This window comes from Neisseria sp. P0022.S010, from assembly GCF_051956635.1.
This window is the reverse complement of record NZ_JBQCXF010000009.1, coordinates 1-43,531: the sequence shown is the minus strand read 5'-3', so window position 1 is coordinate 43,531 and position 43,531 is coordinate 1. Positions and strand designations below refer to the sequence as shown.

Annotated in this window: 37 protein-coding genes, 1 tRNA gene and 1 pseudogene; 13 read left to right on the top strand and 26 right to left on the bottom strand. The window is 49.3% G+C overall.

Features of this window, described 5'->3' with window-relative positions; genetic code table 11:
• The first annotated feature begins 5 nt into the window (after nt 1-5).
• Genes ACTHUT_RS02370 through ACTHUT_RS02360 form a run of 3 tightly spaced genes read left to right on the top strand, consistent with a single transcriptional unit; the run spans nt 6 to nt 3,492 of the window.
• A complete protein-coding gene (locus ACTHUT_RS02370) occupies nt 6-1,316 on the top strand; it encodes a paraquat-inducible protein A (protein WP_204789067.1) in 1,311 nt (436 codons plus the stop codon).
• The gene (pqiB, locus tag ACTHUT_RS02365; RefSeq protein ID WP_070837389.1) at nt 1,313-2,974 is read left to right on the top strand and encodes an intermembrane transport protein PqiB; all 1,662 of its coding nucleotides are present in this window, start codon (nt 1,313-1,315) and stop codon (nt 2,972-2,974) included. The genes ACTHUT_RS02370 and pqiB overlap by 4 nt, the downstream gene beginning before the upstream one ends.
• Nucleotides 2,974-3,492, top strand: coding sequence for a PqiC family protein (locus ACTHUT_RS02360; protein ID WP_440386688.1), 519 nt, complete (start codon nt 2,974-2,976; stop codon nt 3,490-3,492). The genes pqiB and ACTHUT_RS02360 overlap by 1 nt, the downstream gene beginning before the upstream one ends.
• 56 nt (nt 3,493-3,548) lie before the next feature.
• Here ACTHUT_RS02360 and grxB read toward each other — a convergent pair whose 3' ends face one another.
• The gene (gene grxB, locus ACTHUT_RS02355) at nt 3,549-4,259 is read right to left on the bottom strand and encodes a glutaredoxin 2 (protein ID WP_440386687.1); all 711 of its coding nucleotides are present in this window, start codon (nt 4,257-4,259) and stop codon (nt 3,549-3,551) included.
• Nucleotides 4,260-4,347: 88 nt separating this feature from the next.
• On the opposite strand from grxB, the gene ACTHUT_RS02350 reads away from it, so the two are divergent.
• From ACTHUT_RS02350 to putA, 4 genes are all read left to right on the top strand, one after another.
• A complete protein-coding gene (locus ACTHUT_RS02350; protein WP_440386686.1) occupies nt 4,348-6,561 on the top strand; it encodes a RelA/SpoT family protein in 2,214 nt (737 codons plus the stop codon).
• A 198-nt stretch (nt 6,562-6,759) separates the two neighbouring features.
• The gene (locus tag ACTHUT_RS02345; RefSeq protein WP_036493807.1) at nt 6,760-7,554 is read left to right on the top strand and encodes a formate/nitrite transporter family protein; all 795 of its coding nucleotides are present in this window, start codon (nt 6,760-6,762) and stop codon (nt 7,552-7,554) included.
• Nucleotides 7,555-8,006: 452 nt separating this feature from the next.
• The gene (putP, locus tag ACTHUT_RS02340; RefSeq protein WP_440386685.1) at nt 8,007-9,533 is read left to right on the top strand and encodes a sodium/proline symporter PutP; all 1,527 of its coding nucleotides are present in this window, start codon (nt 8,007-8,009) and stop codon (nt 9,531-9,533) included.
• A gap of 222 nt (nt 9,534-9,755) precedes the next feature.
• Nucleotides 9,756-13,361: a bifunctional proline dehydrogenase/L-glutamate gamma-semialdehyde dehydrogenase PutA gene (gene putA, locus ACTHUT_RS02335; RefSeq protein WP_440386684.1), complete on the top strand. Its 3,606-nt coding sequence runs from the start codon at nt 9,756-9,758 to the stop codon at nt 13,359-13,361.
• Between the two features lie 58 nt (nt 13,362-13,419).
• Here the strand turns inward: putA and nth are convergent, their stop codons facing one another.
• From nth to ACTHUT_RS02315, 4 genes are all read right to left on the bottom strand, one after another.
• Nucleotides 13,420-14,049: an endonuclease III gene (gene nth / locus ACTHUT_RS02330; RefSeq protein ID WP_003747538.1), complete on the bottom strand. Its 630-nt coding sequence runs from the start codon at nt 14,047-14,049 to the stop codon at nt 13,420-13,422.
• A gap of 111 nt (nt 14,050-14,160) precedes the next feature.
• Nucleotides 14,161-15,540, bottom strand: coding sequence for a Na+/H+ antiporter NhaC (gene nhaC / locus ACTHUT_RS02325; protein ID WP_003747540.1), 1,380 nt, complete (start codon nt 15,538-15,540; stop codon nt 14,161-14,163).
• Between the two features lie 180 nt (nt 15,541-15,720).
• Entirely contained in the window at nt 15,721-16,344 is a 624-nt protein-coding gene (locus tag ACTHUT_RS02320) for an alpha/beta fold hydrolase (RefSeq protein ID WP_440386683.1), read from the bottom strand.
• A gap of 92 nt (nt 16,345-16,436) precedes the next feature.
• Nucleotides 16,437-17,660: a sugar MFS transporter gene (locus ACTHUT_RS02315; RefSeq protein WP_070850976.1), complete on the bottom strand. Its 1,224-nt coding sequence runs from the start codon at nt 17,658-17,660 to the stop codon at nt 16,437-16,439.
• 273 nt (nt 17,661-17,933) lie between these two features.
• Between ACTHUT_RS02315 and ACTHUT_RS02310 the strand changes: the two genes are divergently transcribed.
• Nucleotides 17,934-18,347, top strand: a complete 414-nt coding sequence (locus ACTHUT_RS02310; protein ID WP_440386682.1) for a YqaA family protein — start codon at nt 17,934-17,936, stop codon at nt 18,345-18,347.
• A 65-nt stretch (nt 18,348-18,412) separates the two neighbouring features.
• On the opposite strand, the gene ACTHUT_RS02305 is transcribed toward ACTHUT_RS02310, so the two are convergent.
• From ACTHUT_RS02305 to ACTHUT_RS02290, 4 genes are all read right to left on the bottom strand, one after another.
• A complete protein-coding gene (locus ACTHUT_RS02305; RefSeq protein ID WP_440386681.1) occupies nt 18,413-19,606 on the bottom strand; it encodes an amino acid aminotransferase in 1,194 nt (397 codons plus the stop codon).
• Nucleotides 19,607-19,704: 98 nt separating this feature from the next.
• Complete coding sequence (locus ACTHUT_RS02300) at nt 19,705-20,355, bottom strand: HAD family hydrolase (RefSeq protein ID WP_440386680.1); 651 nt, start codon at nt 20,353-20,355, stop codon at nt 19,705-19,707.
• A 69-nt stretch (nt 20,356-20,424) separates the two neighbouring features.
• Nucleotides 20,425-21,369 carry a cation diffusion facilitator family transporter gene (locus tag ACTHUT_RS02295; RefSeq protein WP_440386679.1) on the bottom strand — a complete coding sequence of 315 codons (945 nt, stop codon included), beginning with the start codon at nt 21,367-21,369 and terminating at the stop codon, nt 20,425-20,427.
• A 15-nt stretch (nt 21,370-21,384) separates the two neighbouring features.
• Nucleotides 21,385-22,215 (bottom strand): ferritin-like domain-containing protein, encoded by an 831-nt coding sequence (locus ACTHUT_RS02290; protein WP_295697944.1) that lies wholly within the window; start codon nt 22,213-22,215, stop codon nt 21,385-21,387.
• 289 nt (nt 22,216-22,504) lie between these two features.
• On the opposite strand from ACTHUT_RS02290, the gene lolA reads away from it, so the two are divergent.
• Nucleotides 22,505-23,125: an outer membrane lipoprotein chaperone LolA gene (gene lolA / locus ACTHUT_RS02285; RefSeq protein ID WP_036493771.1), complete on the top strand. Its 621-nt coding sequence runs from the start codon at nt 22,505-22,507 to the stop codon at nt 23,123-23,125.
• Between the two features lie 76 nt (nt 23,126-23,201).
• On the opposite strand, the gene glmM is transcribed toward lolA, so the two are convergent.
• From glmM to ACTHUT_RS02270, 3 genes are all read right to left on the bottom strand, one after another.
• Nucleotides 23,202-24,539, bottom strand: coding sequence for a phosphoglucosamine mutase (glmM, locus tag ACTHUT_RS02280; RefSeq protein ID WP_440377412.1), 1,338 nt, complete (start codon nt 24,537-24,539; stop codon nt 23,202-23,204).
• 216 nt (nt 24,540-24,755) lie between these two features.
• Entirely contained in the window at nt 24,756-25,622 is an 867-nt protein-coding gene (locus ACTHUT_RS02275; RefSeq protein ID WP_440386678.1) for a c-type cytochrome, read from the bottom strand.
• A gap of 52 nt (nt 25,623-25,674) precedes the next feature.
• On the bottom strand, nt 25,675-25,884 hold the full coding sequence (locus ACTHUT_RS02270; protein WP_049336282.1) for a hypothetical protein: 210 nt from the start codon (nt 25,882-25,884) through the stop codon (nt 25,675-25,677).
• A 23-nt stretch (nt 25,885-25,907) separates the two neighbouring features.
• Here ACTHUT_RS02270 and ACTHUT_RS02265 point away from each other — a divergent pair.
• Nucleotides 25,908-25,983 (top strand) — tRNA-Arg (locus ACTHUT_RS02265).
• 91 nt (nt 25,984-26,074) lie between these two features.
• Here ACTHUT_RS02265 and ACTHUT_RS02260 read toward each other — a convergent pair.
• On the bottom strand, nt 26,075-27,268 hold the full coding sequence (locus ACTHUT_RS02260; RefSeq protein ID WP_440386677.1) for an amino acid aminotransferase: 1,194 nt from the start codon (nt 27,266-27,268) through the stop codon (nt 26,075-26,077).
• Between the two features lie 110 nt (nt 27,269-27,378).
• Complete coding sequence (locus ACTHUT_RS02255; RefSeq protein ID WP_003747565.1) at nt 27,379-28,152, bottom strand: FadR/GntR family transcriptional regulator; 774 nt, start codon at nt 28,150-28,152, stop codon at nt 27,379-27,381.
• A gap of 339 nt (nt 28,153-28,491) precedes the next feature.
• Here ACTHUT_RS02255 and ACTHUT_RS02250 point away from each other — a divergent pair, with 339 nt between their 5' ends.
• Entirely contained in the window at nt 28,492-30,468 is a 1,977-nt protein-coding gene (locus ACTHUT_RS02250) for a TonB-dependent copper receptor (protein WP_440386676.1), read from the top strand.
• Nucleotides 30,469-30,595: 127 nt separating this feature from the next.
• Here the strand turns inward: ACTHUT_RS02250 and ACTHUT_RS02245 are convergent, their stop codons facing one another.
• The 4 genes from ACTHUT_RS02245 to ACTHUT_RS02230 all read right to left on the bottom strand — a co-directional run bounded on the left by ACTHUT_RS02245 (nt 30,596) and on the right by ACTHUT_RS02230 (nt 34,862).
• Nucleotides 30,596-31,933, bottom strand: coding sequence for a sodium-dependent transporter (locus ACTHUT_RS02245; protein ID WP_188208593.1), 1,338 nt, complete (start codon nt 31,931-31,933; stop codon nt 30,596-30,598).
• A 266-nt stretch (nt 31,934-32,199) separates the two neighbouring features.
• Nucleotides 32,200-33,105: a metal ABC transporter solute-binding protein, Zn/Mn family gene (locus ACTHUT_RS02240; RefSeq protein WP_141752822.1), complete on the bottom strand. Its 906-nt coding sequence runs from the start codon at nt 33,103-33,105 to the stop codon at nt 32,200-32,202.
• A gap of 79 nt (nt 33,106-33,184) precedes the next feature.
• Complete coding sequence (locus ACTHUT_RS02235; RefSeq protein WP_440386675.1) at nt 33,185-34,060, bottom strand: metal ABC transporter permease; 876 nt, start codon at nt 34,058-34,060, stop codon at nt 33,185-33,187.
• A gap of 76 nt (nt 34,061-34,136) precedes the next feature.
• Entirely contained in the window at nt 34,137-34,862 is a 726-nt protein-coding gene (locus tag ACTHUT_RS02230) for a metal ABC transporter ATP-binding protein (protein ID WP_070607635.1), read from the bottom strand.
• Nucleotides 34,863-35,132: 270 nt separating this feature from the next.
• Here ACTHUT_RS02230 and ACTHUT_RS02225 point away from each other — a divergent pair, with 270 nt between their 5' ends.
• Nucleotides 35,133-35,429, top strand: coding sequence for a DUF2288 domain-containing protein (locus tag ACTHUT_RS02225; RefSeq protein ID WP_049323125.1), 297 nt, complete (start codon nt 35,133-35,135; stop codon nt 35,427-35,429).
• Nucleotides 35,430-35,495: 66 nt separating this feature from the next.
• Here ACTHUT_RS02225 and apaG read toward each other — a convergent pair whose 3' ends face one another.
• The 6 genes from apaG to hpnD form a co-directional block, all read right to left on the bottom strand.
• Complete coding sequence (gene apaG, locus ACTHUT_RS02220) at nt 35,496-35,864, bottom strand: Co2+/Mg2+ efflux protein ApaG (RefSeq protein ID WP_070589688.1); 369 nt, start codon at nt 35,862-35,864, stop codon at nt 35,496-35,498.
• 92 nt (nt 35,865-35,956) lie between these two features.
• Entirely contained in the window at nt 35,957-36,445 is a 489-nt protein-coding gene (locus ACTHUT_RS02215) for a phosphatidylglycerophosphatase A family protein (protein WP_003747579.1), read from the bottom strand.
• Entirely contained in the window at nt 36,438-37,394 is a 957-nt protein-coding gene (thiL, locus tag ACTHUT_RS02210; RefSeq protein ID WP_440386674.1) for a thiamine-phosphate kinase, read from the bottom strand. The genes ACTHUT_RS02215 and thiL overlap by 8 nt, the downstream gene beginning before the upstream one ends.
• Before the next feature lie 186 nt (nt 37,395-37,580).
• On the bottom strand, nt 37,581-38,300 hold the full coding sequence (locus tag ACTHUT_RS02205; protein ID WP_003747583.1) for an SDR family oxidoreductase: 720 nt from the start codon (nt 38,298-38,300) through the stop codon (nt 37,581-37,583).
• Nucleotides 38,301-38,395: 95 nt separating this feature from the next.
• Entirely contained in the window at nt 38,396-39,703 is a 1,308-nt protein-coding gene (hpnE, locus tag ACTHUT_RS02200) for a hydroxysqualene dehydroxylase HpnE (RefSeq protein ID WP_440386673.1), read from the bottom strand.
• Nucleotides 39,700-40,548: a presqualene diphosphate synthase HpnD gene (gene hpnD / locus ACTHUT_RS02195; RefSeq protein ID WP_440386671.1), complete on the bottom strand. Its 849-nt coding sequence runs from the start codon at nt 40,546-40,548 to the stop codon at nt 39,700-39,702. The genes hpnE and hpnD overlap by 4 nt, the downstream gene beginning before the upstream one ends.
• Nucleotides 40,549-40,906: 358 nt before the next feature.
• Between hpnD and ACTHUT_RS02190 the strand changes: the two genes are divergently transcribed.
• Complete coding sequence (locus tag ACTHUT_RS02190) at nt 40,907-41,935, top strand: T6SS immunity protein Tli4 family protein (protein ID WP_440386670.1); 1,029 nt, start codon at nt 40,907-40,909, stop codon at nt 41,933-41,935.
• A 471-nt stretch (nt 41,936-42,406) separates the two neighbouring features.
• Here the strand turns inward: ACTHUT_RS02190 and ACTHUT_RS02185 are convergent.
• Both ACTHUT_RS02185 and ACTHUT_RS02180 read right to left on the bottom strand, forming a co-directional pair.
• Nucleotides 42,407-42,591, bottom strand: a pseudogene (locus ACTHUT_RS02185) (subtype B tannase); the annotation flags it as partial.
• A 178-nt stretch (nt 42,592-42,769) separates the two neighbouring features.
• Nucleotides 42,770-43,057: a ComEA family DNA-binding protein gene (locus tag ACTHUT_RS02180; RefSeq protein WP_049323884.1), complete on the bottom strand. Its 288-nt coding sequence runs from the start codon at nt 43,055-43,057 to the stop codon at nt 42,770-42,772.
• Nucleotides 43,058-43,531: the final 474 nt, after the last annotated feature.

Sequence of the window (43,531 nt, the reverse complement as noted above, 5' to 3'; positions counted from 1 at the left end):
GAACCATGAAACGGATTCCTGCCTACCATCGCTGGTGGCGCTACAAGTCTTATCTTCCTGATGCGACGCTGCCTGCACATACGGTGGAATGCCCGGATTGCGGCTGCCGTATGGATATTCCGCGCCTACGTCAGGGGCAGGAAGCGCATTGTCCGGTGTGCAACCATGAAATCGTGGAGGTGGAAAACAATCCGTATATCGCGCCGATCGCCTATGCGCTGACAACCTTGATTCTGATGGCGTTTGCGTACAATATGGTGTATATCCGCGTCGATTTGTTCGGCGTAACATCGATTTTGTCGCTACCACAAATGATGCGGCTTTTAATTTCGCTGGATTATGGTTTTCTGGCGGAAGTGATGTTTATCCTTACTTTCGGCGCGCCTTTACTGTTTTTACTGCTCTGTCTGTATGTTTATACGGCTTTGATACGCGAAAAGGCCTACCCTGCGCTGCGCTTTGCGACGCGTGTATTGGTGCGGCTGCGTCATTGGATTATGGTGGATGTGTTTTTCATTTCCACTTTGGTGGCGTATATCAAGCTCTCGTCCGTTGCTACGGTAGAGTTCGGTTCGGCGTTTTATCTGATGTTTCCGCTGTCGGTCATGCTGATTCGGACTTCGGTATCGATTCCGCAGCATTGGGTTTATTATAAGATTCACCGTTTAACCGGCGGCCATGCGGTTCAGACGGCCTCTGAGGACAAAATCTGTTGCAGCCGCTGCCTGTATTTCCGCGATAAAGACGAGCAGCCTTGCGGCGTTTGCGGTGCGGACTTATACCGCCGCCGCCCGAAAAGCCTGAGCATTTCACTGGCGTTTTTAGTGGCGGCGTTTATCCTGTATTTCCCTGCCAACATCCTGCCGATTATGATTTCGTCCAACCCGACGGCTTTGGAGATCAATACGATTTTCAACGGCATTGTTTATATGTGGGACGACGGCGACCGGTTGATTGCGGTGATTATTTTCAGCGCGAGCATTATGGTGCCGGTGTTGAAGATTATCGCGATGGCGGTTTTGATTTATTCCGCATACTTCAAACCCGTGATGAGCGCGGACAAGATGTCGGTTTTGTATCGGATTACCGAATCCATCGGCCGCTGGTCGATGATCGATATTTTTGTGATTATTATTTTGATGAGTTCGTTCCACACCAATATGGCGCGTGTTGTGCCGGGCGGTGCGGCGGTTTATTTCTGCCTGGTCGTTATTTTGACCATGCTTTCGGCCTATTATTTCGATCCCCGTCTGATTTGGGACAAGCAACAGCAGCTTTCAGACGGCCTTGATTCTGAGCAGACCTTAAAACAATGAAAAAACACGATTCTTCACCCAATTATCACGCCCCGGCGCGTGTCAAGAAAACCAATGTCTTCACGTCTGTCGTGTGGCTGATTCCGCTGATTGCGCTGATTGCCGGCGGCTGGCTTTTGGTTAAAGACATCCGCAACCGCGGCCCTGTCGTTACGCTGTTGATGGACAGCGCCGAAGGCATCGAAGTTAACAACACCATTATTAAAGTGTTGAACGTCGATGTCGGACACGTTACCCGCATCAAATTGCGCGACGACCAAAAAGGCGTGGAAGTTACCGCCCAACTCAGCGCCGATGCCAAAGACCTTATCCGCAGCGATACCCAATTTTGGGTGGTCAAACCGCGTATCGACCAAAGCGGCGTTACCGGCTTGGGCACTTTGCTTTCCGGCTCCTATATCGCATTTACACCGGGCAAAAGCAGCGAAACCCAAGATGTGTTTGTCGTCCAAGACATTCCACCAATTGCCGCCATCGGCCAAAGCGGCCTGCGCCTGAATTTGGTCGGCAAAAACGACCGCATCCTCAATGCCAGCAGCCCGATTCTGTATGAAAACTTTATGGTCGGCCAAGTAGAAAGCGCGCATTTCGACCCGTCCGACCAAAGCGTGCATTACACCATTTTCATCCAAAGCCCCAACGACAAACTGATTAATTCGGAAAGCCGTTTCTGGTTGGAGAACGGCATCAATATCGAAACCACAGGCAGCGGCGTCAAACTCAACTCCGCTCCTCTGCCTGCCCTGCTGTCGGGCGCGATTTCGTTTGATTCGCCGAAAACCAAAAACAGTAAAAACGTCAAAAGCGAAGATAGCTTCACGCTTTATGACAGCCGCAGCGAAGTGGCCAATCTGCCTGACGACCGCTCGCTGTATTACACCGCTTTCTTCAAACAATCCGTACGCGGCCTGACTGCCGGTTCGCCCGTCGAATACAAAGGCCTGAATGTCGGCGTGGTTTCCGATGTTCCCTATTTCGACCGCAACGACAGCCTGCATTTGTTTGAAAACGGCTGGATTCCTGTGCGCATCCGCATTGAGCCTTCCCGTTTGGAAATCAATGCCGACGAGCAAAGCAAAGAGCATTGGAAACAACAATTTCAGACGGCCTTAAACAAAGGCCTGACTGCCACCATCTCCAGCAACAACCTGCTGACCGGCAGCAAAATGATTGAGTTGAACGATCAGCCTTCCGCCTCGCCCAAGCTACGACCGCATACCGTTTATGCCGGCGATACCGTTATCGCAACCCAAGGCGGCGGTTTGGACGATTTGCAGGCAAAAGTGGCCGATTTGTTAGATAAATTCAACAATCTGCCATTGGATAAAACCGTTGCCGGCTTGAACGGCTCGCTTGCCGAGCTCAAGTCCACACTCAAATCTGCCAATGCCGCCCTAAGCTCTATCGACAAACTGGTCGGTAAACCGCAAACGCAAAACATTCCGAACGAGCTGAACCAAACCCTGAAAGAATTGCGTCAAACCCTGCAAGGCGTATCGCCTCAATCGCCTATCTACGGCGACGTGCAAAATACGCTGCAAAGTTTGGACAAGACTTTAAAAGACGTTCAACCCGTGATTAATACTTTGAAAGAAAAACCCAACGCGCTGATTTTCAACAGCAGCAGCAAAGACCCTATCCCGAAAGGAAGCCGATAATGCGCCTCTTCCCGATTGCCGCCGCCCTGACGCTTGCCGCCTGCGGCACCGCGCAAAGCACACAATATTTCGTCCTGCCCGACAGCCAGTACATCCGTCCGGCTGCACAAGGCAACGAAATCACGGTCAAAGTCAACCTTGCCGAACCGCTTGCCAACGGCGGCCTCGTTTACCAAACCGACGCCTATCATGTGAATCTGGCGAAAAACCACCTTTGGGCAGCACCGCTCGATGGCGCGTTGGCGGCCAACCTCAGCAACAAGCTCAACCGCCTCAATCCGCGCCATACTTTCGTCCCTGCTTCACGCAGCCAAAGTAGCCAAACCCTGAAAGTCTATATCGAAGCTTTCCAAGGCAGCTATCAGGGGCAGACCACCATCAGCGGTTATGCACAATGGCCGGACGGACGCAGCAAACCGTTTCACGCCATTACGCCGCAACAAGGCGACGGCTATACCGCCATGCTTGAATCGTTGGAAAACGGTTTGTCACAGGTTGCCGATACGATTGCTTATTAAACGAAAGGCCGTCTGAAAGATGTTCAGACGGCCTTTTTTCATGTTTCAAACATTCATTACAACGCGCGGTCAAAATACAGAGCCACGCCGGATCGCTCGCTCATCGCCAACAAATAATCCATCAATTTTTGCGGCCATTGAATACCGCGCACAACGGTCAGGTTGCGCAAAATAGGGAAAGTCAGGATATCTTCCAAACTGATTTCACCGCCCAAACCCTTGCCTTCGCACACCAGCGTTTCCAGTTCGGCCAAGTCTTGATGCAGACGTTCCAGATACTGCGCCGTTTTGTTCAGGTTGGTCTCGAAATTGCCGATATTTTTCTCTTTTTTGTCGATATAGTATTGTTTCGCTTCATCGGTCTCAAACTCGGGCAGGTCGATTTTAACCATGCGCGGCTGAACCAATTTATTATTGTATTCGCCCACTTTGTCCAACCAAGCCTGAACCTCGGGACGAACCTCTTCTTTCAGACGGCCTTGATCGATATAGTGGACAATATCCAAACTTTCACCCATAAACGAACCGTCTTCTTTTTGCAAAATCGGCACTTGTTTTGAGCCAATCATGCCAATCGGCGTAGCTTCGTCATCGTTCGCCAAGACGACCTCTTCCACCGCCACATCGCGCAAGCCGAAAATCATCCTTGCACGAACGCAAAACGGGCAATGGTCGTAAATATACAGTTTCATCGAAATGCTCCTTAAAATTTCAAAACGGTTAACCATAACACCCAAGGCCGTCTGAAACAAGGCTTCCTGAAACATAGTGCCACCTTCGCATACAAATCTAGGGCTGCCGGCAATAAACTGTTACAATAGCAACGTTTTTATCAAAAAGAAAAAAACGCACGCCATGACCACTATTCGCCAAACGCCCCAAACATCGAGCGTAACGCTGGAAGGCCTCCTCGCATGGTTCGACGGCTATGTCGCCGCGCTGCCTGATCCCGATAAAAACCTGATTCAGACGGCCTTTGACCTGGCTAAAGAACATTATCCCGCCGATGCCCTAACGACTTACGGCGAGCCTTTAATGGAACATTTTCTCGGCTCGATGCAAATCGTCAGCGAACTCGACCTCTTGCCCGATGCCGTGGCCGCTACGATTTTGTCCGACATCGGCAAATACGTTCCCACTTGGCAAGAATTGGTTACCGAACGCTGCAACAGCACCGTTTGCGAGTTGGTCAAAGGCGTAGACGAAGTACAAAAACTGACCCAATTCGCACGCGTGGACAGCCTTGCCACGCCGGAAGAGCGCGCCCAACAAGCCGAAACCATGCGTAAAATGCTGTTGGCGATGGTTACCGACATCCGCGTCGTCCTGATCAAACTGGCGATGCGCACGCGCACCCTGCAATTCTTAAGCAACGTTCCCGACAATCCTGAAAAACGTGCCGTTGCCAAAGAAACCCTCGACATTTTTGCCCCGCTCGCCAACCGCTTGGGCGTGTGGCAACTCAAATGGCAGCTCGAAGATTTGGGCTTCCGCCATCAAGAGCCGGAAAAATACCGCGAAATCGCCCTGCTTTTGGACGAAAAGCGCACCGAGCGCCTCGAATACATCGAGAATTTCCTCAATATCCTGCGTACGGAACTGAAAAAATACAATATTCATTTTGAAGTCGCCGGTCGTCCGAAACACATCTACTCCATTTACAAAAAAATGGTGAAGAAAAAGCTCACTTTCGACGGGCTGTTCGACATCCGCGCCGTGCGGATTTTGGTCGACACCGTTCCCGAGTGTTACACCACGCTGGGTATCGTCCACAGCCTCTGGCAGCCGATTCCGGGTGAGTTTGACGACTATATCGCCAACCCGAAAGGCAACGGCTACAAAAGTTTGCACACCGTTATCGTCGGCCCGGAAGACAAAGGTGTGGAAGTTCAAATCCGCACCTTCGACATGCACCAATTCAACGAATTCGGTGTCGCCGCCCACTGGCGTTATAAAGAAGGCGGCAAGGGCGATTCCGCCTATGAACAGAAAATCGCCTGGTTGCGCCAACTCTTGGACTGGCGTGAAAACATGGCCGAAAGCGGCAAGGAAGACCTCGCCGCCGCCTTCAAAACCGAGCTGTTCAACGACACGATTTACGTTTTGACCCCACACGGCAAAGTCCTCTCCCTGCCTACGGGCGCCACCCCCATCGACTTTGCCTATGCCCTGCACAGCAGCGTGGGCGACCGTTGCCGCGGCGCAAAAGTCGAAGGACAAATCGTGCCGCTGTCCACGCCTTTGGAAAACGGACAACGTGTTGAAATCATTACTGCAAAAGAAGGCAATCCTTCCGTCAACTGGCTCTACGAAGGCTGGGTCAAATCCAACCGCGCCATCAGCAAAATCCGTGCCTTCATCCGCCAGCAAAATGCGGATACCGTGCGCGAAACAGGCCGGGCCCAGTTGGACAAACAGTTGTCAAAAATCTTCCCCAAACCCAATCTGCAAGCATTGGCGGAAAAACTCGGCTTCAAAAAAACCGACGAACTCTATACGGCCATTGGTCAGGGCGAAATTTCCAACCGCGCCATCAGTAAGGCCTGCGGCGCTTTGATCGAACCGGCTCCGGTACCGGTTGACGAGACCAATATCGTCAAACAGTCCAAAATCAAAAAAGGCGGCAAAAACGGCATTCTGATTGACGGCGAAGACGGCCTGATGACCACGCTTGCCAAATGCTGCAAACCCGCGCCGCCCGACGATATTGTGGGCTTTGTTACCCGCGACCGCGGCATTTCCGTCCACCGCTGCACCTGCCCTTCTTTCCGCCACCTTGCCGAGCAGGCTCCGGAAAAAGTGTTGAACGCAAGCTGGGCAGCCCTGCAGGAAGGACAAGTGTTTGCCGTCGATGTTGAAATCCGCGCTCAAGACCGCTCCGGTTTGTTGCGCGACGTTTCGGATGCGCTGGCGCGGCACAAGCTCAACGTTACCGCGGTGCAAACCCAATCACGCGATTTGGAAGCCAGCATGCGCTTTACCCTTGAAGTCCGCCAAGTCAACGACCTGCCACGCGTATTGGCCAGTCTGGGCAACATCAAAGGCGTTTTAAGCGTAACGCGCTTGTAGTTCCCATCCCCCCATCTAAAGGCCGTCTGAAAGTATTGCTTTCAGACGGCCTTTCACACATCGGCTGCCAATATATAACCTACGCTTCTATCCTTACAATCAGCTGTTATTTCCTGTCCGCCATATTCTCAGGCAAACTCGCCATCCGCATGATAAAGAAAGATATTTTTATTCTTATATTAACCTTAAGGAAACTTCATGGATACACGAGACCTGTTCCCTCATGAAATTTTGCAGGACGCCATCGGCAAGAGTTGCGCCAAATCTGAATTCAGCATCAAGATGTTGGTGATTTTGAGTTTCTTAGGCGGCGGTTATGTCGGCTTCGGCTATCTTGCCTGCCTGCGCGTCATCAGCGGTATTCCTGCCGAATGGAACGGTCTGGCCGCCCTGTTGGGCGCATCCGTGTTCCCTATCGCACTGATTTGTATCTTAATCGGCGGCGGCGAGTTGGCAACAGGAAATATGATGATTATGGCTTTGGGCAGATTGACCGGCCGAGTCAGCACCCACAAACTGGTGCGCAACTGGCTGATTGTCAGCTTGGGCAATCTGGCAGGCGCCGTAGCCATGGCCTATTTCCTCGGCCACTACGTCGGCCTTGCCGAAGGACCGGCCACAGCGAAAACCATTGCCATTGCCGAAGCCAAAGTCAATATGGACTTCGGCCGCGCATTCGTTTCCGCCATCGCATGTAACTGGATGGTGTGTATGGGCATCTGGTTTTATTTCGGCGCACGCCATACTTCAGGACGAATCTTGGCCATGTGGTTCCCGGTTATGATCTTCGTGTTAATCGGCTTTCAACACTTTGTCGCCAATATGTTCATCATTCCGGCCGGCATTTGGGCGGGCGCAAACGTCAGCTGGGGTCAATTTTTCTACAACATGATTCCCGTTTTCCTAGGCAACGTCCTCGGCGGATCATCCTTTGTTGCAGCCTCTTATCTCTTTGCTTACAAACATTTACTAAAAGACGATTTTTCTATTTGATGTAGTCTTTTTTCTAAAAACCCCGTATCTGCCCGACACAGATACGGGGTTTCTGCACAAGGCCGTCTGAAAGTCCAAGTCGTTTAATTACTTTTTCTCTTCAATCCCCAAAAAACATCAGGAAAGATAGTTTCACACACTTTCCTTCGTCATCATCAGTAAAAATTTATATATTTTTATGTTTTTAAATGACTTAGCCAAAAGGCGGCATCAATTTCGAATAAAGGCTGAGTTCTTCGCTTTGCAAAAGCGACTTTTTACGGTATGCTGGTTTAAATTATTTACAATTTAATGCATTAAGATTTCGTATTTTATTGTATTTGAAAATAATTTATCCTGTCTCTCTCGCAAAAAACAGGATTTTTAAGCTGTATTTTTATTAGAAAAAAGTTTGGGTATGAATTGCTTGCAATTTCAAAACCCGTTTTAAAAGTTAGATGAGGAATAAGTACATGAATCCCATGTATATCACTTTCGCGATCTATTTGGTCGCCGTACTACTGATCGGCCTTGCCGCCTATTTTTCAACCCGCAACTTCGACGACTACATCCTCGGCGGCCGCAGCTTGGGCCCGTTCGTGACCGCGATGTCTGCCGGTGCTTCCGATATGTCAGGTTGGCTTTTGATGGGTTTGCCCGGTGCCATTTACCTGAGCGGTTTGAATGAAGCTTGGATTGCCATTGGTCTGATTGTAGGCGCATACTTCAACTGGCTTTTGGTTGCAGGCCGTCTGCGCGTGCATACCGAATACGCCAACAACGCACTGACGCTTCCTGACTACTTCTTCCACCGCTTCGGTGCCGGCGGTCACTTGATGAAAGTGGTTTCCGCACTGATTATCTTGTTCTTCTTCACTATTTACTGTGCTTCAGGCATCGTGGCCGGTGCTACCCTGTTCCAAAGCCTGTTCCACGGCATGTCTTACACTCAAGCCATGTGGCTGGGTGCCGGCGCAACCATCGCCTATACCTTCTTGGGCGGTTTCTTGGCCGTAAGCTGGACCGATACCCTGCAAGCTTCTTTGATGATTTTTGCATTGATCCTGACCCCTGTAATGGTGTACTTGGGCTTGGGCGGTGCAGATCAAATGAATGCCGCTATGCAACAAGTTGCCGCTTCTACCGGTAAAGAATACGGCAGCCTGTTTGCCGGTACGACCGTCATCGGCATTATCTCCACCGCGGCTTGGGGCTTGGGCTATTTCGGCCAACCGCACATTTTGGCCCGCTTCATGGCTGCCGAAAGCGCTAAATCCTTGGTTTCTGCACGCCGCATCGGTATGACTTGGATGATTCTGTGTATGGCCGGTGCCGTGGCTGTCGGCTATTTCGGTATCGCTTACTTCGGCGCTAACCCTGCCCACGTTGATGAAATGAACGGCAACCACGAACGTATCTTCATCGCTTTGGCTACCCTGCTCTTCAACCCTTGGGTTGCCGGTATCATCTTGAGCGCGATTCTCGCCGCCGTAATGTCCACCCTGTCTTGCCAATTGTTGGTTTGCTCCAGCGCGATTACCGAAGACTTCTACAAAGGCTTCCTGCGTAAAAAAGCACAACAAGCCGAGTTGGTATGGATTGGCCGTCTGATGGTTTTGGCGATTGCCGTGATTTCCATCCTGATTGCTTCTGACCCTAACAGCAAAGTATTGGGCTTGGTGGCTTACGCATGGGCAGGTTTTGGTGCCGCATTCGGTCCGGTTGTTATCCTGTCTGTACTGTGGAAACGCATTACTGCCTACGGTGCACTCTCCGGCATGATTGCAGGTGCGCTGACTGTAGTGGTTTGGGCCGAATGGATCAAAAAACCTGCTTTGGCCGCACAAGAAACAGGTTTCGCTACTGTCTATGAAATCGTCCCCGGCTTTATCATTTGCACACTCGTGATTGTTTTGGTGTCCCTGATCGACAAAAAACCTTCACGTGAATTGCAAGAACGCTTTGAAAAAGCAGACGCAGAATACCGCGCCTCTAAATAAGGTGTTTTCAGACGGCCTGCATGATTCCGTGCAGGCCGTTTTTACGACATAAACTGTTTCAAAATAATCTGATACTTATCAGAAAAAACAGCAATTTATGCGGATGCATCTTGTATCCGCATCATAAATTTATTACGATATTACTATCCTTCAGAATACCTGTTTTAGCAATCCTATCCAGGCCGTCTGAAATCATGAAAAAACCTCTGGAGAACTTAAATAATGTTTAACTTTGCTTTTCCAACACAAACTCCTCTGCGCCAAGCGATAACCGATGCCTACCGCCGCGATGAAATCGAAGCCGTACAGGATATGTTGCAACGTGCACAGATGACCGACGAAGAGCGCAACGCCGCTTCCGAGCTTGCCCGTCGTTTGGTTACCCAAGTCCGTGCCAGCCGTACCAAAGCCAGCGGTGTAGATGCCTTGATGCATGAGTTTTCCCTCTCCAGTGAAGAAGGTGTTGCACTGATGTGTCTGGCCGAAGCCCTGCTGCGTATTCCGGACAATGCCACCCGTGACCGCCTGATTGCCGACAAAATCTCTGAAGGCAACTGGAAAAGCCACTTGAACAACAGCCCTTCCCTCTTCGTTAACGCGGCCGCATGGGGCCTGCTGATTACCGGCAAACTGACCGCGACAAACGACAAACAGATGAGTTCCGCATTGAGCCGTCTGATCAGCAAAGGCGGCGCGCCTCTGATCCGTCAAGGCGTTAACTACGCCATGCGCCTGCTGGGCAAACAGTTCGTCACCGGTCAAACCATTGAAGAAGCGCTGCAAAACGGTAAAGAGCGCGAGAAAATGGGTTACCGCTTCTCCTTCGATATGTTGGGCGAAGCCGCATACACCGAAGAAGATGCCAACCGCTACTACAACGACTACGTCCAAGCCATTCACGCCATCGGTAAAGATGCCGCAGGCCAAGGTGTTTACGAAGGCAACGGTATTTCCGTCAAACTTTCCGCCATCCACCCACGCTACTCACGCGCCCAACACGAACGCGTGATGAGCGAACTGCTGCCGCGCCTGAAAGAATTGTTCCTTTTGGGTAAAAAATACGATATCGGTATCAACATCGATGCCGAAGAAGCCAACCGTCTCGAATTATCTTTGGACTTGATGGAAGCTTTGGTTTCCGATCCTGACTTAGCCGGCTACAAAGGTATCGGTTTCGTTGTTCAAGCCTACCAAAAACGCTGCCCGTTCGTTATCGACTACTTAATCGACCTAGCCCGCCGCAACAACCAAAAACTGATGATCCGTTTGGTTAAAGGCGCATACTGGGACAGCGAAGTGAAATGGGCCCAAGTAGACGGCATGGACGGCTACCCGACTTACACCCGTAAAGTCCACACCGACATCTCCTACCTTGCCTGCGCACGCAAACTCTTGGATGCGCAAGATGCCGTGTTCCCACAATTTGCCACACACAACGCCTACACCTTGGGCGCAATCTACCAAATGGGTAAAGGCAAGGACTTCGAACACCAATGTCTGCACGGCATGGGCGAGACCTTGTACGACCAAGTGGTCGGCCCGCAAAACTTAGGCCGCCGCGTACGCGTGTATGCCCCGGTCGGCACACACGAAACCCTGCTTGCCTACTTGGTACGCCGCCTGTTGGAAAACGGTGCGAACTCTTCTTTCGTGAACCAAATCGTTGACGAAAACATCAGCATCGACCGCCTGATTAAGAGCCCGTTCGACACCATCGCCGAACAAGGCATCCACCTGCATCCGGCCTTGCCTCTGCCACGCGATTTGTATGGCAAAGGCCGTCTGAACTCCCAAGGCGTCGATTTCAGCAACGAAAACGTATTGCAAAACCTGCAAGAAAAACTCAACCAAGCTTCTTCCGAAGACTTCCACGCCGCGTCTATCGTCAATGGCGAAGCGCGTAACGTGGGCGAAGCGCAACCCGTCCGCAACCCTGCAGACCACAACGATGTTGTCGGCACTGTCAGCTTTGCCGATGCAGCATTGGCCCAAGAAGCTATTGGCGCAGCCGTTGCCGCCCTGCCAGAGTGGAGCGCCAAACCTGCTTCAGAACGCGCCGACTGCCTGCGCCGTTTTGCGGATTTGTTGGAACAACACACGCCTGCATTGATGATGCTGGCCGTCCGCGAAGCCGGTAAAACCCTGAACAACGCCGTTGCCGAAGTACGCGAAGCCGTTGACTTCTGCCGCTACTATGCCAACGAAGCTGAAAACACCCTGCCTAAAGATGCCAAAGCCGTCGGCGCAATCGTTGCCATCAGCCCATGGAACTTCCCATTGGCCATCTTTACCGGCGAAGTCGTTTCCGCCCTGGCTGCCGGTAACACCGTTATCGCCAAACCTGCCGAACAAACCAGCCTGATTGCTACTTACGCCGTTTCCCTGATGCATCAAGCCGGTATTCCGACTTCTGCGCTGCAACTCGTACTCGGCGCAGGTGATGTCGGCTCCGCCCTGACCGACGATGCCCGCATCGGCGGCGTGATCTTCACCGGTTCTACCGAAGTAGCGCGCCTGATCAACAAAGCCCTGTCCAAACGCGACGACAGCCCTGTCCTGATTGCCGAAACCGGCGGTCAAAACGCGATGATCGTAGACTCTACCGCCCTGCCGGAACAAGTCTGCCTCGACGTATTGAACTCTGCCTTCGACAGCGCGGGCCAACGTTGTTCCGCCCTGCGTATCTTGTGTGTTCAAGAAGATGTTGCCGATAAAATGATCAACATTATCAAAGGTGCAATGGATGAGCTGGTTGTCGGCAAACCGATCCAACTGACCACAGACATCGGCCCTGTCATCGATGCTGAAGCCCAACAAAACCTGTTGGCCCACATCAACAAAATGAAAGGCGTAGCGAAGGCTTACCACGAAATCAAAACTGCCGCCGACGTTAATGACAACAACTCTACCTTCGTTCGTCCAATCCTGTTTGAATTGAACAACCTGAACGAGTTGCAACGCGAAGTGTTCGGTCCTGTACTGCACGTTGTCCGCTACCGCGCCAGCGAATTGGATCAACTCATCGACCAAATCAATGCCAAAGGCTATGCTCTGACTAGCGGTGTACACAGCCGTATCGAAGGCACTGTCGACCACATCCGCGACCGCATCGAAGCCGGTAACATCTACGTTAACCGCAACATCGTCGGTGCCGTTGTCGGCGTACAACCTTTCGGCGGTCACGGCTTGTCCGGTACCGGTCCAAAAGCAGGCGGTTCATTCTATCTGCAACGCCTGGTACGTACTCCTGAATGGGTTGCCCCAACCCTCAGCCGCATCGGCCAAGCAGACGAAGACGCGCTCAAACGTTTGGAAACCCTGGTTCACAAACTGCCGTTTAACGCCGAAGAGAAAAAAGCCGCAGCCGCAGCTTTGGGTCACGCCCGCGTCCGTACCCTGCGCAAAGCCGAAACCGTATTGGTCGGCCCGACCGGCGAACGCAACTCATTGAGCTGGCGTTCTCCAAAACGCGTTTGGGTACATGGCGGCAATCTGCTGCAAGCCTTCTCTGCCCTGACCGAGCTGGCAGCCGCAGGCATCCAAACCGTTGTTGAGCCTAACAGCCCGTTGGCTTCCTACTCAGCCGATTTGGACGGTTTGTTGCAAGTCAACAGCAAACCTGAAAACGCAGGCATCAGCCATGTTGCCGCTATCGAGCCTTTGAGCAGCGAGCGCAAACAAGAGTTGGCCGGCCGCGACGGTGCGCTCATCCGCATCCTGCCTTCCGAACAAGGTCTGGACATCCTGCAAGTATTTGAAGAAATCTCTTGCAGTATCAATACTACCGCTGCCGGCGGTAACGCCAGCCTGATGGCAGTTGCCGACTAATCACAGCCAAATCAAAGGCCGTCTGAAATTCAGACGGCCTTTTTTTATCTGTTTTTATTTACAGTTTTGCCGGATATTCGCACAAATCATTAATCAAACATTTGCTGCATTGCGGTTTCAAAGCCTTACATGTATAGCGGCCGTGCAAAATCAACCAATGATGGGCATCCATCAAAAATTCTTTGGGAATAAAGCGCATCAACTTGTCTTCAACTTCGCGCACATCCTTGCCCGGCGCGATTTTAGTACGGTTGGCCACACGGAAAATATGGGTATCGACCGCCATAACAGGTTGCCCGAATGCAGTGTTCAATACCACGTTGGCAGTTTTCCGGCCAACACCGGGCAAAGATTCCAAAGCCTCTCGGTCGGCAGGCACTTCGCCATTGTATTTTTCCAGCAAAATACGGCAAGTCTGCATGATGTGTTTGGACTTGGTTTTGTAGAGGCCTATGGTTTTGGTGTATTCCATCACGCCGTCCAGCCCCAAATCCAACATGGCTTGCGGCGTATTGGCAACGGGAAAGAGCTTTGCAGTCGCTTTGTTCACGCCGACATCAGTCGCCTGCGCAGACAATAAAACAGCGATGAGCAGCTCAAACGGCGAACTGAAATTCAACTCGGTAGTCGGATGCGGATTGGCAGCGCGGAAACGCTCGAAAATTTCTTGGCGGATTTGTTTGTTCATGGTTGGAATTGTTTTTATATGGCGCGGCAATTATATCCGATGGGGCTGCTTCAAACAAAGCAGGCCGTCTGAAACGCATTCAGACGGCCTGATGATCAAACAGCCTACTGTTTATTTTTTACTCAAAGTCAGCCCTGTCCAGCCAAACACCAGCGTCAGAGCCAAGCTCAAGTAGCAGAAGAAGGCATAAGGCAGGTATTCCCAAACAGGCACGCCCAAGGCATGGCTGATAAATACGCCGCAGACGCTCCAAGGAACCAACGGGTTGATGACCGTACCCGCATCTTCCAGCGTACGGGCAAGGTTGCGCGAATGCAGGCCGAGTTTGTCATAAACCGGCTTAAAGGTTTCGCCGGAAAGCAGAATACTTAAATATTGCTCGCCAATCAGGAAGTTGACGCCGACCGATGTCATGGCCACGCTGAAAGTAGCGCGTCCGGCATTGGTCAGGAACGCACGAATGGCTTCCAGCAAAGACGGAATCACACCAATGCTGAACAACAGACCGCCCAAGCTCATGCCGAGTATCACGATGGTTTGCGTAAAGAACATGCTTTCCAAGCCGCCGCGCGAAATCAAGCGGGCAATGTCTTTGAATGCTTCGCCTTCGAGTTTGTATCCGCTGTAAAACCACGCGCCCAGCTGTTTCAAATCAGGCGTACTGTGGAAGTAAGTCACAATCAGCGCCACCACAACGGTAAACAACATGGCCACAATGGCATTGACGCGCATCAGGGCAAGGATAACCAGTAAGGCAAACGGAATCAGCGAGTAAGCATGCACCAAACCGGTTGCTTCCAATTGCGCGCGGAAAGCTTCGACGCTGTTCATGTCATGTGCGGCAACATTGGGCAAGAGCCACAACATCAATGCCGCACTGATCAACCACGCAGGCACAGTGGTGTACATCATGTTTTTGATGTGCTCGAACAAATCAATGCCGACAATCGAAGCGGAAATACCGGTCGTATCGGAAAGCGGCGACATTTTATCGCCGAAGAACGCACCCGACACAATCGCACCTGCCGTCATCGCCATATCGGCATGAAACGCAGCCGCCATACCCATAAAGGCCACGCCGACAGTTGCACAAGTCGTCAAACTACTGCCGATGGAAATACCGATGACCGAGCAAAGCGCAAACGCCGAGAAATAAAAATAAGTCGGTGAAATCAATCCGAAACCGTAATACATCAGCGTCGGAATCGCACCGCTCATCATCAACGCGCTGACCATCAGTCCGATAAAGAAAAACAGATAAATCGCGCCCATGCCCTGCCCGACCGCGCCTATCATACCGTTTTGCATGTCTTGATATTTCAAGCCGCGCATCAAACCGTACAAAAGCAAGACCACGATCGCCGTCACAATCGACATATGCGGCAGCCATTCAAGCGAAATAATCGTATAACCCATTGCCGCCACCAAAGCCAAGGCCACCGCAATGGCCTCGAAACGCGGCATATTGAGTAAGGATTTGAAAGCAAACATTGTTCTTTGCCTTTTTAATAAGTATTTAACAGATTTTAGCATAACAGGCCGTCTGAAAAACCGGTTTCAGACGGCCTGCTGATTATTTTACGAAAACAACGCTCACAAATCCTTGCCATTTTCTTTAAAATAAACGAATTATTTAGTATAAAATATTTTTTAATTAGAATAAATGGTGTTTTATTGCTTTTTAAAATATCCATCATGCAAAAATGCCACCACCTGTCCGGCAGTTTTGCGGTTGAACAGCATACCGCTATGGCTGACCGGCAAAACGACATGATCGCGCATATTCGGACAATGCGTTTCGCTGACCAAGACCGTACCATCATGTTCGCCGTGCAAACCTAAAACACGGCCCAGACCATACGGTTTGTTACCGGCGATACTGCCTAGCTCAATACCGACAGGCAACTCAGGCATACTGCCGTCCAACGCCCCTTTGTAAGAGCCGCCCAATACCGGCTTTTGCAAACCCAAATTGAGCACGCGTTGCGCAGCCCGGCTGCCTTGGTGCGGCGTACCCATGGTAACGATACGGCCGCTGACTTTATCCGGATATGCCGCCGCAAAATTGCGTAAAACCAAGCCGCCCAAACTGTGACCCACAAAGTGCAGCGTTTCATCAGCATGGTTCTCATCAATCCATCCCGCCAAGTCCTCAACATGCCGATTCATCGCGTGCAACACACTGCAATAATCGAACAGCGCAACTTCAAAACCTTCTTGTTCCAGCAAATACGCCAGCGGCCTCATGACCCACGAATGCATGTGCAAGCCATGCAGCAAAATGATTTTGGCCATTTTTTCCTCCTGTCATTTAAATCATTATGCCACAAAGTCAAAAGGCCGTCTGAAATCCCATAAGGTTTCAGACGGCCTGTTATCATGATGAATTATTCGTCAGCTTTGTAGCCTTTTATAGCAAAGAAGACGATATAAACATAACAAATCGCTGATACAACGAAAGAAATCATCAAGCCGTAAGTATCCGCTGCCCAACCTTGTACCACAGGCACAACCGCACCGCCGACAATCGCAGTACACAACACGCCGGAAGCGCTGCTGGTGAATCGGCCCAGACCTTTGGTTGCCAAAGAGAAAATGGTTGGGAACATGATGGAATTGAAAAAGCCGATGGCCAACAATGCCCACATCGCAATATCCGCACTGGCTTTACCTGCCAACATAGCAACGCCCAACAAGGCAACAGCAGCAGTAGCGTTAAATGCCAAATAGCGGTTAGGCGCAATTTTCGCCATGATGGCAGAGCCTAAGAAACGGCCAACCATTGCACCGCCCCAGTAGAACGACAAATATTTTGCGGCAGATGCGTGGTCCAAACCTTTCAGATAGCCCAACACGCTGACCAATAAAGAACCGATGGATACTTCCGCACCGACATAACAGAAAATACCGGCCGCACCAAAAACCAAATGACGGTATTGCCAAACACTGTGTTTGCCATCATGGTTATGTTCGCTCTCTTCTTCGGCAATTTTACGCGCATCAGGCAAACGAATCATTTTGACAAAAACAGCCAAAATAATCAGCAAACCGGCCAACCCTAAATACGGAATTTGAACGGAAGAAATTTGCTCGGCTTTGCTGACAGTTTGTGTTGCATCAGCCAAAATCAGGAATGCGCCGATTTGCGGAGCAATGGTCGTACCCAAAGAATTAAATGCCTGAACCAAAGTCAGTGTTGCAGATTCTTTACCCGGTTTGGACAGCAAAGTCACATAAGGATTACCCGCTACTTGCAACAGTGTTACACCTGAAGCCAAAATAAACAATGCACCCAAAAAAGTTGCATAAGAATGACTGCCGGCAGCAGGATAGAAGAGCAGACAGCCGATGGCGGTCAATACGAAGCCGCTAATCACGCCGTTTTTATAGCCGATTTTGCCGACCAAATAGCCCATCGGAATCGACATAATCGCATAAGCGGTAAAGAAACAGAATTGAATCAGCATTGCCTGAACATAAGTCAGGTCGAAAATATCTTTCAAATGCGGAATCAAAATATCGTTCATGCAGGTAATGAAACCCATCATGAAAAAGAGTGTGGTTAGGACGACCAGCGCAGGAGTATGATTTTGTTGTGAATGCGCAGACATGATTTGCCTTTCGTTTTGTTAAGATTTGCTGGAAAAACGAGCTTAAATCAGTTCATTGAACTTAACACCCATTAACAGCCGCCCGTATCATACTGATAATCCGTCACTTTGAAAACTATTTTCTAACAGCCGACTACATTATCTTTCAGCCGTTTAATTTTAAAAAATTCAATAATATTGGATTTATATTTTAATAGATTAAAAATAAAGGCATAATCCTCTTATTAAGCCTGTTATTTCTTTTTTACAATACTCATTGATATAACTCAAAATATGCCCCTTCTTTACGCTTACCTTGGCCTGATTGCCTCTGCCTTTACTTCTGCCACACTACTTCCGGGTACATCCGAGGCGGCATACGCCGCATTTGTGTACCAATATCCGCAACATGCCCTCGGCGCATGTTTGTGTGCCGGATTGGCGAATGGCTTGGGCAGTATGGTTTCGTATTACATGGGCAGGATGTTTCCAAATAAAAAAAGGCCGTCTGAAAAAATGTTGGAAAGGCTTAATCGTTGGGGAATTTGGCCGCTATTGTTCGCATGGCTACCGATTATCGGTGATGCCCTCCCCCTTGCCGCAGGCTGGCTCAGGCTCAATGCCCTGCATTGCGCCATCATTCTGATTGCAGGCAAACTGCTGCGCTATGCCATGATTTATTGGGGAATTAACGCAGTTGCCGGATAAGCTTCGACAACCAAAAATAAAGGCCGTCTGAATGATTCAGACGGCCTTTGCCTTTAATTCGACAATTACAAGACTTTCACAATGCTTTCGCACAGGTAGTCGATGTTGTCATCGGTAATGCCTGCAACATTAATGCGGCCGGAACGGACGGCATAAATGGCAAACTCGTTTTTCAAACGGTCAACTTGTTCAGGAGTCAAGCCGCTGAAAGAGAACATACCGTTTTGTTCGATAATGAAATCAAAGTCTTGGGTTGCACCTTTTGCTTTAAGCAATTCGACAAATTTTTGACGCATGGCTTTGATGCGGCCGCGCATTTCGTCAAGTTCGGCAATCCATTGTGCTTTCAAATCATCATTTTTCAACACCAGCGCAATGGTGTTCGCACCGTGTGAAGCCGGGTTGGAATACAAGGTACGGATGATGGTTTTGACTTGGCTGTGGGCGCGGGCTGCTGTTGCTTCATCTTCAGCTACCAAAGTGAACGCGCCGACGCGCTCGTTGTACATGCCGAAGTTTTTGGAATAAGAGCTGGCAATCAGCAATTCTTTATTGTATTTCAAGAATACGCGCAAGCCGTAGGCATCTTCTTCCAAACCATTACCGAAGCCTTGGTAAGCAAAGTCAAACAGTGGCAACCAGCCTTTTTCGGCAGAAAGTTTAGCCAAAGTTTCCCATTGTTCGGGCGTAGGGTCGATACCGGTGGGGTTGTGGCAGCAGCCGTGCAGCAGGACGATGTCGCCTTTTTGCGCTTGGCTCAAGTCTTCAATCATGCCGTCCCAATCCAAACCGTGTTTGGCGGCATCATAATAACGATACGGTTTGTCTTGGATACCGACCGCTTTGGCGATGGCGTTGTGGTTTGGCCAAGTCGGATTGGAAATCCAGATGGTTTGCGCGTTCAACTGGCGTTTGACAAATTCGGCCGCAATGCGCAATGCACCTGTACCGCCAAGGCTTTGCGCTGTTTTGGCGCGACGGCTGGCAATGATTTCGTGGTCTTTGCCAAACAACAGGATTTGGGTTTGCTCGTTGTAATCGGCAACGCCGTCGATGGTGAGGTAGTTTTTAGTTGTCTCGCTTTCCAACAGGCGTTTTTCAGCCTCTTTGACGGCTTTGACAATAGGCGTTGCGCCGGATGCGTCTTTGTACACGCCGATGCCGAGATTGACTTTTTCGGGACGGGTTTCGGCTTTAAACGCTTCGCCCAAACCTAAAATCGGATCAGCAGGAGCTGCTTCGATATGCTTGAAGAACATGATTTTTCTCTTTACAAGTAGTAAAACGGTTGAAAAAATACAAATTTATGTGATTTTACGCCGTTTCGGGCCGTCTGAAAACGGATTATTACAGGGTTTTAACGCAAGATTGCCAACAAATCCAAAGGCGTGGCAATACGGAAATCGGCAAGCCAGTTTTCGGTTTGGTCTTCGGTAGAAATATAGCCCCAATCGGCAAGCACGGTCGTCATGCCTGCATTTTTGCCTGCCTGCATATCGCGCTCGGCATCGCCGACATAAAAACATCGCTGCGCCTCAACGCCAATCTCTTCGCATGCATAAAACATAGGCTTCACGCTGGGCTTGGGTTCATCGCAAGTATCGCCGCTGACAATCACGGCAGGAGGCACGGTAAACCCGAGTTTAGGCACGAGGGCATCGGTAAAGCGCATGGGCTTGTTGGTAATAATGCCCCATTGGATACCGCATCGAACTAAGGCTTCCAGCATTTCGTTTACGCCGTCGAACAAGATGGTTTGATCGGCATAGCAGCGGCTGTATTCGTCCAAAAACTCTTTGCGCCATTGCATATAGTCCGGATGCTCGGGCGTAATGCCTGCACCGAGTTTGAGCAAACCGCTCGCACCGTGGCTGGCCTGCGGACGGATTTCATCCATGCTTTTTTCAGGCAAACCGTGTCGGCGCAATACCGTGTTGAGCGCGCCACCCAAATCAAGTGCGGTATCGGCAAGCGTGCCGTCAAGGTCGAATAATACGGCTTGGGTCATAAGTGTTCCTTTGATGATTTTAGAAGGCCGTCTGAACAATTCAACAAGTTTCAGACGGCCTGAATATGGTTAATGGTGATGGTGTTCATGCATTTCCTGCGAACACAAGACTTCATCTTTATGCGGATGCCGTTCGCTTTCAATCTGAATCGTACAATGTCCGATGTTGTGATGAGCCAATTCATGTTCGATACGGTAGGCGATCTGTTCGGACTCTGCAACCGTCATGCTGCCATCTACGACAATATGGCAGGATAAAACGTGGATATTGCTGGTAATCGTCCAAACATGCAAGTCATGAACGGATTTTACGCCTTCCGTATTGCGGATCACGCTGAGCAACTCATCGGTATGGATGTTTTCCGGCGCGCCTTCCATCAAAATGTGCAAAGTCTGTTTAAACAGCGTCCAGCCGCTGCGCCCTACCAAAGCCGCCACCAATACGCTGGCAACCGTATCCGCCCATTGCCAGCCATACGCCATTATCAGCACTGCTGCGACAATCGCCCCTATCGAGCCGAACAAATCGCTGATTACATGAAGATACGCACCGCGCATATTGACGTTTTCTTCGGTATCGCTATTTTTCAACATATAAACGGCGACGCCGATGTTGACCAGCAATCCGATGATACTGACCACCAACATGCCGCCCGTCAAAATTTCCGGCGGATAAAACAATCGTTTGACTGCTTCATAAAAGATCATCGCCGCAATCAACACCAGCGACAATCCGTTAAACATCGCCGTTAAAATTTCAAAACGCTTATAACCGAATGTCTTTTGCAGCGTGGTCTGTTTCTCGCCAAGTTTGAATGCCCACAATGCCATGCCCAGCGAAAACGCATCGCTGAACATATGCCCCGCATCGGAAAGCAGGGCCAAAGAATTGGTCAGCCAGCCGCCGACCGCCTCAACCAGCATAAATCCGGCAATAACAAAAAATGAAGTGCGCAATACCTGCTTATTAGCGGTATGCGTGTGTGCGTGCGAATGATCGTGATGATGTGCCATGATGGTTTTACCGTTTCAGACGGCCTTTTTATCCTGTTTCAAACTTTTCTCAAAATCTTCCAACATATCCAGCTCGAAACGGCTGAATCCTGCACGTTCCCGCGCTTCGATATTGACGTAGCCGCGGAAGATAAACATATCGTAACGCGCAATCAGGCTGCGGAACAGGGCGACCGGTTCCAAACCGCGCTCACGGCAAAGATGCTGATACCAATGATTGCCGATGGCGACATGCCCCACTTCGTCGCGGTAAATAATATCCAGCACATCGCAGGTTTCCATATCGCCACGCTGCGCCACTTTTGCACGAATACCCGGCGTAACATCCAAACCGCGCGCTTCCAATACCCGCGGCACCAAAGCCATGCGCAACAAGGGATCGTAAGCGGTTTTATACGCCATGTCCCACAAATGCCCGTGCGCTTCAAAATCGCCGTAATCGTAGCCCAAGCTGTTCAGACGGCCACGCATCAAGCCGAAGTGAAACACTTCTTCTTTCGCCACCCTTACCCAATCGCGCACAAACTGAAACGGCATATTGCGGAAACGATACGCCGCATCCAAAGCCAGATTAATCGCGTTAAATTCAATATGCGCAATCGCATGCAACATCGCCGCATAGCCTTCGACCGTATTCATCTTGCGCGGCGTAACCTCCGAAGGTGCAACCAAACGCGGACGCAACGGATGACCGGCAAAACGGCAATCCACGGGTTTCGACGCTTCAGCCGTCAAGCCTTCCGCCTCGCCCAACTGCGCAAACAAGGCCTGCGTCAATTTTCCTTTTTCATCCGGATTGTCCGATAGCAAAGCCTGTTCCAATAAAGGATAAGGATTCAGATACATACAAAACCATTGTTTTCAAAAGATAAATATTATAACCGTTTTAAAAAGTAAACAGAAAGACTATAATTTCACGCTTTCCGTAAAATGACATTAAATACCACACCAAGCCCTTATGCGTTTCATTAAAAAAACGTCAAAACCAAATACAGGCCGTCTGAAGAAATAAAATTATTTCAGGTACTTGCTTAGTTTTTTCATATTTACACAAATTAAACCCGCCCTTCAGCCCCTTGCCTGTTACACCATAACGTCTATACTGAACCCATCTCTCCGAACAAGGAACCAAAACATGAAAACTACCCGACTGTTCACCCTGACCGCTGCCGCGCTGCTTTCTTCAGCCATCGGCTTTGCACAAGCCGGCGCAGTGGACGCCCTGAAAAAATTCAATAATGACGCCGACGGTATCAGCGGCAACTTCAGCCAAACCGTTCACAGCAAAAAGAAAACCCAAACCACATACGGCACATTCAAAATCCTGCGCCCGGGTTTGTTCAAATGGGAATACACCAAACCCTACAAACAAACCATCGTCGGCGACGGCAAAACCATTTGGCTCTATGACGTAGATTTGGCGCAAGTAACCAAGTCCTCACAAGACCAAACCATCGGCGACAGCCCTGCCGCCATCCTCTCCAATAAAACGGCATTGGACAGCAGCTACACGCTGAAAGAAGACGGCTCTGCCAACGGCATCGACTACGTTTTGGCTACGCCTAAGAAAAACAACGCCGGCTACCAATACATCCGCATCGGCTTCAAAGGCGACAACCTCGCCGCCATGCAGCTGAAAGACAGCTTCGGCAACCAAACCAGCATCAGCTTCAGCGGTTTGAACACCAAGCCTAACCTTTCCAGCGGTATGTTCAAATTCACGCCTCCTAAAGGCGTTGATGTCTTGAGCAATTAAGCTTCTAATGAAACACAAAGGCCGTCTGAACAACAGACGGCCTTTTATTTAGTTCAATTCAACATCAAAAATACTGTTACTTTTGACCTTGAATGGCGGCGGCAATTTTTTCTGCACCTTTTTTCGCCCAGTCCGCCTGTTTGGCTTCCACCATCACACGCACGACAGGCTCGGTACCGGATGCACGCAAGACCACGCGGCCTTTGCCTTCGAGTTCTTTTTCCACTTCAGCCAAAGCCTCTTTGGAAGCATCCTGCCAGTTTTGGCCTTTTTTGATGCGGACGTTAATCATGGTTTGCGGATACGGCTGCCAATCGGCGCAAACGGTGGCAAGGTCTTGATTCAAGATTTGCAATGCAGCCAAAACTTGCAGCGCAGAAATAATGCCGTCGCCAGTATTGTGTTTATCCATGCACAAAATATGACCGCTGGCTTCGCCGCCAATCAGCCAACCGCGTTGGTGGAGCTGTTCCAACACATAGCGGTCGCCCACTTTAGCGCGACAGAAATCAACACCCTGCTCTTTCAAAGCAACTTCCATCGCCATATTGGTCATTACCGTACCCACCACGCCGCCGATTTCCACGCCTTCGTGCGCGCGTGCTTTGGCAATTACATAAATCAAGCTGTCGCCGTCATACACTTTGCCATTGCGGTCAACCATCATCAAACGGTCGCCGTCGCCGTCCAAGGCAATGCCGTAATCGGCTTCATTTTGCAATACAGCGGCTTGCAAAGCTTTCGGATGGGTCGCACCGCATTTTTCATTGATGTTGTAGCCGTTCGGCTCATTACCGATACTGACCACTTGCGCACCTAATTCATGGAATACTTTAGGCGCAACCGCATAGCCTGCACCATTGGCGGTATCGACCACCAATTTCAGACCGCGCAAGTCCAAATGACTTGGGAAAGTGGATTTACAGAACTCGATATAGCGGTCATCCGCACCATTAATCCGGCGCGCGCGGCCAAGACGGCTGGACGGCTGGGTTTTCATTTCCTCATCGATTTTGGCTTCGATTTCCAACTCGATTTCATCGCTCAGCTTCACACCGCCTTCGGCAAAGAATTTAATGCCGTTATCGGAATAAACATTGTGGGAAGCAGAAATCATCACACCGGCAGACAAACGCAAAGCACGGGTCAAATACGCTACGCCCGGAGTCGGCAGAGGGCCGGTTTGAATAACATTGACACCGGCGGCGGTAAAACCGGCAATCAGCGCGGCTTCCAGCATATAGCCTGAAATACGCGTGTCTTTACCGATCAAGACGGTCGGTTTGATTTCGCCTTCGTGCTGCACCAAAACCTGGCCTGCCGCATAGCCTAATTTCAGGACAAAATCAGGATTAATAGGGAATTGACCGACTTCGCCGCGCACACCGTCAGTACCGAAATATTTTTTTGCCATGAGATAACTCCGTGATTGTTTTGTCGTATGTGAATATGGTTGAACTTCTTTAAAAGAATCTTGATTGTATTCGAAGGCCGTCTGAATCTTTCAGACGACCCTTGATCATGAGAATAATTTACTACTTCAGTATTATAGCAAGATCCGGATTTCCTGCACGAAAAAAGCGCATCCTTTTGCAGAATGCGCTTTCTATTCGAGATTCGAAATCAAATCTTAGAATTTAGCACCAGACTGATTAGCCATGTAATCAACTGCAGCTTTCACTTCATCATCGCTCAGGCTACCGTTACCGCCTTTGGCAGGCATTGCGTTAAAGCCTTCGAGTGCGTGTTTGTGCAGGGTGTCTTTACCTTGTTTGATACGAGGAGCCCAGTCTTCTTTTTTACCTACATGAGGAACACCTGGAACTGCACCGCCGTGACATGCTTGGCAGTTGGCTTCGTAAACTTTTTTGCCGTCTGCGCCGCCGGCTGCCGGAGCTGCCGCACCTTTGTCATCTGCTTTGGCCGCATCTGCTTTAGGGGCTTCTGCAGGAGCTGCACCTTCAGCCGCCGGAGCTGAAGCGGCTTCACCGGAAGCGGCTGCATCGGCAGGAGCTGCGGCATCCGGATCAGGAAAGGTACCGCCACTCTTGTTCGCCATGTAAGCGATGACGCGTTTGAGTTCTTGGTCGGTCAAATCGGCTGCGCCGCCTTTTGCAGGCATGGCGTTAAAGCCGTTCAAAGCGTGTTGGAAAAGGGTGTCGAAGCCTTGGGCGATACGGGGAGCCCATTCGCCGTTGTTTTCGATTTTCGGCGCGTTGGGGACGGATTTGTCTGCGCCGTGACACTGGATACAGATTTTGTTGAAAATCTGATCGCCTTTGCGTTCGCCTACCGGAATGCCGTCTCCCAAGGTAAGCTGTCCTACGGGCTGGATGCGGGTTTGGGTAGCAGTTTCGGAAGATTGGGCAACGTCTGCATACGAGCCGCTGCCCGCCAATTTGATGAGGAAGTAAATGACTGCAATGGCAATAACGATACCGCTCACAAGGGTAAACAATGCAGAGCCTTGGGCTTTGGAGTCGCGGAGTTGTTTCATTTGGTAGGCCTCGCCGTTAGGTTAGGTTGTGCTGTAAGTTATAGTTTATGTGTTAAACGCAGTTAACAATATTTTGCTGGATTATACTGAATTCGCAAAGGCTTTCCAATCCATCTTGAGAAAAAGATACGCAAAAATCCTCAAAAAGGCCATCTGATTCTTGTAAACCTTTGTAGTTATTTGAATATTCCACCCATGCAAAAGCGTGACCGCCAATACCACTTTCAGACACTTTCAAGATAAACTTTGCCAATAAAGCCAATATGCGTTAACCTTACGGCTTTCGCACCCATAGCTCAGTTGGAAGAGTGTCAGTTTCCGAAGCTGGAGGTCACAGGTTCGATCCCTGTTGGGTGCGCCAATTATAAAGAGGCCGTCTGAAAGATGAAAATTTTTCAGACGGCCTTTTGATTTACTTCAAATAAAACTACATTCAATTTCAGATTAAACGGCTATTGCAACACTTTGGCAAATGCCTCAGCCACATAATCGATATTCGATGCATTCAAACCGGCCACACACATCCTGCCCGAATCCAGCAGATAAACGGCAAACTCGTCGCGCAGGCGGTGTACCTGCTCTACGGTCAGGCCTGTATAGCTGAACATGCCGCGCTGTTTGATGAAATAACTGAAATCGCGATTGGGGATTTTGGCCGTCAAAACATCATAAAGTTTCTGACGCATGGCACGGATGCGGTCGCGCATGGCATAAACCTCGTTTTCCCACAAAGCACGCAAATCATCGCTGTTCATCACATCAGAAGCGATGTATGCGCCATGCGTGGCAGGACTGGAATAAATACGGCGGACGGTAAATTTCAACTGTCCGAACACCAGCTCTGCTTCTTCCTTATTGGGACACACTACGCTCAAACCGCCGACGCGCTCGCCGTACAGCGACAGGTTTTTCGAGAAAGAGTTGCTGACAAACAAAGGCAGACCCATTTCGACGGCTTTACGAATCGCATATGCATCGCTGTCCAAATCCTCGCCGAAACCTTGATAGGCAATGTCCATAAACGGAATCAGCTTGTGCGTTTTAATGATGTCCAACACTTCATCCCATTGCGCTTGCGACATATCGACGCCGGTCGGGTTTTGACAGCATGGATGTAAAATCAAGACGCTGTTTTCCGGCAAGGTCTTGAAAAACGCAGTCATTTCTTCAAATTTTACGCCGACGGTTTCAGGGTTGTAATAAGGATACGTCCCCACTTCAAAACCGGCGCCTTCAAAAATACCCTTATGGTTGTCCCAAGTCGGGTCGCTGACATAGGCTTTCGCTTCAGGGAACCAACGGTGCAAAAAGTCGGCACCGACTTTCAACGCCCCCGAGCCGCCCAAAGTCTGTATGGTTGCAACGCGCCCTTCTGCCAGCGCCTGATTATCCTTGCCAAACAACAAATACTGAACCGCGCTTCGATAAGTGTCCAAACCTTCCATCGGCAAATAAGGCGATGGGCGCGGTACGGCCGCACGCTCTGCTTCTGCCCGGCGGACAGATTCCAAAACCGGCATTTTGCCTTCGTCATCAAAATAAATGCCTATGCTCAAATTGACTTTTTCAGGGCGCTCGTCGCGTTTGAAGGTTTCAACCAAACTCAAAATCGGGTCGCCCGGATAATACTCGACATGACGGTACATGGTGCTTCCTTTGTTTTTAGACAGAATGGGGAAGATTGTGGCACTAAAAGGCCTTATTTGCAAAATCAGGCCGTCTGAAAAAATTCAGACGGCCTGATTATTTTGAAACGCTACCAATCTACCCGTTTCAAATCATTTTGTGCCAATACATCCGCATGCTCGCTGCGGCTTTGATATTCCCTGTCCTGCAAAATGCGGCGCGCGACATAATTCAAATGCAGTTTGGCCGCTTCCGCCGCCTCGGCCGGTTTGGCCTGAGCAATGGCTTCAAAAATAGTGCGGTGCTGGGCAATCAGTGTCGGGCGCGGATCTTCGGTTTGATGGATATAGATAATGCCGCTGCGTGTTTGCTGATAAAGCATTTTGAGCAGGCTGCTGGAAAGGTGGCTGAACAGGATATTGTGTGCGGCATCGGCAATGGTTTGATGAAAGCTGACGTCTGCTTCGGCTTGATGCTCCAAATTTCCGCTTTCGCAGGCCGCTTCAAATTTCTGCCGCCAAAAGTCAATGCGTTTCAAATCGGCATCAGTCCGTCTTTCGGCGGCCAGTGCCGCCATACAGCCTTCAACATGGCAGCTGAAATCGAATACATCTGTTTCCCAATTGGTATGTTTGCCGAGCAAATCCTGCCAGCTTTGTAAAAAATCCTGCTGCGGTTTGACGGAAACATAATAGCCATCGCCCTGCCGCGCTTCCAAAACCTGCTTGGCAATTAAAATATTCAACGCCACCCTGACCGACGGCCGCGATACGCCGAATTCTTCAGCGAGCGTACGTTCGGGAGGCAATTTACTGCCTTCTTCATAAATGCCGGTCGCAATACGTTCTTCCAAAACGGCTAAAACCTGATCGCTGATTTTTTGCGGACGAACCAATTTCGTCATGTTGTATTCCTGATGATTGAAGGACAGTTTTATTCAGACGGCCATAAATTGGATTGACCAATTGGCCGCCCATTCTAATCAATCCCCTATTTTTTCGTCAAGAAATGCCATTCTTCCCATCGCAAGCAGTTTAATTCAAACACATCCATTTTTATTGATTAACCTCACCAATGCCTTCAAATCAATATTTTGGTATGACCAATCTTAATAAACAACCTATACGCTAAAAATCTGAAAATATTGATTTAGATTAAAATCCCACTGCTTCTATTTTACTAGACTTTATGTATAATACTTAGGTATTAGTTAACATAATTCCTAATAATAGAGAGAAACGATATGAAATACCCACCATTACTTATCTTACCCATTGCCTTAGCCGTATCCCAAGCATGGGCAGAGACTAACCCTACACCTGAAGAAACAGTTACCCTTTCCCCTGTCACCGTCACCGGCACACAACAACAAAAAGCCAATCGCGTTACTTTCAACCCCAAAGCTGCTTTGCAACCCCTCCCTGCCGGAGACGGGGCAGACCTTTTACAATCCGTGCCCAACATGAGCATCATCCGCAAAGGCGGCAGCTCGGGCGATCCGTTATTCCGCGGTTTGGGTGGCTCACGCCTCTCCGTCAATGCCGACGACCAGTTTATTTATGGCGGTTGCGGTATGCGCATGGACCCGCCGACTGCCTATATCCACCCCAATTCATTTGATAAAGTCGTCGTTACCAAAGGCCCGCAAACTGTTACCCAAGGCATGGGCTTGGTCAGCGGCTCAGTGCAATTTATCCGTAAAGATCCTGATTTCACTGAGAAACCTTACAACATTAACGCCACCCTGACAGCAGGCAGCAACGACCGCCTTGACGGCTCGTTGGAAGCCGAGTTCGGCGGCAAATACGGCTACGTCCGTACCAATATTTCCCATAACGAAGCCGACGATTACAAAGACGGCGACGGCAACCGCATTCACTCCAACTTCAAACGCGATAGCCAAATGGTGCAACTGGGCATCACCCCGACAGAAAATACCACCATTGCCGGCACATACGAGCGCAGCAGGGCCAAGGTTGCCTACGCCGACCGCATGATGGACGGCAGCAAATTCGACCGTGATGCATGGAACATCCGTTTTACCCAACGCAACCTTACCCCATGGTTCAGCGAGTTGGAACTGCGCTACGGTAAAAGCGAAATCGACCACGTGATGGACACATACAGCCTGCGTACCATCTACAATCCTGCCGGCAAGCAGATTAAAAATGCCAACAACCCTAAACGCAATACCGATACAGGCCGTCTGAAAGCCACTTTCGACTGGGACAAGCTCAACCTGCAAACCGGTTTGGATTATCTGGACGACGTCCACGTCGCACGCATGGAGCGCGGCGGCGACGGCTACAGCCACAAGCCTTACATGCCCAACCAAAGTTTCAAACAATGGGGTATTTTCACCGAAGCTTCTTGGCAGCAAACCGACAATCAACGCTGGGTAGCAGGTTTGCGCCATGACCAAGTCAAAGCGCATTACGATACCGCGCGCGTGACCGACCCCGTTTTGAAACATCAAAAATTCAATTTGAACTCAGGCTTCCTGCGTTGGGAAAGAAATACGGACAACGGCCTGAAATACTATGCCGGCTTCGGTATTGCCGAACGCGCACCTGACTACTGGGAACGCCTGCGCTCTGAAAATAAAGCCATCCGCGCAGAGCAAAACCGCCAAATCGATGCAGGTGTAATCTGGAAACGTCCTAATCTCCACGCGTCTGTATCCGTATTCGGCAGCGACATCAAAGACTTCATCATGATGGAGCGCCAAGGCATGAATTTCAGCGTGCGCAACATCAACGCTTCACGCTTTGGCGGCGAAGCCGAAGTCAAATGGACATTTGCGCCTAACTGGGAAGTCGGCACCAGCCTCGCCTACACCCACGGCAAAAACCGTACCGACGGCAAACCTTTGGCACAAACGCCGCCGCTCGAGTGGAACAACACCCTTGCCTTTGACAACGGTAAATTCAGCGCAGGCGCATTGTGGCGCGTCGTGGCCAAGCAAAACCGTTACAGCAAAGGCCAAGGCAATATCGTCGGCCAAGACATCGGCGCATCTTCAGGCTTTGGCGTACTCTCGCTCAACGCCGGTTGGAAATTCAGCAAATACGCCACATTGCAAGGCGGCGTGGACAACGTGTTCAACAAAACCTATGCTGAATTCGTCAGCCGCGGCGGCGACCCGTCTGCCGGTACTCAAACCATGCGCGTGAACGAACCCGGCCGTACTGCATGGCTGAGACTGCAAGCGAAGTTCTAACCCAGCATCGCGCATCTATAAAAAGGCCGTCTGAACATTTTTCAGACGGCCTTAATATTTTTCATGATGTTTTAAACAAACAGCCCGAAGTTGCATTGCTTCGCCGGACTGTTTGCTCACTATCGGTTTAAATCAAACCCAAAGAGTTGATGAACACCACAACAATCGCAATCGGCGCAAGATAGCGAAGCGCACCCAGCCACAGGCAAAGCAGCTGTTTCGGCACGGTACTGCCCATGCCCGCATCGCGCAGGACGGACTGTTTGTCCTGAATCCATGACGTAAACACGGCAACACTCAAAGCACCGATCGGCATGATGACGGCGGAAATGATGAAATCCCACAAGTCAAAAATGGTTTTGCCGAAAATTTTAAACTCACTCCATACGCCGAAAGACAGCGCCGAAGGAATACCGACTATGAAAATCGCAATACCGATTATCCAAGTGTGGCTGCTGCGCTTTTTCTCGTCTTGGCGGATGGTTGCCGCAATCACGGTTTCCAGCATGGAAAATGCGGAAGTCAGCGTTGCAAAAACAACCAACAGCATGAATACGGCGAATAAATAAGTACCCATCGGCATTTTCATGAAAACCGCAGGCAACACGACAAAAATCAGGCCGGGGCCTTGGCCGGGTTCAAAACCGAAGGCAAATACCGCAGGGAAAATCACCAAACCGGCCAGCAATGATACAAACAGGTTCATCCACATAATCGTATGGCCGGAGCGGAACATATCCTGATCCTTACCCAAATACGAGGCATAGGTAATCATCGCGGACACGCCAATACTCAATGCAAAAAATGCCTGACCCAAAGCAGTCAGCATCGTACCCGGTTTCAAATACGACCAATCCGGTTTCAACAAGAATGCCACGCCCTCCATTGCGCCGGGCAAGGTCAGCGAACGAACGGCCAGCGCGATAAAGAGGATAAACAAACCCGGCATCAACACGCGGTTTGCCTTTTCAATGCCGTCTGAAATGCCGCCTTTAACCACCCAAATGGTAATCAGCATGAACAAGCCTTGGTAAAACAGCGAACCAAACGGTGAAGAAATCGTGTTGCCGAACAAGGCTTCAAAGTCTGCACCGGCATGAATTTCACCGGTAAAGCTGTGCACGACGTAGTTCAACACCCAGCCGCCGACCACGCTGTAAAACGACAGCAAAATAAAACACGCGGCCACACCCATGCGGCCGACCCACGGCCACTGCGAACCCGGGCGCAATACTTTAAAGGAATCAATGGCGTTTTTACCGCCTGTACGGCCGATGTAAAACTCGGCCAGTTGAACCGGCAAAGCCACCAAAATGGTGAAAATCAAAAACAAAAGAAAGAATACGGCGCCGCCGTTGGTACCGGCTGTATAAGGGAATTTCCAAATTGCACCCAAACCGATGGCCGAGCCTGCCGCAGCAAGCACAAAGCCGATTTTGGATGACCAAGACGAATGATTGCTCATGATGTAAGATTAAGAAACGTGAAGATGCCGAATTGTAACAGGGTGAAGTCAAGCCGTGAGTGGCCGGCAGACCGCCGATAAGCAATTCGCACGGATGGTGCGTACTTATCAAGCAAATTGGCATGAATTTTTGATAATGGAGTTTTTAATAGCACAAAACTAATTTTTATATTTTAAATTTGACGGTTTATTTTAAAAATAAGCATATAAAAGGCCGTCTGAAACCTTGTTTCCAAGTTTCAGACGGCCTTTATCTTGAAACCGTTTTATTTTTTCATGGCATCGGTCAACACTTTGACATTGTAGCGGTACATGCCGATGTAGCTGTTGGCCGGTGCGCCACCCAGTGCATCGGAATACAAACGTCCGCTGACGTTGACGCCGGTTTCTTTGGCGATACGGTCAATCATGCGCGTGTCTTTGATGTTTTCGGTAAAGACAGCTTTAATGCCCTCGCGTTTGATTTGGCGGATGATGGAAGCCACTTGTTTGGCAGACGGCTCGGCTTCGCTGCTCACGCCTTGAGGGGCGATGAATTCAATATTGTAGCGTTTGCCCATGTAAGAGAACGCATCGTGTCCGGTCAAGACTTTACGCTTGGCGGCAGGTACAGCATTAAAGGCAGCCTGCACATCGCTGTGCAGTTTTTTCAGCTGCATTTGATAGTTGCCCAAACGTTGCTGATAGTAGGTTTTGCCTTCAGGGTCGGCTTGAATCAGCGCATTGGCAACGTTTTGCGCATAAGTGCCCATCAAGACGGGGTCGGTCCAAACGTGCGGGTCAAATTCGCCGTGATCGTGATGATGGCCTTCGTGATCGTGGTCATGATGATGACCGCCCTCTTCTGCTTTCAAAGCCTGAATGCCTTTGGTCGCTTCGGCGAAAGGCACTTTGCTCTGTTTGACTGCGCGCTGTACATCGGCGGCTTCCAAGCCCAAGCCGTTGAGCAATACCAATTTTGCACTGCGGATTTTTTTGATGTCGCCGCTGGTCATGTGGTAGGCATGACTGTCTTGGTTGGCACCCACCAAGCTTTGAACGGCCACGCGGTCACCGCCAATCTGTTTGGCCACGTCGCCCAAAATGCTGAAGCTGGTCACAACAGGCAACGGAGCGGCATAAGCGGCACCGGTCAATAATGCGGCAACGATGCCGAGTTTCCAATGTTTCATATTCTCTCCATTGATATAACGTAACATTAACATCATCATAAAACAGACCGCCTGATTATTCAAGCGGCCGTCTGAAAAATCATGCCGTGCGGTGTTTTTTACGGCGCAACCATTTTGCCAAAATGCCGCCCTCCCAACCGAACACGACGGAAATCAGGTAAAGCGTGCCGCAGCATAAAATAATCGCCGGGCCGGACGGGATTTCGATATGGTAGGAAAACAACAGTCCTGCCAAACCGCAAAGCAAAGCCAATGCGACCGACAAAATCATCAACCAACCCATGCTTTTCGCCCACAGTCTGGCGGTAATCGCCGGCAACATCATCAAACCGACCGACATCAGCGTGCCCAATGCCTGGAAACCGGCAACCAGATTCATCACGACCAGCACCAAAAACAACACATGCCAAAAGCCGCCCTTACCGCCGACAGCCTTGAGGAACAAAGGGTCTATGCTTTCCAACACCAGCGGGCGGAACATGACCGCCATCAGCAAAATAGTCACACTCGCAGAAACGGCAATCAGCTGCAAAGCCGGAATATCCACCGCCAAGACCGAGCCAAACAGCAAATGCAGCAAATCGACGCTGCTGCCGTTTTTGCTGACCAAAACCACGCCGATGGCGAGGCTGCTCAAATAAAATGCGGCAAAGTTCGCGTCTTCTTTCAATGAAGTAAACCGGCTGACCAAACCTGCCAACAAAGCCATCAGCAAACCGGCCGCAAAACCGCCGACACTCATCGCAGGCAAACTCAAACCGGCAAACATATAGCCAATGGCCGCACCGGGCAAAACCGCATGGCTCAAGGCATCGCCCACCAAACTCATGCGGCGCATCACCAAAAACACACCGACAGGCGCCGCACTCAATGCCAGGCAGAAAATCGATGCCAGGGCATAGCGCATAAAGTCAAATTCGGTGAACGGTGCGACGACCAAATCATATAAATCCATGTTTTATCGCTTTTTTATTAATCTCTGAAAGCCTGAGGCCGTCTGAAAAACACTTACTTTCAGACGGCCTTGTCCATTAAACCGCGCACCAATCGGCCGCTTCCTGCTTCTGCATCATTCGGTTGGCCTGTGCCAAAAATTCATCGGTCAACACATTTTCCGTCGCACCGGCAGTCACTTTTTCACGCGCCAAAAGCAGCGTGTTGGCAAAATATGCCCTCACCTGCTCGTAATCATGCAACACAGCAATCACTGCCTGACCGTCCTGATGGCACTGGCGCAAAACTTCCAACAGCGCATAAGTCGTCCGCGCATCCACTGCGTTAAACGGTTCGTCCAGCAGCAAAAATTTGGCATCCTGCACCAGCATCCGCGCAAACAATACGCGTTGGAATTGGCCATTGGACAAGTGCGCGATTTGGCGCGTGGCAAAATCCTGCATTTCCACGCGTTCCAAAGCCGCCATCACGCGCTTTTTCTGCGCCGCGTTTACGCGTCCGAAAAAGCCGATTTCATACCACAGCCCCATCGCCGCCAGTTCAAACACCGTCATCGGCTGGCTGCGGTCAATATCCGACTGCTGCGGCAAATAGGCAATATCCTTGCGCGCCATATTTTCATAGCGCACGCTGCCCGTATCCGTCTTCTGCAAACCCATGATGGCTTTGAGCAAAGTCGATTTGCCCGCGCCGTTCGGCCCGAAAATCGTCCACATCTTGCCATCTTCAAACACCATATCGACATGGTGCACCACCGGCCTGCGCTGATAGCTGACCGTCAGATTTTCCACCACGATACTCATGGCGACACCGCCCAAAAATACACAGCCCACAACGCCGCCAATGCGGCAAGCGCAATCAGCAGCCTTTGCAGCAATCCGGTCAACAATACAGAATTCATAAGCCTAAAACCGCCCTTATCCGAATACGGACAACAGGCCGTCTGAAAGAAAATTAAAACATTAAAATGATACTGTATAACGTTAACCCTGTAAATTTCTTTCGTTTTCAGACGGCATCGGGCAAAAGGCCGAATATCGGTTACAATCCATTTTTTATTTGATGATTGTCCTATGTCTATTCCACTCTTAAACGAAAAACTCAATACCGAAACCGCCCGCATTTCATGGGAAGAGCTGCAACCCCACTTCGCACGCGGTGCCGCCGTCTATGTTGCGCCCGATTTGGATTTGATTGCCGTCGCCCGCCATGTTGCCGAAGATGAAGCCGCGCCATTGAAACAATGGATGGAACAAGGCAAATTCGGTGCCGTCAGCGATGATATGGCGCGTACTTTTCTAGCGGATAAGCAGGAAATGTGGGCGGTCGTTGTAGCGCCGTGGGTATTGGTACAGCCTTGCAAAGACTGATAAGGCCGTCTGAAAAAACAAAACCGGAACATTTCGCATGTTCCGGTTTTTCATTTTTCAGACGGCCTATTGCAACGTAAAGCCTGCTTTGAATTCAAGCTTCGGCACCCCGATAACGAAACGTTTGCCGATACTGTCTTCAAACTCATACGCGCCTTCGATGCTGCCCCAAGGCGTGCTGATTTGCGAGCCGCTGTTGTACTCATAGGCTTCGCCCGGGTACAAAACAGGCTGCTCTTCAATCAGGCCGACATGGCCAACTTGCTCTGTTTCACCGTGTCCGTCGGTGATTTCCCAAAAACGCTGACGCAAAGTAATGATTTCATCGCTGCGGTTGCAGATGGTAATCAGATAATTGAAGGCGTAGCGGTCGCGGTAGACGTCGCTTTGGCCGGCCATATAACGCGGCTCCACGTTAATCTCGATTTCGTTCATAATTGTTCACCCGTATATTTATTTTATTTAAAACCGGATAATTCCGGCGTGTCCGCCCTATTTTTGCAAAGGGTCGAAACACTTAAAACACATCACGCAATCCAATGAAACAGCCCCAAGACCAATAAAGTCATCACAGCCGCAATCAAATCATCAAGCATAATACCCAAACCTCCATGAATCCGCCGGTCAAACCATTTGATCGGCCAGGGTTTCAACGCATCAAACAAGCGGAAAATAACAAAAGCCGCCAGCCACCAGCTCCATTTAAACGGAATCAGCGACAGCACCAGCAGCATCGCGACAATTTCATCCCAAACGATACCGCCGTAATCCTGAATGCCCAGCTCCCTCTCGGTATAACCGCAAATGCGGATACCCCAGAAAAACAAGGCGATACACAATAAAAGCAATATCCAGCCGTCTATGCCCAACAGGCACAATACAAAAGCCAGAGGTAACGCGGCAAGCGTCCCTGCCGTACCCGGCGCAACCGGCGATAAGCCACTGCCGAAACCAAATCCTAAAAAACACAATGGTTTGTGCAACAGCCAAGAAAAAGTAGGTTTACGTTCAGCCAAAATGATCAAATCCTAAAGAAGTCAGTTCCAATACGCCGCCTTCGACATCTAAAATATTCAGACGGCCTGAGTCAGTCATTTTACCAATTCGGGCGACCGGTACGCCACTTTGTTCCGCCGCCTGACAAACACGTTCCCTGTCTTCTGGAGCAGCAGTAAAAATCAGTTCGTAATCATCGCCGCCGGCCAATACTGCCGACAACCATTGCTTGCGCGACAAAACGTTTTTCAATTCAGGCAACGACGGCACACAATCGGCAAAGATTTCCGCCCCGACAGCAGAGGCTTTTAAAATATGCCCCACATCTTGAGCCAGGCCGTCTGAAACATCTTGCACAGCATGGGCAAACGGCAGCAATGCCAGCCCCAATGAAACGCGCGGCTCCGGACGGAGCAATTTATCATCGCAAACCGCCATGATTTCAGACGGCAATTGATAATGCCCCAGATGTTGGTTCAAAGCAGCGGCAGCCAAACCCAAGCGGCCCGATACCCAAATATCGTCGCCGACTTCGGCCGCATCACGCCGCAGGGCACGCCCTGTCGGCACTTCGCCCACTATCGTTACATTAAAGACCAAATCGCCTTTGGTGGTATCGCCACCAATCAACACCGTATCAAAACGCGCGGCCAAAGCAAAAAAGCTATCGCAAAAACGTTTGAGCCAGTCTTGATTCAATTCAGGCAGCGCAGCACTGAGCAACACCCACCGCGGCTTGGCACCCATAGCGGCCATATCGGATAAATTTACTGCAAGCATTTTCCATGCCAAATCTTCAGGCGAAACATCTTCAAAAAAATGTCTGCCCTTAACCAACATATCAGCGCTAAAACATAAATCAAATCCGTTACTTGGGCGAATAATAGCGGCATCGTCGCCTATGCCCAAAATCAAACCTTCCGATTTTTGTCGCTGCAAATATTGTCTGATAAAGTCAAATTCCGTCATATTTATCCAATATAACTATAACCTAGATTACTATATCTAATTTTGTGCCAGCCTGATGAGTGCCTATTAACACGTCAAACATCAAACTTTCATATTATTAGATATAAAACTGAATAAGTTAAAGGCCGTCTGAAAATACAGATTTCAGACGGCCTCATGTTTTCAAACCACTCTGAGCAGGTAGATTTACAGATAGACGATTTCTCCTGTCCGCCCCCTGCTCTCTCGGCTTGCCCACCAAATAAATTGCGGCAGGACATCTTCGTAGTTTTTACGTTCGCTTTTCGATTCGCCCGGATGGGATTTGATACGTTGCGGCGAATTGATGGCACCCGGCACCAAAACATTGGCACGCAGGTTGTCAAAACGTTCCCACTCGTCCGCAGCCACTTTACACAAATAATTAAGCGCGGCTTTAGAAGCTCCGAAACCGCCCCAATAGGCTTGCGGTTTTTCTCCGTGGCTTTCGCCGACAAAAATCACAGAAGCGTCTTCCGATTGCTTCAACAATGGGAACAGCGCACGGGTCAGGCCCATAGGCGCAACGGTATTGATACGGTATTGGTTGACCCATTCCGATACGGTTTGGAAATCCAACGGCGACAAAGCATAGAAATAGCTGGCGCAATGCACCACGCCATCCAATTTTCCGCCGGTAGCTTCATCAATGGTTTCTGCGAATTGCTTAAACTCTTTCTCCTCCGCACTCATCAAATCAAAGCAGATGGCAAACGGTTCTGGGCTGCCCGCAGCCACAATAGCATCATATACTTTTTCCAAACGCTTTTGATGACGCGCCACCAAAATAACAGTCGCTCCGGCCGCCGCATAGGCTTTGGCAACCTGCTCGCCCAAACCTTGGGATGCGCCGGTAACCAAAATGGTTTTGTCCGCTAATGTCGTCATGACTTTTCCTTGAACTTTATGGTTTTAGATATTTTATCGGCTTGGTAAGTTTTGTAAAGTCAAAAAGGCCGTCTGAACATTCAGACGGCCTCAGTTTATTCAACCCTCAAATCCAGCATAAGCTTTTCAGCCGCGGCAAAACCTGACTGAACCGCCGCTTCCAAGGTTGCCGGATAACGCGGATGAAGATAATCGCCAGCCGGATAAATACGGTGATGGTGCAGCCATGAGAAATCAGGCTGTACAAAATCAACCGTTGCCGCCGTAGTCGCGCGTTTTTCCGTAATAATGCGTACGGCTTCGGGTTTATCCAAATCCGAACAAACCCGCTTAATGTCCGCATGAATTTTCTCGGCTAAATCTTTGTCCTTCCAAGCCTCGGTGTAATCGGAAACGCTGATGACGACCGCGACTTCATTATCCGGCAAACCCAACGCTCCCCGATGCAGCACCCACTGCGCCGTACCATCGGCAAACCCGGTTAAAGGCGCAGGCAGCTTGACTGCTTGGGCATAACGCAAATAAACCGTAGTAATCGCATGGTAATGCAACGATTGATAGACCGTCTGAATATAGTCAGGCGTATCTTCAGGCAAAAGCGCGTCAACATGATATGACGCAACGGCTAAAATCACCGCATCAAATACTTCGCCATTGATTTCAATTCGGCCATCGATATGATGGTTTAAATGTGTAATACGGGTTTCAAGATGTATTTTTGCACCATGCTTGTGCAGGAAATCCAAAGCTGGTTCGGCTACGATCCGCCCTAAATCCTGCTTAGGCAAAAGATAATCGCTGTTCGCCTTTTCAGACCACACTCCATCATTCAATACATTGCATAAAATGCGCAACGATGCCTGTTCTAACGGCGTATTTAAAGCACCCCAAACCAAAGGTTGCCAAAATTGGCCAAGCAGGCTGCGCGGAACATTTCGTGTTCTCAACCACTTTGCAACCGTCAAATCGGTTTTATGATGGCCTGCCCAACGTTGCAATGCCGACATATCCGACAGCAATTTGATTCTCAATGAAAAGGAAAGATTTTTTGCACGCAGGATACCGACAAGCAAATGCCACGGTGCAGGCAGAGAGGCCGTCTGAAACTGCAATCCCTCATGGATGTACCATTGCAAAGGCTGGCGTAAAAAGGCTGATTCAGGTTGAACGCCAATATGTCGCATCAAAGTTTGGACACCATGATACGCGCCCAACAAGATATGCTGCCCATTATCCAAAAAGCTGAATCCATCATCTTTCCCGGCTAAGGTACGCGCTCTACCGCCCGCTCGCCTCCCGGTTTCAAACAAAGCAATATCAGCTCGATGAATCAGAGAAACCGCCGCAGACAAACCTGCCCAACCGGCACCAATCACAGCAATTTTTGGACGCCGAATATTCATGGTTTAAATCCAAACAGCCAAGTTTTCAAAGCAATACGTTTTTTACGGGGAGAAGGAATCGCAATTTTGTAAGTCAACACATTTTGCGCACCATCACGGTCGATTTCATTTAACAACGCATAATAAATGGCCGCCATAATCAGGCCGACTTTTTGCGATTTCTTATCCGCAGCCGGCAAAAGCAACATAGCCTCACGATAAGTTTCACGCGCCCTATCCACTTGAAACTGCATTAATTTCGCAAAATTGTCTGTCGGTTTACACTGCATGATGACGTTGGCAGGCACATCAAATTTCTGCATTTCCTCTATCGGCAGATAAATTCTGCCCTGCCGCGCATCTTCGCCCACATCACGAATAATGTTCGTCAACTGCAAAGCCAAGCCCATTTTTTCCGCATATTCCAAAGTTTGGGGATTGGAAAAACCTAAAATCCGTGCAATAAGACGCCCCACAACTCCGGCAACACGGTGGCAATACAGCTTTAATTCATCAAAACTACCATAACGAGCCTGCTCCAAATCCATCTGCATGCCATCAATCAAAGCTTCAAACTCATTCTTCGGCAAATCAAAACTTGCCCGAATATCCTTTAAAGCCTGATGAACGGGATGCTCAGGCATCTCATTATTAAACACTTTCTCCAAATCACTGCGCCACCAATTCAAGGTAATCTGAGCTACATTCGGATCGGTACAGCCATCGACTACATCATCCAGTTCACGACAAAAAGCGTATAAAACAGTGATCGCATTTCGTTTTTCTACTGATAAAAAACGAAAACCGGATAAAAAACTGGAATGGCTTTCCGCAGCCTTTTGACAACAATAATCTAAAGCAAGCACTGTGTATCCTAAAAATATTGTTATAAATAATTAGCAGGGATTTTATCCGTATTTAAAAAAGTACGCCAATATCAAAACCCATCTTACAACAAGGCCGTCTGAAAGCTGATTTCAGCATCTTTCAGACGGCCCAAGACCTTGCGATAATATAGGAAGATTTTAGTCAATTAAAAATTTTATGGCGCATTTTTATGCATCAAATGTCGTCAACAGACTGAGACCTTTGCAAAATTCAACCTTTCAGACAGGCTTTTTTCCGTTAATCCTTATCCCTTTACCATTGGCATTATCACAGATACTATATTAAATTCATTGTCATAATTTAATTGTCGGTCAGTTTATCTGTCAAAGAAAATTTATGTTCCACCGTATTCCATTAATCTCTACACTGTTTCTCTCTGCCACACTTTCTACCGTCCAGGCAGTAGATAAGCCATTTGCTGCCGATAATGCATATTGGACGGCGCAGCCATTTTGTAGTGGGCGTTACCAAATTAACTTACCATCTAACCGTATAAGTGGAACTGGTTGGCTTAAATACAATGGTTGGCAGATAAGAGTGCGACCAGATTATTGGAATCTAGAAGTAGAATCCGCATTAGAGGTTAAAGAAAAAGGATATAATGGAAGTGATAGTTTTATAGAAAACCGTACAGTTATTCCTAATAAAGCGATAGCTATGGTGACACAGGCTCCGGGTTCTTGGGAACACTCGGTGTCAAAGCATCTAAAAGGGATGATCTATTATGTCGATTTCTATTTCAAGCTAGGTAAGAACGATGCCTATTCCATTAGGGCTTTTGTACGCATTATGCCTGTCAATGGTAAAGAGCCACCAAACCTTAAACAGCTGGAAAAAAGTAAAGTTGACGAAGCTATTAGGCATATACGAAATGATTTTTTCGATAAATTGAGAGATCGTAATGAAAGTGAAATTCCGCAGCAACAGGGTATCTGTTTAACAGAGGGATTTATTGTCGATAAGGGAACTGAGCCGTTTTTTGGCAGTGCGGGCATCAAAATCAAAGACTATAAAGACGTTTATGCCGAGCTAACGACAGGTGGATCTTTGGAGAAAGATGACAAACCTTTATTGAAGCGAGATCTTGTTAAGAAAAATAGTGTTATGGGCAGACTTATGTCATGGGCAAAATATAGCACGATTCGCCAGGGAAGCCGGAACATCAATGGCATGGCCGGCAGTGAGAAACTTGTTAAGTGGCAGGGGAAACGATATCTATTTATTTGGGAAAAAGATGATGGCAGTGTGAGATTTAAGATGACTTTCGGTACCAGTGATAACAATTCTGCCGGTTCCCCATTAAGTGAAAAGGAGGCTTTAACGGCTTGGGATGCAATATTGCCGACATTGAAAAAACGGATTTAATTAGATTTTTAATGAATAGAAACTTACCAAATTTATTAGCTTTAAAGCTTAAGAAAGAGACAAAAATGAACCATAAATATCGTAGAAAAAATATATTTAAGTTTGGCTTATTATATAGTGCTATAGCAATAGTATTAACAGGATGTCGCTCTTGTTGGCCGATGTGTATCTAGAAACATTGTCTTTACAAGAATAGGTCGTCTGAAACCTTAAGTTAGATTTCAGACGGCCTTAGACATTTTTAAAATAGTTTTCTTTACTATTTCACGATGGCTGAAACTCAAACATAGAGTTTCGGCTGTTTTAGCTTTAAATCTCCTTTTTATTCTCCTCAGGCATCCCAGATGCCCAATAATTAGGTATCAGTGCCCTTTTTCTGGCACAAACAGGTGCTTCAATAGTGTAAAACACGCCATTTCCCCAATCAAAACGGGGGATACCAAATCTCATCCCAATCTATATTGTGAACGCTTATTTTGCAGAGCTGCTGACTTGTTTCATCCAGGCAAACAGTTCGTCCAAGTCATGATCGCCGCCGTGGCCGATATCCCAAGGCAGGGCGCAGTCGACGGTTTTGCCGTTGTTTTGCAGTTTGGCGGCAGGTTTGCGCCCGGTTTGCCGATGTAGTTGAGTGGGTTCATGATTTTGATGGTTTTTCATTTGTGATCTTTGCAAAATACCCAAAAAGTCTTTTAAATATTTTTGTGGGATTTAGGAGATTTTTGGAAATTATGCAAAGATCTCAAGCTCTCATTCTCGCCCCCAAACAAAGCCGCCCCGGGGCCCAACCGGCAAACGGTTCGGCCGCAGGGCGGCATATAGGCAGAATCCGGCTTATTTTTTCACGGCAGGCTGCGCAGCCTTAGGCGCGGCAGAAGAAACCGTCGCCTCCGCCTTCAACTTGTTCAGCACCGCATCACCAATACCCTTCACGTTTTTCAGCTCCTCCACCGATTTGAACGCACCGTTCTTCTGACGGTATTCCACAATCGCCTTCGCCTTAGCCGGACCGATACCCGGCAATGCCTCCAGTTCCGCAGAAGAGGCCGTATTGACGTTCACGGCAGCCAAAGAGAATGCCGTACACACGGCGGCAACTACACCAAATAAAAATTTCTTCATCAGGGTTTTCCTATAACGTGTCAGATTGAATCAACCGGGCCGTCTGCAGGACGGTTTTCCCCACCCCGCCGACACTGCCACACGACAGTAGAACACGGCCCTATTCCATATAAATGCATACGACATATTAACGCAAATACCGTTCGATTTCAAACATTCCAAACGGTTAACCGTAACTTTCGGTACTTTTGTGCAAGAATAACAACAGGGTAAATATTTCCGATTCCAATACCAAGATGCACAAATACTCCATAAACACCGGCATATCACTATCCCAATGTTTGATCCCAACACCCGTTATCCCAATTCTGCCGCCAAACCGACAGGAACAACAGGCAACAGAAACAACAGGCATGTAAAAAGCCCCCGACATCAGTCGGGGGCTTCGGAATGGGTGTTTGGCGGTGACCTACTTTCACATGGAAGAACCACACTATCATCGGCGCTGAGTCGTTTCACGGTCCTGTTCGGGAT

Excerpts from the sequence above, each read along its gene's own strand:
- putP (WP_440386685.1), top strand. The coding sequence starts at position 8,007 with ATGAATCCCATGTATATCACTTTCGCGATCTATTTGGTCGCCGTACTA.
- nth (WP_003747538.1), bottom strand. The coding sequence starts at position 14,049 with ATGAACAAACAAATCCGCCAAGAAATTTTCGAGCGTTTCCGCGCTGCC.
- glmM (WP_440377412.1), bottom strand. The coding sequence starts at position 24,539 with ATGGCAAAAAAATATTTCGGTACTGACGGTGTGCGCGGCGAAGTCGGT.
- pqiB (WP_070837389.1), top strand. The coding sequence starts at position 1,313 with ATGAAAAAACACGATTCTTCACCCAATTATCACGCCCCGGCGCGTGTC.
- ACTHUT_RS02250 (WP_440386676.1), top strand. The coding sequence starts at position 28,492 with ATGAAATACCCACCATTACTTATCTTACCCATTGCCTTAGCCGTATCC.
- nhaC (WP_003747540.1), bottom strand. The coding sequence starts at position 15,540 with ATGTTTGCTTTCAAATCCTTACTCAATATGCCGCGTTTCGAGGCCATT.
- ACTHUT_RS02205 (WP_003747583.1), bottom strand. The coding sequence starts at position 38,300 with ATGACGACATTAGCGGACAAAACCATTTTGGTTACCGGCGCATCCCAA.
- thiL (WP_440386674.1), bottom strand. The coding sequence starts at position 37,394 with ATGACGGAATTTGACTTTATCAGACAATATTTGCAGCGACAAAAATCG.
- ACTHUT_RS02345 (WP_036493807.1), top strand. The coding sequence starts at position 6,760 with ATGGATACACGAGACCTGTTCCCTCATGAAATTTTGCAGGACGCCATC.
- ACTHUT_RS02310 (WP_440386682.1), top strand. The coding sequence starts at position 17,934 with ATGCCCCTTCTTTACGCTTACCTTGGCCTGATTGCCTCTGCCTTTACT.
- ACTHUT_RS02235 (WP_440386675.1), bottom strand. The coding sequence starts at position 34,060 with ATGGATTTATATGATTTGGTCGTCGCACCGTTCACCGAATTTGACTTT.
- ACTHUT_RS02225 (WP_049323125.1), top strand. The coding sequence starts at position 35,133 with ATGTCTATTCCACTCTTAAACGAAAAACTCAATACCGAAACCGCCCGC.
- ACTHUT_RS02290 (WP_295697944.1), bottom strand. The coding sequence starts at position 22,215 with ATGTATCTGAATCCTTATCCTTTATTGGAACAGGCTTTGCTATCGGAC.
- ACTHUT_RS02190 (WP_440386670.1), top strand. The coding sequence starts at position 40,907 with ATGTTCCACCGTATTCCATTAATCTCTACACTGTTTCTCTCTGCCACA.
- ACTHUT_RS02230 (WP_070607635.1), bottom strand. The coding sequence starts at position 34,862 with ATGAGTATCGTGGTGGAAAATCTGACGGTCAGCTATCAGCGCAGGCCG.
- ACTHUT_RS02260 (WP_440386677.1), bottom strand. The coding sequence starts at position 27,268 with ATGTACCGTCATGTCGAGTATTATCCGGGCGACCCGATTTTGAGTTTG.
- ACTHUT_RS02240 (WP_141752822.1), bottom strand. The coding sequence starts at position 33,105 with ATGAAACATTGGAAACTCGGCATCGTTGCCGCATTATTGACCGGTGCC.
- grxB (WP_440386687.1), bottom strand. The coding sequence starts at position 4,259 with ATGTTTCAGGAAGCCTTGTTTCAGACGGCCTTGGGTGTTATGGTTAAC.
- apaG (WP_070589688.1), bottom strand. The coding sequence starts at position 35,864 with ATGAACGAAATCGAGATTAACGTGGAGCCGCGTTATATGGCCGGCCAA.
- hpnE (WP_440386673.1), bottom strand. The coding sequence starts at position 39,703 with ATGAATATTCGGCGTCCAAAAATTGCTGTGATTGGTGCCGGTTGGGCA.
- ACTHUT_RS02320 (WP_440386683.1), bottom strand. The coding sequence starts at position 16,344 with ATGGCCAAAATCATTTTGCTGCATGGCTTGCACATGCATTCGTGGGTC.
- ACTHUT_RS02305 (WP_440386681.1), bottom strand. The coding sequence starts at position 19,606 with ATGTTCTTCAAGCATATCGAAGCAGCTCCTGCTGATCCGATTTTAGGT.
- ACTHUT_RS02275 (WP_440386678.1), bottom strand. The coding sequence starts at position 25,622 with ATGAAACAACTCCGCGACTCCAAAGCCCAAGGCTCTGCATTGTTTACC.
- putA (WP_440386684.1), top strand. The coding sequence starts at position 9,756 with ATGTTTAACTTTGCTTTTCCAACACAAACTCCTCTGCGCCAAGCGATA.
- ACTHUT_RS02255 (WP_003747565.1), bottom strand. The coding sequence starts at position 28,152 with ATGACGAAATTGGTTCGTCCGCAAAAAATCAGCGATCAGGTTTTAGCC.
- ACTHUT_RS02370 (WP_204789067.1), top strand. The coding sequence starts at position 6 with ATGAAACGGATTCCTGCCTACCATCGCTGGTGGCGCTACAAGTCTTAT.
- ACTHUT_RS02360 (WP_440386688.1), top strand. The coding sequence starts at position 2,974 with ATGCGCCTCTTCCCGATTGCCGCCGCCCTGACGCTTGCCGCCTGCGGC.
- ACTHUT_RS02350 (WP_440386686.1), top strand. The coding sequence starts at position 4,348 with ATGACCACTATTCGCCAAACGCCCCAAACATCGAGCGTAACGCTGGAA.
- ACTHUT_RS02315 (WP_070850976.1), bottom strand. The coding sequence starts at position 17,660 with ATGTCTGCGCATTCACAACAAAATCATACTCCTGCGCTGGTCGTCCTA.
- ACTHUT_RS02295 (WP_440386679.1), bottom strand. The coding sequence starts at position 21,369 with ATGGCACATCATCACGATCATTCGCACGCACACACGCATACCGCTAAT.
- ACTHUT_RS02245 (WP_188208593.1), bottom strand. The coding sequence starts at position 31,933 with ATGAGCAATCATTCGTCTTGGTCATCCAAAATCGGCTTTGTGCTTGCT.
- lolA (WP_036493771.1), top strand. The coding sequence starts at position 22,505 with ATGAAAACTACCCGACTGTTCACCCTGACCGCTGCCGCGCTGCTTTCT.
- ACTHUT_RS02300 (WP_440386680.1), bottom strand. The coding sequence starts at position 20,355 with ATGACCCAAGCCGTATTATTCGACCTTGACGGCACGCTTGCCGATACC.
- ACTHUT_RS02180 (WP_049323884.1), bottom strand. The coding sequence starts at position 43,057 with ATGAAGAAATTTTTATTTGGTGTAGTTGCCGCCGTGTGTACGGCATTC.